Source organism: Variovorax sp. NFACC27 (assembly GCF_048301545.1).
GTDB lineage: Bacteria > Pseudomonadota > Gammaproteobacteria > Burkholderiales > Burkholderiaceae_C > Variovorax > Variovorax gossypii.
In genome coordinates this window covers 7,490,001-7,547,671 of record NZ_CP157613.1, presented here as the reverse complement: position 1 = coordinate 7,547,671, position 57,671 = coordinate 7,490,001, and the positions used below count along the sequence as shown (strand labels likewise).

General features: G+C 68.9%; 44 protein-coding genes and 1 rRNA gene (2 of these 45 cut by a window edge). 30 read left to right on the top strand and 15 right to left on the bottom strand.

The window, feature by feature from the left end; translation table 11 throughout:
• Together rocF and ABL840_RS35315 are read right to left on the bottom strand one after the other, a co-directional pair.
• Window positions 1-744 carry the 5' portion of an arginase gene (gene rocF, locus ABL840_RS35320; RefSeq protein ID WP_093306964.1) on the bottom strand. The gene continues 177 nt to the left of window position 1, outside the view, so the window shows 744 of its 921 coding nt (coding positions 1-744); the start codon lies at window positions 742-744; the stop codon falls past the left edge of the window.
• Window position 745: 1 nt separating this feature from the next.
• Entirely contained in the window at window positions 746-2,815 is a 2,070-nt protein-coding gene (locus tag ABL840_RS35315; RefSeq protein WP_093206444.1) for a prolyl oligopeptidase family serine peptidase, read from the bottom strand.
• A 209-nt stretch (window positions 2,816-3,024) separates the two neighbouring features.
• On the opposite strand from ABL840_RS35315, the gene ABL840_RS35310 reads away from it, so the two are divergent.
• The 6 genes from ABL840_RS35310 to ABL840_RS35285 all read left to right on the top strand — a co-directional run bounded on the left by ABL840_RS35310 (window position 3,025) and on the right by ABL840_RS35285 (window position 8,561).
• Complete coding sequence (locus ABL840_RS35310; protein ID WP_093306965.1) at window positions 3,025-4,722, top strand: WS/DGAT/MGAT family O-acyltransferase; 1,698 nt, start codon at window positions 3,025-3,027, stop codon at window positions 4,720-4,722.
• Window positions 4,723-4,884: 162 nt separating this feature from the next.
• Window positions 4,885-5,439 (top strand): hypothetical protein, encoded by a 555-nt coding sequence (locus tag ABL840_RS35305; protein WP_176947617.1) that lies wholly within the window; start codon window positions 4,885-4,887, stop codon window positions 5,437-5,439.
• Window positions 5,440-5,524: 85 nt separating this feature from the next.
• Entirely contained in the window at window positions 5,525-5,956 is a 432-nt protein-coding gene (locus ABL840_RS35300; protein ID WP_418116110.1) for a phasin family protein, read from the top strand.
• A gap of 30 nt (window positions 5,957-5,986) precedes the next feature.
• Window positions 5,987-6,622 carry a TetR/AcrR family transcriptional regulator gene (locus ABL840_RS35295; protein ID WP_093206448.1) on the top strand — a complete coding sequence of 212 codons (636 nt, stop codon included), beginning with the start codon at window positions 5,987-5,989 and terminating at the stop codon, window positions 6,620-6,622.
• Between the two features lie 86 nt (window positions 6,623-6,708).
• Entirely contained in the window at window positions 6,709-7,488 is a 780-nt protein-coding gene (locus tag ABL840_RS35290; protein WP_093206449.1) for an esterase/lipase family protein, read from the top strand.
• Between the two features lie 302 nt (window positions 7,489-7,790).
• Window positions 7,791-8,561: a hypothetical protein gene (locus ABL840_RS35285; RefSeq protein WP_093306968.1), complete on the top strand. Its 771-nt coding sequence runs from the start codon at window positions 7,791-7,793 to the stop codon at window positions 8,559-8,561.
• A 25-nt stretch (window positions 8,562-8,586) separates the two neighbouring features.
• Here ABL840_RS35285 and ABL840_RS35280 read toward each other — a convergent pair whose 3' ends face one another.
• Window positions 8,587-9,120, bottom strand: a complete 534-nt coding sequence (locus ABL840_RS35280; RefSeq protein ID WP_093306969.1) for a hypothetical protein — start codon at window positions 9,118-9,120, stop codon at window positions 8,587-8,589.
• A 207-nt stretch (window positions 9,121-9,327) separates the two neighbouring features.
• On the opposite strand from ABL840_RS35280, the gene ABL840_RS35275 reads away from it, so the two are divergent.
• Window positions 9,328-9,972, top strand: coding sequence for a hypothetical protein (locus tag ABL840_RS35275; protein ID WP_093306970.1), 645 nt, complete (start codon window positions 9,328-9,330; stop codon window positions 9,970-9,972).
• Between the two features lie 25 nt (window positions 9,973-9,997).
• On the opposite strand, the gene ABL840_RS35270 is transcribed toward ABL840_RS35275, so the two are convergent.
• From ABL840_RS35270 to ABL840_RS35260, 3 genes are all read right to left on the bottom strand, one after another.
• Window positions 9,998-13,219 carry a bifunctional cytochrome P450/NADPH--P450 reductase gene (locus ABL840_RS35270; protein ID WP_093306971.1) on the bottom strand — a complete coding sequence of 1,074 codons (3,222 nt, stop codon included), beginning with the start codon at window positions 13,217-13,219 and terminating at the stop codon, window positions 9,998-10,000.
• A 140-nt stretch (window positions 13,220-13,359) separates the two neighbouring features.
• Window positions 13,360-14,616, bottom strand: a complete 1,257-nt coding sequence (locus ABL840_RS35265; protein WP_093306972.1) for a branched-chain amino acid ABC transporter substrate-binding protein — start codon at window positions 14,614-14,616, stop codon at window positions 13,360-13,362.
• 27 nt (window positions 14,617-14,643) lie between these two features.
• A complete protein-coding gene (locus ABL840_RS35260) occupies window positions 14,644-15,351 on the bottom strand; it encodes a TetR/AcrR family transcriptional regulator (protein ID WP_093306973.1) in 708 nt (235 codons plus the stop codon).
• An 85-nt stretch (window positions 15,352-15,436) separates the two neighbouring features.
• Here ABL840_RS35260 and ABL840_RS35255 point away from each other — a divergent pair, with 85 nt between their 5' ends.
• From ABL840_RS35255 to ABL840_RS35240, 4 genes are all read left to right on the top strand, one after another.
• Window positions 15,437-17,050 carry an AMP-binding protein gene (locus ABL840_RS35255; protein WP_093306974.1) on the top strand — a complete coding sequence of 538 codons (1,614 nt, stop codon included), beginning with the start codon at window positions 15,437-15,439 and terminating at the stop codon, window positions 17,048-17,050.
• A gap of 13 nt (window positions 17,051-17,063) precedes the next feature.
• Window positions 17,064-20,360, top strand: coding sequence for a carboxyl transferase domain-containing protein (locus ABL840_RS35250; protein ID WP_093307007.1), 3,297 nt, complete (start codon window positions 17,064-17,066; stop codon window positions 20,358-20,360).
• A 65-nt stretch (window positions 20,361-20,425) separates the two neighbouring features.
• Window positions 20,426-21,745, top strand: coding sequence for an SGNH/GDSL hydrolase family protein (locus tag ABL840_RS35245; RefSeq protein ID WP_176947618.1), 1,320 nt, complete (start codon window positions 20,426-20,428; stop codon window positions 21,743-21,745).
• A 165-nt stretch (window positions 21,746-21,910) separates the two neighbouring features.
• Window positions 21,911-22,285 carry a YXWGXW repeat-containing protein gene (locus tag ABL840_RS35240; RefSeq protein ID WP_093206457.1) on the top strand — a complete coding sequence of 125 codons (375 nt, stop codon included), beginning with the start codon at window positions 21,911-21,913 and terminating at the stop codon, window positions 22,283-22,285.
• Window positions 22,286-22,366: 81 nt separating this feature from the next.
• On the opposite strand, the gene purU is transcribed toward ABL840_RS35240, so the two are convergent.
• A complete protein-coding gene (purU, locus tag ABL840_RS35235; protein WP_093306975.1) occupies window positions 22,367-23,224 on the bottom strand; it encodes a formyltetrahydrofolate deformylase in 858 nt (285 codons plus the stop codon).
• Window positions 23,225-23,455: 231 nt separating this feature from the next.
• Here purU and ABL840_RS35230 point away from each other — a divergent pair, with 231 nt between their 5' ends.
• From ABL840_RS35230 to ABL840_RS35210, 5 genes are all read left to right on the top strand, one after another.
• Complete coding sequence (locus tag ABL840_RS35230; RefSeq protein ID WP_093306976.1) at window positions 23,456-24,790, top strand: aminotransferase class III-fold pyridoxal phosphate-dependent enzyme; 1,335 nt, start codon at window positions 23,456-23,458, stop codon at window positions 24,788-24,790.
• A gap of 45 nt (window positions 24,791-24,835) precedes the next feature.
• Window positions 24,836-25,501 carry a methylated-DNA--[protein]-cysteine S-methyltransferase gene (locus tag ABL840_RS35225; RefSeq protein WP_418116109.1) on the top strand — a complete coding sequence of 222 codons (666 nt, stop codon included), beginning with the start codon at window positions 24,836-24,838 and terminating at the stop codon, window positions 25,499-25,501.
• A gap of 167 nt (window positions 25,502-25,668) precedes the next feature.
• On the top strand, window positions 25,669-26,187 hold the full coding sequence (locus ABL840_RS35220) for a hypothetical protein (RefSeq protein ID WP_093306977.1): 519 nt from the start codon (window positions 25,669-25,671) through the stop codon (window positions 26,185-26,187).
• 13 nt (window positions 26,188-26,200) lie between these two features.
• Complete coding sequence (locus ABL840_RS35215; RefSeq protein ID WP_093306978.1) at window positions 26,201-27,619, top strand: CsgG/HfaB family protein; 1,419 nt, start codon at window positions 26,201-26,203, stop codon at window positions 27,617-27,619.
• 78 nt (window positions 27,620-27,697) lie between these two features.
• Window positions 27,698-33,016: a beta strand repeat-containing protein gene (locus ABL840_RS35210; protein WP_093306979.1), complete on the top strand. Its 5,319-nt coding sequence runs from the start codon at window positions 27,698-27,700 to the stop codon at window positions 33,014-33,016.
• Between the two features lie 72 nt (window positions 33,017-33,088).
• Here the strand turns inward: ABL840_RS35210 and ABL840_RS35205 are convergent, their stop codons facing one another.
• Window positions 33,089-33,982 (bottom strand): ChaN family lipoprotein, encoded by an 894-nt coding sequence (locus ABL840_RS35205; protein ID WP_093306980.1) that lies wholly within the window; start codon window positions 33,980-33,982, stop codon window positions 33,089-33,091.
• A 78-nt stretch (window positions 33,983-34,060) separates the two neighbouring features.
• Here ABL840_RS35205 and ABL840_RS35200 point away from each other — a divergent pair, with 78 nt between their 5' ends.
• The 5 genes from ABL840_RS35200 (at window position 34,061) to ABL840_RS35180 (ending at window position 39,582) form a co-directional block, all read left to right on the top strand.
• Entirely contained in the window at window positions 34,061-35,116 is a 1,056-nt protein-coding gene (locus ABL840_RS35200; protein WP_093306981.1) for an AbrB family transcriptional regulator, read from the top strand.
• A 248-nt stretch (window positions 35,117-35,364) separates the two neighbouring features.
• A complete protein-coding gene (locus ABL840_RS35195; RefSeq protein WP_093206465.1) occupies window positions 35,365-35,880 on the top strand; it encodes a spore coat U domain-containing protein in 516 nt (171 codons plus the stop codon).
• Window positions 35,881-35,910: 30 nt separating this feature from the next.
• The gene (locus ABL840_RS35190; protein ID WP_093306982.1) at window positions 35,911-36,729 is read left to right on the top strand and encodes a fimbria/pilus periplasmic chaperone; all 819 of its coding nucleotides are present in this window, start codon (window positions 35,911-35,913) and stop codon (window positions 36,727-36,729) included.
• Window positions 36,730-36,772: 43 nt separating this feature from the next.
• A complete protein-coding gene (locus ABL840_RS35185) occupies window positions 36,773-39,094 on the top strand; it encodes a fimbria/pilus outer membrane usher protein (RefSeq protein WP_093429398.1) in 2,322 nt (773 codons plus the stop codon).
• Entirely contained in the window at window positions 39,052-39,582 is a 531-nt protein-coding gene (locus ABL840_RS35180) for a spore coat protein U domain-containing protein (protein WP_176947619.1), read from the top strand. Before ABL840_RS35185 ends, ABL840_RS35180 begins: the two co-directional genes overlap by 43 nt.
• Window positions 39,583-39,612: 30 nt before the next feature.
• Here the strand turns inward: ABL840_RS35180 and ABL840_RS35175 are convergent, their stop codons facing one another.
• Both ABL840_RS35175 and ABL840_RS35170 read right to left on the bottom strand, forming a co-directional pair.
• Window positions 39,613-39,924, bottom strand: a complete 312-nt coding sequence (locus ABL840_RS35175; RefSeq protein ID WP_093206469.1) for a DUF3567 domain-containing protein — start codon at window positions 39,922-39,924, stop codon at window positions 39,613-39,615.
• 114 nt (window positions 39,925-40,038) lie between these two features.
• Complete coding sequence (locus tag ABL840_RS35170) at window positions 40,039-41,223, bottom strand: DUF3108 domain-containing protein (RefSeq protein WP_093306985.1); 1,185 nt, start codon at window positions 41,221-41,223, stop codon at window positions 40,039-40,041.
• 148 nt (window positions 41,224-41,371) lie between these two features.
• Between ABL840_RS35170 and ABL840_RS35165 the strand changes: the two genes are divergently transcribed.
• Window positions 41,372-42,475, top strand: a complete 1,104-nt coding sequence (locus ABL840_RS35165) for a fumarylacetoacetate hydrolase family protein (RefSeq protein ID WP_093206471.1) — start codon at window positions 41,372-41,374, stop codon at window positions 42,473-42,475.
• 10 nt (window positions 42,476-42,485) lie between these two features.
• On the opposite strand, the gene ABL840_RS35160 is transcribed toward ABL840_RS35165, so the two are convergent.
• Window positions 42,486-43,268 carry a helix-turn-helix transcriptional regulator gene (locus tag ABL840_RS35160; protein ID WP_093306986.1) on the bottom strand — a complete coding sequence of 261 codons (783 nt, stop codon included), beginning with the start codon at window positions 43,266-43,268 and terminating at the stop codon, window positions 42,486-42,488.
• Between the two features lie 97 nt (window positions 43,269-43,365).
• On the opposite strand from ABL840_RS35160, the gene ABL840_RS35155 reads away from it, so the two are divergent.
• From ABL840_RS35155 to ABL840_RS35145, 3 genes are read left to right on the top strand one after another with little or no spacing between them, the layout of a single operon-like run.
• On the top strand, window positions 43,366-45,114 hold the full coding sequence (locus ABL840_RS35155; RefSeq protein WP_093306987.1) for an FAD-dependent monooxygenase: 1,749 nt from the start codon (window positions 43,366-43,368) through the stop codon (window positions 45,112-45,114).
• Window positions 45,111-45,326, top strand: a complete 216-nt coding sequence (locus tag ABL840_RS35150) for a hypothetical protein (RefSeq protein ID WP_093206474.1) — start codon at window positions 45,111-45,113, stop codon at window positions 45,324-45,326. Before ABL840_RS35155 ends, ABL840_RS35150 begins: the two co-directional genes overlap by 4 nt.
• Window positions 45,327-45,368: 42 nt before the next feature.
• Entirely contained in the window at window positions 45,369-46,343 is a 975-nt protein-coding gene (locus tag ABL840_RS35145) for a Bug family tripartite tricarboxylate transporter substrate binding protein (protein WP_093206475.1), read from the top strand.
• Window positions 46,344-46,460: 117 nt separating this feature from the next.
• On the opposite strand, the gene ABL840_RS35140 is transcribed toward ABL840_RS35145, so the two are convergent.
• Together ABL840_RS35140 and ABL840_RS35135 are read right to left on the bottom strand one after the other, a co-directional pair.
• Window positions 46,461-47,633 carry a toxin-antitoxin system YwqK family antitoxin gene (locus ABL840_RS35140; RefSeq protein ID WP_093306988.1) on the bottom strand — a complete coding sequence of 391 codons (1,173 nt, stop codon included), beginning with the start codon at window positions 47,631-47,633 and terminating at the stop codon, window positions 46,461-46,463.
• 7 nt (window positions 47,634-47,640) lie between these two features.
• Entirely contained in the window at window positions 47,641-48,054 is a 414-nt protein-coding gene (locus ABL840_RS35135) for a VOC family protein (RefSeq protein ID WP_093206477.1), read from the bottom strand.
• A 175-nt stretch (window positions 48,055-48,229) separates the two neighbouring features.
• On the opposite strand from ABL840_RS35135, the gene ABL840_RS35130 reads away from it, so the two are divergent.
• The 4 genes from ABL840_RS35130 to ABL840_RS35115 all read left to right on the top strand — a co-directional run bounded on the left by ABL840_RS35130 (window position 48,230) and on the right by ABL840_RS35115 (window position 53,135).
• On the top strand, window positions 48,230-49,387 hold the full coding sequence (locus ABL840_RS35130) for a TraB/GumN family protein (protein ID WP_240652307.1): 1,158 nt from the start codon (window positions 48,230-48,232) through the stop codon (window positions 49,385-49,387).
• A gap of 11 nt (window positions 49,388-49,398) precedes the next feature.
• Window positions 49,399-49,770, top strand: a complete 372-nt coding sequence (locus ABL840_RS35125) for a DUF2946 family protein (protein WP_093306990.1) — start codon at window positions 49,399-49,401, stop codon at window positions 49,768-49,770.
• A gap of 117 nt (window positions 49,771-49,887) precedes the next feature.
• Entirely contained in the window at window positions 49,888-52,179 is a 2,292-nt protein-coding gene (locus ABL840_RS35120; protein ID WP_093306991.1) for a TonB-dependent receptor, read from the top strand.
• Window positions 52,180-52,211: 32 nt separating this feature from the next.
• Window positions 52,212-53,135 carry a copper chaperone PCu(A)C gene (locus tag ABL840_RS35115; protein ID WP_176947620.1) on the top strand — a complete coding sequence of 308 codons (924 nt, stop codon included), beginning with the start codon at window positions 52,212-52,214 and terminating at the stop codon, window positions 53,133-53,135.
• A gap of 17 nt (window positions 53,136-53,152) precedes the next feature.
• Here ABL840_RS35115 and ABL840_RS35110 read toward each other — a convergent pair whose 3' ends face one another.
• Both ABL840_RS35110 and ABL840_RS35105 read right to left on the bottom strand, forming a co-directional pair.
• Window positions 53,153-54,877 carry a phospholipase D family protein gene (locus tag ABL840_RS35110; protein WP_093306993.1) on the bottom strand — a complete coding sequence of 575 codons (1,725 nt, stop codon included), beginning with the start codon at window positions 54,875-54,877 and terminating at the stop codon, window positions 53,153-53,155.
• Between the two features lie 87 nt (window positions 54,878-54,964).
• Window positions 54,965-56,875, bottom strand: a complete 1,911-nt coding sequence (locus ABL840_RS35105) for an ATP-binding cassette domain-containing protein (protein WP_093306994.1) — start codon at window positions 56,873-56,875, stop codon at window positions 54,965-54,967.
• Between the two features lie 733 nt (window positions 56,876-57,608).
• On the opposite strand from ABL840_RS35105, the gene ABL840_RS35100 reads away from it, so the two are divergent.
• Window positions 57,609-57,671 (top strand): 16S ribosomal RNA (locus tag ABL840_RS35100) (it continues 1,472 nt past the right edge of the window).

The following is a 57,671-nucleotide window of genomic DNA, read 5'->3' as shown; positions in this document are numbered from 1 at the left end:
GCGCACGCCGGTGCCCACGCCGGGTGCGTCGGCCGGGTCGAGGCAGTCGAGGTCGAAGCTCACGTGCAGGTGCGTGTCCTCGTCCACGTCCTGCAGCGCCTCGGTCATGGTGGTGCGCATGCCGTGCTCGTCGATGTGGCGCATGTCGAACACGTTCAGGCCCAGCGTGCGGATGGCTTCCTTCTCGTCGCCGTCCACGCTGCGGATGCCGATGAAGCGGATGGCGTCGTGCTGCAGCGCCGCGCGCTCGCCGCTCCAGCCCGTGAGCACCGCCGGCCCGTGGCCCAGCAGGCACGACACCGGCATGCCGTGCAGGTTGCCGCTGGGGCTGGTGGTCTCGGTGTTGACGTCGGAGTGCGCGTCGAGCCACAGCACGCGCAGCTTCTTGCCGCGCTTGCGTGCATGCCATGCCACCGCGCTGATCGAGCCGATGGCCAGGCAGTGGTCGCCGCCCATCATCAGGGGCACGTGGCTAGTGCCCAGCGCGGTGTCGACGGCCGCGTACACCGAGCGGTTCCAGGCGATCACCTCGTCGAGGTGGCGCAGCCCGTTGGCCGGCGGCGCCCAGGGCGTGGCCGGGCCCGCGAGGTTGCCGCGGTCGATGACCGTGTAGCCCTGCCGCGCGAGCGCCTCGGGCAGGCCCGCCACGCGCAGCGCGTCGGGCCCCATGCCGGCGCCGCGAACGCTGGCGCCGACGTCGGTGGGCGCGCCGATCAGTTCGAGGGTGACGTTCGCGTTGCTCATCTCAACTCCTCAGGTGTTGCCACAGGTAGGCATAGCCCAGCGCGTCCATGAAGGCGGATTCCTTGTTGTCCGTGGCCGCGCTGTGGCCGCCTTCCAGGTTCTCGTAGAAGCTGCTGTCGTGGCCCAGCGCCGTCATCTTCGCGTGCATCTTGCGCGCATGCACCGGGCCCACGCGGTCGTCGCGCGTGGAGGTGGTGAAGAGCGCTGGCGGATAGGCCCGGCCCGGCTTCGCGTTCTCGTAGGGCGAAAAGGCGCGGATGAACTCCCACTCCTCGGGCTGGTCGGGGTCGCCGTATTCCGCGATCCACGAGGCACCGGCCGACAGGTGCGTGTAGCGCCGCATGTCGAGCAGCGCCACCTCGCTCACGATGGCGCCGTAGAGCTGCGGATAGAGCGTGAGCATGTTGCCCATCAGCAGGCCGCCGTTGCTGCCGCCCATGGCGCCCAGGTGCGCGGGCGAGGTGACTCCGCGCGCGATCAGGTCTTCGGAGACGGCCGCGAAGTCCTCGCAGGTGCGCAGCCGGTTCTCCTGCAGCGCGGCCTGGTGCCAGCGCGGGCCGTATTCGCCGCCGCCGCGGATGTTGGCGACGACGTACACGCCGCCCTGGTCCAGCCATGCGCGGCCGATGCTGCCGCTGTAGCTGGGCTGCAGGGGGATCTCGAAGCCGCCGTAGGCGTACTGCAGCGTGGGGTTGCTTGCGTCGGCCTTCAGGTCCTTCGGGGCGATCTCGAAGTAGGGCACGCGCGTGCCGTCCTTCGAGGTCGCGAAATGCTGGCTCACGCGATGGCGCGAGGCGTCGAAGAAGGCGGGGCTGTCCTTCAGCACCTGGGGCTCGCTCTTTTCAGCCGTGCCGATGGTGCCGATGTAGAGCGTGGTCGGCTGCAGGAAGCCGCTCACGGTGAGGAAGTAGTCGTCGTTCTCGTCCTCGTCGATGCCGCCCGCCGCGATGGTCGAGAGCTCGGGCGCACCGCCCAGGCTCTCGCGCTTCCACGGCCCCGTTCCACCGGCGGGAGGCGTGAGCACCTCGAGGCGGTTCACCACGTCGTGCATCACGTTGACGATCAGGTGGTTGCGCGTCCACGAATGGCTGTCGAGCGCGGTGGTGTCGTCGGGCTCGAACAGCACCGTGAGTTCGCGCCGGCCGGCCATGTAGTCGTCGAACTTCACGGCCAGCAGCGAGCCCGACCTGTAGGTGGCACCGGCCACGGTCCAGTCGGTGCGCGGCTCGATCAGCATCCACTCGCGCGTGATCTCGGCCAGCGAGTCGTCGGGCACGTCGATCTTGGCGAACGTGCCGTCGGCCTTGCGCAGCCAGGTCTCGCTCTCGTAGAAGTCGATCTGCCGCGAGACGAAGTCGCGCTCGAAGCCGGGCGTGTTGTCCCGGTAGGCGCTGACGGACATGTCCTCGTGCAGGCCTTCGTACACGGTCACCGCGCTCTCGAGCGGCGTACCGCGCCGCCACTGCTTCACGATGCGCGGGTAGCTGGAGCTGGTCATGGAGCCGGGGCCGAAGTCGGTGGCCACGTAGAGGTTGTCGATGTCCTTCCAGCCCACGTGATTCTTGGCCTCGGGCAGCGAGAAGCCGCCCGGCACGAACTGCTTCGTCTCGAGGTCGAACTCGCGCACCACGTCGGCGTCGGCGCCGCCGCGCGACAGCGAGATCAGGCAGCGCCGGTACTCGGGCTCCAGGCAGTCGGCGCCGTGCCAGACCCAGTTCTCGCCGTCGGCCGCGGCCAGCGCGTCGAGGTCGAGAACGCTCTCCCATTCGGGGCGCGGCTTGCGGTACTCGTCGAGCGTGGTACGGCGCCACAGGCCCTTCGGATGGTCCTTGTCGCGCCAGAAGTTGTAGAAGAAGCGCGGGCCGATCTTGCGCACCATCGGGATGCGATCGTCGGAGTCGAGCACCTCGAGGATGCCCTGCTGGAGCGCCTCGAACGCAGGCGACTGCGCGTAGGCCTGCACGGTGATGGCATTCTGGGCGCGTGCCCAGTCGAGCTGCCTTTCGCCGTCGATGTCTTCGAGCCAGAGGTTGTCGTCCTGGGAGGGCTGCGGGGGGAGGCTGGATGTCATGGCCGCAGTGTACGGAGCCCGCGTGAAAGACCGCGAACGGCACGGTTGTCGCCCCGGCCGGGCGACTGGCACTTTCCTGCTACTGCGGGCAAACCCCTGTCGCGCGAGTGCCTTCCCCCGGTGGAAACACTGAAGAACCAGAGGCCCGGGAACGCGATGCGCACGGTATCCTGCCGAACGGCGCATGCCCCACCAAGGAGAGACAACACATGAAACACCTGAGCGGTCTTGATGCCACCTTCCTGCACCTGGAAACGCCGGAAATGCCCATGCACGTGGGCTCGCTGAACGTTCTGGACCTGCCCAAGGGCTACAAGGGCGAGTTCTACGAGGACGCCAAGAACTTCATGGCCAGCCGCATCCACCTGGCCGACGTGTTCACGCGCAAGCTCGCGCTGATGCCCTTCGACATGACCAACCCGGTGTGGGTCGAGGACAACGACATCGACCTCGACTACCACGTGCGCCACATCACGCTGCCCAAGCCCGGAACCAACCGGCAGTTGCAACAGTACGTGGCGCGGCTGCATTCGTCGCTGATCGACCGCAGCCGCCCGATGTGGGAGTTCTACATCATCGACGGCCTCAAGAGCGGGCAGGTGGCGCTCTACACCAAGGTGCACCATGCGGGCATCGACGGGCAGGCCGGCGTGGAAGTGGGCAAGGCCATCTTCGACCTCGAGCCCACCGGCCGCGTGGTGAAGCCGCCGCGCGGCCGACCGCGCGGCAACAACTACCAGCTGGGCATGGCCGAGCTCGCCACAGCGGCGCTGCGCAACACCGCGCAGCAGTACGTGAAGCTCTTCAAGATGGCGCCCGCCATCGCGCGCGCCATCAGCGGCCTCGCCAAGCCCGACGAGAAGGCGGCCGAGAAGGACACCGCCGCCGCGCCGAAGAAGTTCAACCTCTTCGCTCCGCGCACCTCGCTGAACGTGTCGATCACCAACCAGCGCACCTTCGCGGGCCGCACCATCTCGCTGGCCGAGACCAAGTACATCGCCAAGCACTTCGGCGTGTCGCTCAACGACGTGGTGCTGGCCACCGTCTCCGGCGCATTGCGCCACTACCTCGCCGACAACAACGAGCTGCCGGCCAAGCCGCTGGTGGCGGGCGTGCCGGTGAGCCTGCGCGAGGCGGGCGACGACACGGCGAACAACCAGGCCAGCATGATCCTCGTGAGCCTGGCCAGCGACATCACCGACCCGGTGCAGCGGCTGAAGGCGATCAATGCCTCCTCGAACAGCTCGAAGTCGACCATGAACCGCTTCAAGGCGGTGGTCCTGGACGACTTCCCGACCTTCGCCGCGCCCTGGCTGGTGTCGGGCATCGTCTCGATGGTGGGGCGCTCGGGCATCGTCAACCTGCTGCCGCCCGCGGCCAACGTGGCGGTCTCCAACGTGGCGGGCGCCCCCTTCCCGATGTACTTCGCGGGCGCGCTGGTCACCTGCTACTACCCGGTGTCCATCGCCAGCCACGGCACGGCGCTCAACGTCACCGTGCAGAGCTACAACGGCCGCATGGACTACGGCCTGATCGCCTGCCGCCGCGCCGTGCCCGACATCACCGAGATCGGCGACTACATGCTGGCCGAGCACAAGCTGCTGATGGAGCTCACGCAGAAGCACCCGGCCGCCGCCGGCGCGGCGCCCGCGCCCATGCCGCCGAAGTCGGCCGTGCAGGAGCCCTCCGACGAAGCCGAGAGCGCGCCCGCCGCTGCCGCCGCCAGGAAGAAGCCGGCCGCGCGCAAGAAGGCGGCGGTGAAGGTCGCGGCGAAGAAGGCTCCAGTCAAGGCGCCCGTCAAGGCTGCTGCCAAGACCCCCGCCAGGAAGGCCGCGCCGCCCAAGCCGCCGGCCCGCAAGGCCGCCCCGGCGAAGCGTTCCAGCGCTCCCAGGGCCGCCGCGGCATGATCGGCAGGCCGGGCCGGCCGAAGAAAATTGGGGCAGTTGGACTAGTTTTCCGACCGTTCTAGTTTTCCAGGCCTAGGCCCCGCGGAAGAAGATAGGCCCATCGCGACTGATTCATCTCTCGTTTCCTTCGCGAAGCCCATCAACTTCAAGGAAATCTTCATCATGTCCACGCAAACCTCCATCGCTTCCGCAGCCGTTCACGTCGTCGGCCAGTACAACGACGCGGGCAAGACCCTGGTCGGCGCCTACCGCGCCGGCGTGCACCGCCTGCTGGGCGGCGCCGCTTCGCGTTACAGCGACTTCCTCGGCAGCCGCCAGATTCCGCTGGTGAGCGAGCAGGTCAAGGCCAACCTGATCGGCGCGCAGGAGAAGATCAACGGCTTCCTGGCCAACCGCGTGGATATCGACACCGGCCGCATCGTCTCGGTCATGGACCGCGTCGCCGCCGGCACCACCAGCGGCATCGAAGCCGTCGCCGGCCGCGTGGCCCGCGTCGAATCGCCGGTCGCCACCTCGGTGATCAACGCCCTCGGCGCGCTGAACCAGCCGCTGGCCACCGTCTCGGTGCAGATCGCCGACCGCGTCGTCGCCGGCACCAAGCAGATCGAAGCCCGCGTGGTCGGCGCTGAAGAAGCTGCCAAGCCGGTTCGCACGGTGAAGGCCAAGGCCGCCGCCAAGAAGCCGGTTCGCCGCGCTGCTGCCCGCAAGGCGGCCTGACCCCTGGGGCGCCTCGCGGCGCCCTCTTCCTTTTTTCCGGCATCTGGAGCACTGCATGGCGACCCGTCCTGACGAAACTGCAAAGTTGAAGAAGAGGGCAGCGCCTGCGAAGAAGGCTCCGGCAGCCGCCAGGAAGACGTCGCCCCGCAAGGCGGCGCCAGCGGCGAGCAAGAAGTCCGCCGAGCCCGGCAAGGCCGAAGTCCTGCTGCGCGCCGGCCTCAAGGCGCTGGACAACGTGCGCAACGACGTCGCCAAGCGCCAGGCCAACGTGATCGAAGGCCTGCTCGGCATCGGGCACGGCAAGGTTCCCAGCCTCGGCCTCGACAGCTTCGGCATCCGCAAGTTCGAGGACGTGTTCGACCAGCGCGTCGCCACCGCACTGCAGCGCCTGGGCATCCCCGGCGCCGACGAAGTGCAGGCCCTGCGCGACGAGATCGCCCGGCTGCGCGAGCGCGTGGCGCAACTCGAAGGCACCACCGGCACCGCCGCCTCCCGCGGCCGTCGCGCCCAGCGCTGAGCGACAACGCAGCGACAAGCCAAGCCGGTTGTGGCCAGTTCCAACACCACGCGCGATCGCATCCTGCAGGCCAGCCTCGCGCTGTTCAACGCGCAAGGCCTCGCGGCCGTGTCGACCCACAAGATCGCCGCCGAACTGGGCATCAGCCCGGGCAACCTGCACTATCACTTCAAGGCCAAGCAGCTCATCGTCGAGTGGCTGTTCAGGCGCTTCGAGCAGCGGCTGGAGGCCCTGAACGGCTCGTCGGCATCCATCGCGGCCATCGACGACCTCTGGCTCGCGTTGCACCTGCGCTTCGAGGCCATCGACGAGTACCGCTTCATCTATCGCGACATGGCCTTCCTGGCCAGCGAGTACCCCTCGCTGGGCCAGCGCGCCCAGGCCCTCACGGCGCAGAACCTGCTGGCCGCGCAGACGCTGTGCGAGGGCCTCGTGGCCTCGGGCGTCATCGAGACCAGCGCGGAGCAGGCCCGCATCCTGGCGCTGCAGATGGTCTTCACCACCACCTGCTGGCTCTCGTTCGAGCGGCTGGTGCCGGGGCGCGATGCCCTGGCCCAGGCCGACCCGGGCCTTGCGGCCTTCTACACGCTCACGCTCGTCTCGCCGTATGTTTCCGGCGAATCGAGGGCTTACCTTGATTACCTGAGGGCCAAATACCTCGGATAAATGCCGCTGTCGTCCCACGGGGCATTGAGTCCGCGGGCCCCATGTTCGTCCTGAAGCAGATAAAAACCACAAAGGAGCCATCCATCATGACCACAGCCACCTACGCCAAGGAACACGTCACGCCGCCCTCGCGCCTGCTGCTGCTGGCCGAAGCCCGCGCGCTCTGGGAAACCGGCGCCGGCCTCGCCATGTGGCCGCTGCTGCAGCTCACGCCGCGCGGCGACGGGCACCCGGTGCTGGTGCTGCCGGGCCTGGTGGCGGGCGACGGCTCCACGCTGCTGCTGCGCCGATACCTCTGCAGCCGCGGCTACGACGCCCACGGCTGGGGCCAGGGCCGCAACTTCGGCCCGCGCGAGGGCGTGGAGCAGGGCATGGTCGAGCTGCTGAAGACGCTGCACGACAACAGCGGCCAGAAGGTCAGCGTCATCGGCTGGAGCCTGGGCGGCGTGTACGCGCGGATGCTGGCTTCTTCCTACTCGCACATGATCCGGAACGTCATCACGCTGGGCAGCCCCTTCTCGGGCAGCCCGCGCGCCACCAACGCATGGCGCGTCTACGAGGGCGTGAGCGGCCAGAGCTCGCACGACCCGCGCCGCATGAAGTTCGTGCAGCCCACGCCGCCCGTGCCGACCACCTCGATCTTCAGCCGCACCGACGGCGTCGTCGCATGGCGCTGCAGCATCGAGAAGACCGGCCCGCAGTCGGAGAACATCGAAGTCATCGCCAGCCACCTGGGGCTGGGCGCGCACCCGGCGGTGCTCTATGCGGTGGCGGACCGGCTGGCGCAGCCGGAGGGCGAGTGGAAGCCGTTCAACCGCGGGGTGCTGGGGCCGCTGGTGTATCCGGATCCGGATCGGGATGCCTGAGCCGCAGAGGCTCTAACCAAGAACCAGAAAGCCGGCGGTTGCCGGCTTTCTGCTTTCGAGGACTCGCACCTGGCCGCGCGACCTACCCGCTTCATGGGATGGGCTTGAACAGCCATCGCTTTGCATGATCGGCCCCGACGGCCAGGCAGTGCGCCCGGCCCCAAACCGAGAGACGACATGGCCAATCTCAGCCAGGATCAACGCCTGCGGCTTGCCAGCTACATCAACCTCATGGACGCTCGCCCCGTTGCGGCCCCGTTGCGGCCCCGCTCGGCACGCCCAGGCAGCGCTCCGGCTTTCCCGTGCCGGGAACCGGCGCCGGCAACGTCTACGACAACGCGTGCTGGAACTGGGCGCTGACAGGGGGCACCGGCCGCATCCGGGACCCGGGCAGTGCGGTGTCGGTGTGGGAGGACATCATTGCGATGAACATCCTTGTCGAGCCGCCCGTCGTCGCGGGAATCAACAACGTCGATGCGAACTATCCGGGCTCCGGCGCCGACTTCACGCTGCTGCGCAACAACTGGGTCGCAGCGGCGGGCGGCAACGTGGCGGCCCAGGACACCTTCAAGGAGGCGATGCTGCGCATCGCCGCACGCAAGAACGGCATGACCGTGTCCGTGCTGCCGATTGCCGCCTGCACCTACACGCTGCACATGAAGACGGCCCAGTGGTACAGCTGGCACCACATGGGCATCGGCATCAATCTTTCCTACCGCGGAGCCATGCGCCGCACGATCGTGCAGACCGTGCCCCAGCCGCACGTGTGGCATGGCTGCAGCGTGATGTGGGATGAGGGGCAGCCCGATACCGTGATCGGAGTAAGTGAGTTGAAGCGCGCGCATGTGGATGTCCTCGACGAGGTGACCGTGACGTGCTGCATCTGCAACGCGGTCCCGCTGGGCCTGCTGAGGCCGACCAAGGGCTGGCACCGTTGTGGACATTGCTCCGCGGTCTATTGCCGCGTGCACAAGGCGGCGCTCAACATCGTGACAGCCAAGACGACGTTCAACCCGCACACGGTGCGCACCTGCAGCCGGCTGGGTTGTGTCGGACAGACGCGCCAGATCTGACGCCGGCAACCAGGAACTGCGGTGGCTATTTCGCTCCGAGCTTCTGCAGGGGCAGCTGGAAGTAGTGCCAGACGTTATCCTCCGGTCCGTTCCTCAACCGCTTTTCCACCTTGATCTGCGGCCACATTTCGATGCGGTTGGCGCCGACATGGAATGTCGGGACCTCCTGCCCCGCATACAGCCTGCTCTCGTAAGACCAAGTGCCTTCGCCATGCTTGCGCTTCAGAACCTCGGCGATGTACGCGCCGTAGGTCAGGGACATGAGCCGGATCTCGTAGTCCGAAGGCGACGCGAGCTTGCCCGAAGGCTCGTCCTGCAGCTTCCGGAAGGCATCGTGGAGCTTTCCCAGTCGCTGCTCGACGAGCTCGATGCTTTCCGGCGAATAGTCCAGCGTGACCCCGTTCGCCGCGGTCACGCGCACGGCGCGCTCCGCCAGCACCGTCATGTCCTCGTCCATCGTGGTGGGCGAAGCCTCGGCCGCCTGCGTGGCAGCCGCAGGCTGCGCAACGGCCGCCGCGGGCAGCAGGAGCATTGCCGCGAGCAGGGGCAGGTATCTCATGGAAGTCCTCTCTTGCCAGTCGGCTGGTGTACTCGTGACATCCGGTCGCATTGTTGACGGCCGCGTCGCGGCGGGCCAGTGCAGAAAGTCATGCGGCCCCCGGGGGGGTAGGCGGAACGGCGTATCTCCAGCCAGGCAAATCCACCTTCAGGCCATGACTTCTGTCACTTGCGGCGCGCCCGGCCCGCCCAAAACAATGGCGGCACCATGCACAGCCTGCCGCCTGTCTACCCCTGCATCAAGCATGTCGACTTCCTGGAGTCGATGCGGCCGGTGCTCGACCAGATCGAGGCGCGCGGCGGCGATCGGGAGGCGCATGCGCCGGTGGCCTATCCCTTCGCCGCAGACTCCGACCTGCTGGTGACTTTCGCGGTCGACACGCCCGCGCAGTTCATCACGCTGACGCCGCAAGGCATGGCGGAAACGGGGCTCGACGCGCAGTCGCTGTACGAACTGGCGATCGACAACATGCTGCGGCTCGTCGCGTCCAATGTTGTCACGCGGGATCTCGGCATGTACAGGGCCCTCGTGGCGGGGGATGGCTTCGAGGCCTGCATGCTGCTGCTGCCGGACCTTTGGGAGCTGCTTGCGCTGGGATTCGAGGGCGAGCTGCTCGCGGTGGTGCCGAGCCGCGACGTCGTCTACTTCATGGACAGCGGGGCCAGCTTCGAGAAGCGCGGCGAGACCGTCTCGGCCGCCGAAGTGTTGGGCCGTATGTGCCGTGCCGCCGCGGGTGTCAGGGTCGGGGCGGGGCCGCACGGCCTCTCCGACAAAGTGATGGCGCTGACGCCCGACGGCTGGTGCGTGCGCGGCACCTTGAAGGACTACTGCGAGCCGGCGCTCGAAGCCTGAGCGTCGCCAGGCCCTCGGGCCTTCCTCAGTTCCCCGCCCACACGTCCAGCACGTAGCGCTGGTCGGCGATCATCCTGTCCATCCACGCGGTGCTGTCGTGCCCGTGCTCGCGCGCGAGGTCGCTCAGCGTGCGCCGCACGTCGGGCTCCATGCGCGAGCCGTCGCCGCACACGTAGACCACCGCGCCCGCTTCCAGCAGCTTCCACACGTGGGCGGCCTGCTCGCGGATCAGGTCCTGCACGTAGACCTTGCGCTCGCCCGCGCGCGAGAACGCGGTGTGCAGCTTCATCAGGCCGCGATGCGCCCATGCCTCGAGTTCGTCCGCGTAGATGAAGTCCTGCTCCGGATGGCGGCAGCCGAAGAAGAGCAGCGCCTCGCCGAGCGCGGTGCCCGCCTCGACCTGCGCCGCGCGCTCCTGCAGGAAGCCGCGGAAGGGCGCGAGCCCGGTGCCGGGGCCGACCATGATGAGCGGCCGGCTCGCGTCCTCCGGCAGCCTGAAGCCCTCGGCCGTGGTCTCGCGCACCACGCCGTGCACCGTGTCGCCGGCTTCCGCGCGCGCCAGGAAGTTGGAGCACACGCCCTCGAAGGTGCCGATGCCCGACTTGGCCGGTCCGTTCACCACGCCCACTGTCACGCTGCAGCGGCCCGGCGTCATCGTGGGCGACGACGAAATCGAGTAGTAGCGCGGCGAGAGCGGCGAGAGCATCTCGAGGAATACGGCGAAGGGCACCTGGCAGGCCGGGAACTCGTCCAGCAGGTCGAGCACCGACTTGCGCTTGTGCAGCACCTCGGCCTTGTACTTCGCCTGCGAGGCCTCGTCGCTGCCCGACAGCGCCACGAGCTTTGGCTTGCTGAACGGGCACTCGGTATATGCCGCGAGCGTCGCGATCTGCTTGCGCGTCGCCACGTCCTGCAGTTCGACATAGTCGCCCAGCAGGCGGTCGACCGCGACCACCTGTTCCACCGGCAGCGCTGCCTTGCGGCCCGCCGCCGCGTGCAGCCGCACATGGGCCGTGCGGTCGAAGCCGAAGCGCTTCATCGCGCGCTCGACCTGCGCGGGGCCGTTGCGCGGCACCACGCTCAGGTGGTCGCCGGCGCGGTAGACCAGGCCCTCGGGCAGCATCAGCTCGACGTGGCGGGTCGAGCGGCCGGCTTCGCCGTCGCTGCCGCCGCTTTGCAGCTCGCGGTTCTCGATCACGCGCAGCGCCACCGCGCCCAGCGCGTCGACGATCGCGTTCTTCTGCGGCGGCGGCAGTTCTTCCAGCGTGTAGAGCGGTTCGCTCTGCGCGGGCGTGTCGGCGCCGGTCTTGATGTCGAAGGCCTTTGCCAGTTCGGGCCAGAGCGCGTCGCTCCAGTCCTGGAAGGCGCCGTCCATGTCCTCGCGCGCATCGCCCTCGCCGCGCGAGTGAACGCGCGCGGCGCCCAGCGCTTCCAGCCGCTCGTCGATGCGGCGCGGCACGGCCTGGTAGGTGGAGGCCCAGTCGGTGTTGCCGCAGCCGAAGACGCTGAAGCGCACGCCATTGAGCGAGTCGTCGGCCTTGTCGAGCCAGCGGTGGAACTCGGCTGCGTTGTCGGGCGCCGCACCGTTGTACGAGGCGCAGACGATGGCGACCGCGCCGCTGGCCGGCAGCCGCTCGGCATAGTCGTCGAGCGAGGCCAGCTGCGTGGAGAAGCCGCGCATCTCGCCGGCCTCTGCCAGCTGGCGTGCGAGGTCTTCTGCGGTGCCGAGGTTCGAGCCCTGCAGCACCAGCAGCGAGGTGCCATGGCGCGCCGCCTGCGGCTTGCGCGCGGCAGCCTGCACGGGCTGCACCGGGGCGGCGGCGGCATCGGTCATGTTGCCGCGCGGACGCGTGGCCGGGTCGCGCAGCAGCGCCTTGATCCTGAAATTCTCGGGCTTGATCGTCAGCGCTTCCTTGATCTTCAGCTTGTAGCCCGTGTGGTCCACCAGGTTGAAGCGCTGCAGGATCATGCCCAGCGTGAGCACTGCTTCCTGCAGCGCGAACTGCCGCCCGATGCAGGCGCGCTGCCCGTTGCCGAAGGGCTTGAAGGCGTTCACCGGCCGCTCGCGCTCGGCCTCGCGGCTGAAGTGGTCGGGGTTGAACTGGTCGGCGTCCTCGCCCCAGATGCCCTTGTCGCGATGCAGCGCCAGCGCGTGCATGATGACCATGTTGTTCTTCTTGATCGTGTACTGGCCGCCGATCTTCGTTTCTTCCTTGGCGCGCATCGAGATCGCTGGCGCAGTCGGGTACAGGCGCAGCGACTCCTTCAGCACCTGCATCACGTACTGCAGGCGGTTGACCTGCGCGTAGGTGGGCTTCTGCGTGGTGTCGGGGCCGAACACGTTGTCGACCTCGGCCTGCGCCTTGGCCATGGCGTCGGGGTTGTTCAGCAGGAAGTAGATGGCGAAGGAAAGCAGGCCGCTGGTGGTTTCGTGTCCCGCGATGAGGAATTCGATGCACTCGTCGCGGATCATCTTGTCGGTGAGCTTCTCGCCGCTCTTCTTGTCCACGCCCGCGATCATGTAGCTCAGCAGGTCGGGCTTGGTGGCGATGTCGGCTCCGCTCGCGCGCCGCTCCTCGATGATGTCCTCCACCATCTTGTGCATGTAGCGGATGTCCCTGCGCTGCTGCGCGAGCTCCTTCTTCAGCATCAGCTCTTCGAGCGGCAGGCCGCGGCGGTTCTGCACCGTCTCCAGCGTGCGCACCATCGCGTCGACGAAGGGATGGAAGCCCTCGCGGTAGAAGGAATTGAAGCGGTAGCCGAAGCCGCACAGGCCGATGGTGTCGAGCGTGAGCGCGGTCATGTCGCGCACCACGTCCACTTCTTCGTCGAAGTTCAGGCGCTCCCACTTGGTGACCAGTTGCCCGGCGATGTCCAGCATCATCGGGTGGTAGGCCTGCATCGCGCGCTGGCTGAAGTTGGCCAGCAGGATGTTGTGCGGCTTCGACCAGGTCTCCTCGTGCGTGTCGGAGGTGAAGAGGCCGTGCGACGCGGCGCGCAGCCGGCGCAGCGCGCCGCGCGTGCTCTTGTCGAAGCGCTCTTCCTCGCAGAGCTCGTCGACCAGCGCGGGCGATGACACCACGATCACCGGCATGCCCGGCATGTCCAGCCAGTAGATGCCGCCGAGGTCCTGCGCGATCTTCCACATGTCGAGCACGGGGGAGTCGGACCCGATCGACAGCAGGTTGCCGACGAAGGGTTTCTTCGCCGGGTGAGGGATCGGATGGAGCGAGTTTTTGCCTGCCATGGTCTTGTTGTGCCTTTGGAATGGACCCGCCTCTGATATCCGGGCTTCGCAAGCCGGAGTATCCCGACGGCACAGGCGGCAGGCAGGACGGGGTTTCCCTTACAAGACCCCGCCCTCTTCAGCAGTCGTGAAGGAATCGCTCAGGGCCGGACCATCTTGCACTCCGTGCCCTGTGCCAGTTCGTTCCCGGTATAGACCGCGTCGGTGCGAAAACCATAGTTCGTGCCTTCCCAGCCCGTCTTCACCGTCTTGCCGTCCACCGGCGCGATGGTGTTGACCACCTGCGGCAGCAGCAGCTGGTGGTCTTCGCCGCGCATGCGCACCGGGCCCACCACGGAGTCGAAAGTCAGGTCCTCGAGTGCGCGCGCGACCTTCACCGTGTCGGTGGAGCCGGCCTTGTCGATGGCGGCGGCCAGCAGGCGCGGCGTCATGTCGATGCGCGGCGCGAGGAAGTCCTTGCCCGTCTTGGCCTTGTAGGCCTTGGCAAGCGCGTCGACCTTCGGCGTGTCGGCCTCGCCCGGGTGCCATTCGGCCACCCAGGTCAGCTGGCCCAGCTTGGCCTGCGACACGGCAGTGACCGTGCCCGGCACCGAGCCCGCGCTGTGGTTGAAGTAGCGCAGGTTGTAGCCGGCGTCGCCGGCCGCCTTCAGCAGCAGCGTCATGTCCTGGCCCCAGTTGCCGGTGATGACCGAGTCGGCGCCGCTTTGCTTCACGTTGGCGATGTAGGGCGCGAAGTCCTTCACGCGGCCGATGGGGTGCAGCGTCTCGCCCACGAACTGGATGTCGGGCCGCGCCAGGCCCACCAGCTGGCGGCCGTAGCTGGCCCATTGCTTGCCGTGCGCGTAGTCCTGGTTCAGCAGGTAGACCTTCTTCACGTCCGGCGTCTTCTTGATGTAGTTGGCCAGCGCCTTCATCTTCATCGCGGTGTTGGCCTCGGTCTGGAAGTGCCAGAAGCTGCAGGCCTTGCCCGTCATCTCGGGGTCGATGGAGGAGTGGTTCAGAACGATCAGCTCCTTGCCCGGGTTGCGCTGGTTCCAGCGCGCCACCGACTGCACCAGCGCCGTGACGACCGAGGAGCCCGAGCCGCCGGTCACGATGGCCTTCGCGCCCTGGTCGATGGCCGCCTGCAGCGCGCTCTGGCTTTCCTGCGCCGAGAGCTTGCTGTCGAACTGAAGCAGCTGCAGCTTGGTGCCGCCGAGCACGCCGCCTTTCGCGTTGATGTCCTCGATGGCGTACTGCGTGTGCATCAGCATCAGCTCGCCCACGTTGGCGAAGGGGCCCGACAGCGGATCGATGTAGGCGATCTTGTAGGTCGCCTGCTGGGCGTGCGACGCGCCGGCGGTGGCCAGCAGGCAGGCAAGGGCGATCCGCGCCAGTGGCGCTTTCCTGAACTTCATGGTGATTTGTCTCCGGAGGTGTTGTCTTCAGTTCTTCGTTCGCAGCCCGATCACGCGGCTTGCCAGCTTCGTGAGTTCGGCCACGACTTCGTCGGGCGAGAGGCGCCCGCCCGGGCGGTACCAGCTGTAGAGGAAGCCCGGCAGGCTGCAGGCCGCGAGCGCGGTGATCTTGGTCTCGGTGAAGTCGAGGTCGCCGTCGGCGCGTGCTTCCTCGAGCAGCGGGCACAGCAGGTCGTAGAAGTGATGCGCGAGCTTCTTCTGCGCGGCGATGTACTCGGGGCGGTACACCTGCGGCTCGCGATAGGGGAAGAAGGCCACCGGGTGGTGCGAGATGGTCGCTCGGATCAGCCGCTCGATGCCCTCGAGCACCTTCTCGCTCGCGCGGCGCGGGTCGGCGGCGGCGAAGTCGAGCGCGGTGAAGCAGTCGACCGCGGGGCGCCACGACAGCGTCTCGAAGATCTCCTGCTTGTCGCGGAAGTAGTAGTACACGAAGGGCTTGGTCACGCCCAGTTCGCGCACGATCTGCGCCATGGTCGTGTTGGCATAGCCCTGCGCCGCGAAGAGTTGCGCGGCAGCCTGCAGGATGCGCTCGCGCTGCAGATCGGTGCCCTGCGTGGCCGCGCGCTGGCGGCCGGTGCCCTGCGGAAGGTGCGGCTGTGCCGTCGTGCTGCTCTCGCTCTGCTGCTGCTCTTGCGTTGCAGAGGGTTTGTGCCGTGTCGCGGAAGTTATACCCATGGGTAGGATTGTTCGTGCACCATGCGGCATTGGCAAGCGCCCGCCCGCCACAGGCGGCTATCGATAACCCTGAGAAAGTGACGCCATGGAGACATTGCCCGAACGCCCGCAGCAGCCCCTGCACGAGTACCTGCGCACCCACGCGCGCGAGCGGGGCGGCAGCCCCGCCTGCATCTGGTACGGCCACTCGATGAGCTGGGCCGAGCTCGACCGCGCGAGCGACGCCTTCGCCGCACGCCTGCAGGCGCTGGGCGTGAAGAAGGGCGAGCCGGTGGTGCTCTTCCTCAACAACTGCCCGCAGTACCTGGTGGCGCACTTCGGCATCCAGAAGATCGGCGCCATCGTCTGCCCGAGCGGGCCGCTCAACAAGGAGCACGAGCTGGCCTACCAGGTCAACGACCTGAAGGCGCGCGTGATCGTCGCCGCCGCGCCGCTGCTGCCGGTCGTGCGCAAGGTGCAGCCGGAGAGCGCGCTGGAGCACGTCTTCGCGGTGCACTACGCCGACCTGCTGCCCGACCCGCCCTCGCTCGACCTGCCGGCCGAACTGGCGGCGGAGCGCAAGGCCGGTCGCGCCGCGGCCGAGGGCTGCGAAGACTTCCTCTCCGCGATGCGTGGCGACGCGAAGCCGCAGCCCGTGGCCATCGACATGGACGACGTGGCGCTCATGACCTACACCTCGGGCACCACCGGCCTGCCCAAGGGCGCGATGCTGAGCTACGGCAACGCGCTCTTCAAGACGCGCGCGGCGGCCGATTGCAACGGCGTGGGGCCCGAGGACGTGTTGTTGTCCATCGCGCCGCTGTATCACATCGCCGGCATGCTGATGGGCGTCAACGTGCCCGTGCTCACCGGCGCGACCTCGGTGCTGATGCATCGCTTCGATCCGCGCGCGGTGCTGCAGGCCATCGACACCTACAGGGTGAGCTGGTGGTACAGCATCGCGCCGATGAACGTGGCCTGCATGCAGGTGCCGGACATCGCGGGCTTCGATCTGTCGAGCCTGAAGATGAACCCGGTGACCAGCTTCGGCATCACCTTCACCGAGCCGCTGGCGCTGCAGTGGCGCTCGCACGCGCCCAACTGCACCTCGTTCGAGGCGGCCTACGGCCTGAGCGAGACGCACACCTGCGACACCTACACGCCGCACCACGCGCCGCGCTGGGGCACGCAGGGCATCGCGGTGCCGGGAGTGACCATCCGCATCATCGACACCGATACGCAGGCCGACATGCCAACGGGCGAGGTCGGCGAGATCGTGCTCACCAGCCCCGGTTCGTTCAAGGGCTACTGGAACAAGCCGGAGGCCACGGCCGCCACGCTGCGCAACGGCTGGGTGCACACGGGCGACATGGGCAGGATCGATGCCGACGGGTATCTCACCTTCATCGGCCGCTTCAAGGAAATGATCAAGGTCTCGGGCTACAGCGTGTTCCCCGAGGAGGTCGAGACCATCCTCATCAAGCACCCGGCGGTGGCGCAGGCGGCAGTCATCGCGCAGCCTGACGCCGAGAAGGGCGAGGTCGTGAAGGCCTTCATCGTGCGCAAGCCGGGCGCCGCGCTCGAAGCCGATGCGCTCATCGCCTGGTCGCGCGACAACATGGCTAGCTACAAGGCGCCGCGCGCGGTGAGCTTCATCGACGCGTTGCCCACCACCGGCGCGGGCAAGGTGCTGCGCCGATTGCTCAAAGACAAAAGCTGAGAGGTTCCGTTTGCTGTTCTCCAAAGTTCTGATTGCCAACCGCGGCGAGATCGCGGTGCGCCTGGTGCGCGCGCTGCGCGACCTGGGCATCGCCAGCGTGGCGGTGCATGCGCGCGACGACGCGGCGGCGCTGCACGTGCAGCTGGCCGACACGGCCGTTGCGCTCGACGCGACGGGGCCTTCTGCGTACCTCGACATCGCGGCGCTGATCGCCGTGGCGAAGGCCCGGGGCTGCGATGCGGTGCATCCCGGCTACGGCTTTCTCAGCGAGCGCGCCGATTTCGCGCAGGCCTGCGCGGATGCCGGCCTGACCTTCATCGGCCCAACGCCCGGGCAGCTCGAGCTCTTCGGCGACAAGGCGCGCGCGCGCGAGCTGGCCGCGCAGTGCGACGTGCCGGTGATGCCCGGCAGCGCCGGCGCCGTGACGCTCGCGCAGGCGCAGGCCTTCTTCGCCGAGCAGCATGCACAAGGTGCTGGCGTGATGGTGAAGGCCATCGGCGGCGGTGGCGGGCGCGGCATGCGCGCGGTGCTGAACGCGGAGGATCTGCCCGAGGCGCACGCGCGTTGCATGTCGGAGGCCAAGGCCGCCTTCGGCATCGAGGGCGTGTACGTCGAGCGGCTGATGCGCAATGCGCGGCACATCGAGGTGCAGGTGCTGGGCGACGGCAAGGCTGTCGCCAGCCTCGGCGAGCGCGAGTGCACGCTGCAGCGGCGCTTCCAGAAGCTGGTGGAGATCGCGCCCAGCCCATCGCTGCCCGAAGCCTTGCGCGCGCAGGTCACGCAGGCGGCGCTGCGCATGGCGAAGGCGGTGGGCTATCGGGGCCTCGGCACCTTCGAGTTTCTCGTCGACGCGGCATCGGCGACGCTGCCCTTCGTCTTCATCGAGGCGAACCCGCGCCTGCAGGTCGAGCACACGGTGACGGAGGCCGTGACGGGGCTCGATCTGGTGCAGCTGCAGGTCGCCGTCGCTGCCGGCCAGTCGCTGGGCGAGCTCGGCGTGGAGCCCGATCGCACGGCGGCGCAGCGCGGCTTCGCGGTGCAGTGGCGCATCAATGCCGAGACGCTCGACGCGCAGGGCAATGCCCGTCCTTCGGGCGGCACGCTCGCGCGCTTCGATTTGCCGGCCGGCCCCGGAGTGCGCGTGGACACGCACGGCTACGCGGGCCTCGCGCCATCGCCGCACTACGACACGCTGCTGGCCAAGCTCATCGTGCACTCGCCATCGCCGCGCTTCGAGGACGCGCTGCGCCGCTCGCTGCGCGCGCTGGACGAATGCCACATCGACGGCATCGCCACCAACCTGCCGCTGCTGCGTGCCATCGCGGCGCGGCCCGAGTTCGCGACGCAGGCGGTGCACACGCGCTTCGTGGAGGCGCACCTGGGCGATCTGCTCGCTGCCGCAACCGCCTTCGAAAAGCAGGCGAGGAAGACGGTGCAGACACCGGCGGAATCGTCGCCTGTTGCCGATGACGACGGATCGGACGAACTCACCGTCAGGGCCCCGATGCCCGCGCGCCTCGTGCAGTTCGAGGTCGAGGTGGGCGACGTGCTGCCTGTCGGCGCGCAGCTCGGCGTGCTCGAGGCCATGAAGATGGAGCACCTGCTGCACGCGCCCGTGGCCGGCCGCGTGGTCGCGCTGCTGGCCGCGCCGGGCGACTATCTCGTCGAGGGGCAGTCGCTGGTGCAGCTCGAAGCCGTCGACGCGCAGGCGGTGCAGGCGGAAGCCCGCGCGGAGCACGACCTGGATGCGATCCGCCCCGACCTGCGGAAGGTAATCGATCGCCACGCCTACACGCTCGATGCCAACCGCAAGGCGGCGGTCGACAAGCGCCACGCGCAGGGCGGGCGCACCGCGCGCGAGAACATCGCCGACCTGTGCGACACGGCGTCCGATCCCGGCAACTTCATCGAGTACGGCGCGCTCGCCATCGCCGCGCAGACGCGCCGCCGCTCGCTGGAAGACCTGATCGTCAACACGCCCGCCGACGGCATGGTCACGGGGCTGGGCAGCATCAACGCTAAGCAGTTCGGGCCCGAGGCCTCGCGCTGCGCGGTGCTGGCCTACGACTACACCGTGCTGGCCGGCACGCAGGGCATGCGCAACCACCACAAGACCGATCGGCTGCTGGCGGTGGCGCACCAGCTCAGGCTGCCGCTGGTGCTGTTCGCGGAAGGCGGCGGTGGGCGGCCGGGCGACACCGACATGCCCATCGTGGCCGGCCTGAACAACCACACCTTCAGCCAGTTCGCGGCACTGTCGGGCAAGGTGCCCGTGGTGGGCATCGTGCACGGGCGCTGCTTCGCGGGCAACGCGGCGCTGCTGGGCTGCGCCGACGTGATCATCGCCACCAAGGGCAGCAACATCGGCATGAGCGGCCCCGCGATGATCGAGGGCGGCGGGCTCGGTACCTTCGCGCCCGAGCAGATCGGTCCGAGCGGCGTGCAGTCGCGCAACGGCGTGATCGACATCCTGGTGGAAGACGAAGCCGCCGCGGTGGCCGCCGCGAAGCAGTACCTCTCGTACTTCCAGGGCGCGACCACCGAGTGGCAGTGCGCCGACCCGCGCACGCTGCGCCACGTGGTGCCCGAGAACCGCCTTCGCGTGTACGACGTGCGCGCCGCGATGCGCGGCGTGGCCGACACCGGCTCGCTGCTCGAGCTGCGCGCGGGCTTCGGCGCGGGCATCGTCACCGCGCTCGCGCGCATCGAGGGCAGGCCCGTGGGCCTGATGGCCAACAACCCGCATCATCTCGGCGGCGCGATCGACGTGGAGGCGGCCGACAAGTCCGCGCGCTTCATGCAGCTGTGCAACGCGCACGGCTTTCCAATTGTTTCGTTGTGCGACACGCCCGGCTTCATGGTCGGGCCCGACATCGAGGCGCAGGCGCAGGTGCGCCACGTGTGCCGCATGTTCATGGTGGCCTCGCACCTGCGCGTTCCCTTCTTCGCCGTGGTGCTGCGCAAGGGCTACGGACTGGGTGCGCAGGCGATGACGGCCGGCGGCTTCGATGCGCCTGTTTTCACAGTGGCCTGGCCCACCGGCGAATTCGGCGCGATGGGGCTCGAAGGTGCCGTGCGGCTGGGTTTCCGCAAGGAACTGGCCGCCGCGTCCGAGGGCGCCGAGCGCGATGCGCTCTTCAAGAAGCTGGTGGCGCAGCAGTACGAGAACGGCGAGGCGATCCACATGGCGCAGACGCTGGAGATCGACGCGGTGATCGACCCCGCCGAAACACGCACCTGGCTGGTGCGTGGCCTTTCATCGGCCACGAAGGCGCAGGGACCTGCGGTTGCGTATGTAGACACCTGGTAACCGGGCTTTAGACCTCGTCACGCGCGGGGGAACAGTGGCTCCGTACACTGGGCCGCTTTGCGCGCATGAATCTGGTCTCCCGATGGGCAGCCCGCCTCCGCGACGTTGCCGTCGCGCACTGGGTGGCCGCCTTCCTCCTCGCCCTGCTGGCCGTCGGCGTGCAGGCCGTCACGCCCGATGGGCGTCCGCGGCAGCCCGCCGAGGCGCACTGGGTCGCGAGCTGGGCCGTGGCGCCTGTCGAGTTCGCCGAGATGGCCGCGAGCCCGGGAGGCGCCGGCTTCTCGTCGCCGGCGGGCAATGACCTGCGCGGGCAGACGCTTCGCCAGAAGGTGGAGCTGTCGCTCGACGGCGAGCGCATCCGCATCCGCTTTTCCAATCGCTTCGGCAAGACGCCGCTGCGCATCGCCGCCGCGAGCGTGGCGCGCGGCACCGGTGGCGAGGCGTTCTCGCCGACCTCGCTGCACGTGCTGCGTTTCGGCGGCCGCAGCAGCCTCACCATCGCCCCGGGCGCGGATGCATGGAGTGATGGCGTCGACCTTCCGGTGCAGGCGGGGCAGACAGTGGTCGTGAGCGCCTTCTTCGACCGCACCACGCCGTTCGCCACGGCGTCGATGCTGGAGTCGGGCTCGACCTGGGTCACGGCCGGCAATGCCGTGATGACGCCGAAGCTCAGGAACCCGTCGACGCTGGTGCTGAACCAGATCGTGACAGGGCTCGACGTGCTCACCACCAGGTCCATTCGCACTGTCGTGGCATTCGGCGATTCGATCACCGCCGGAAGCACCGAGGCCACCAGCGGTGCCTATCCCGACATGCTGGCCACGCGCCTGCGCGATACGCAACCCGGCGGCCAGGACGTCGCGGTGCTCAATCTCGGCATCGGCGGCAACCGGCTGCTGGCCGACGGCATCGGGCCCAGCGGGCTCTCGCGCTTCGAGCTCGACGCGCTGAAGCAGAGCGGCGTGACGCACGCGATCATCCTGCTGGGCACCAACGACATCGGCCGCGCGATGTTCGCCAAGGTGCCCGGTGCCGAACTGAAGCCGCGCGACATGCCGACGGCCGAGCGCATCACCGAGGGGCTGAAGCAGCTCGTGAAGCAGGCGCGCGCCAAGGGCGTGAAGGTGCTGATCGGCACCGTGCCGCCTTTCAGGAACACGCCCTACTGGAGCGAGGCGAACGAAGTCATGCGCGAGGCCGTGAACCGCTGGATCCGCAGCAGGCAGGACGTCGACGGCGTGATCGATTTCGACGCCGCGCTGCGCGACCCGGCCGACCCGCAGGCGCTGAACCCGCTCTACGACTCGGGCGACCACCTGCACCCCAACAAGGCCGGCCATGCGGCGATGGCCACGGCCATAGACCTGCACGAACTGCAGGAGTGAATGCCGGAAAATCTCTGTGAACCTCTGTGAGTGAGCGCTAGCAAGAGCCCAAAAGGCCCCAAAGGCGCGTCACAGCTTTACACAAGACTTCGTGTCTGGCTTACAGGAGGTTCACAAGGGCTGGGCAGCATGAAGGCTCCTCCAACAACTCATGAGGAGTTCTTCATGAAAAAACTCGCATTGGCTCTTTCCGTCGGCGCTGCATCGCTTCTGTCGGTGGGCGCACTGACCGTTCCGACGGCCGTGCAGGCGCAGCCTGTGATCACCATCCAGACGCCGCCGCCTCCGCCGCGCTATGAGCGCGTTCCCCCGCCGCGCCGCGGCTATGTGTGGGCGCCGGGACATTACGAGTGGCGTGGCGGCCGCCACGTGTGGATCGGCGGCGGCTGGGTCCGAGCCCGCCCGGGCTATGCCTACCGTCCGCCGGAGTGGCGCCAGGACGGCGGCCGCTGGGTCTACAACTCGGGCCGCTGGGACCGTGACGGCGACGGCGTGCCGAACCGCTATGACCGCCGGCCGAACAATCCGTATCGCAACTGACGGCAGCGCCTGAAGCACGCATGCCCCCTTTTCAGGGGGCATGTTCGTTTCAGGGCCTGCTGATCGACGAGGATCCGGGGATCAGCGGAACACCACCGTGCGATGCCCGTTCAGCAGCACCCGATGCTCGCTGTGCCACTTCACCGCGCGCGCCAGCACCTGGCTCTCGGTGTCGCGGCCGCGGGCCGTGAGGTCTTCGACCGTGTCGGTGTGGTCCGCGCGGGCCACGTCCTGCTCGATGATCGGGCCTTCGTCGAGGTCGGCAGTCACGTAGTGGGCGGTGGCGCCGATCAGCTTCACGCCGCGGTCGTGGGCCTGGTAGTAGGGCTTGGCGCCCTTGAAGCTGGGCAGGAACGAGTGGTGGATGTTGATCGCGCGGCCCGAGAGGCTGCGGCACAGGTTGTCGCTCAGGATCTGCATGTAGCGCGCGAGCACCACGAGCTCGGCGCCCTCGGCTTCGATGATTTCCAACTGCTTCGCCTCGGCCTGCGCCTTGGTCGCGGCCGTCAGCGGGATGTGGTGGAAGGGCACGTTGTAGCTGGCGGCCAGCTGGTAGAAGTCGCGGTGGTTCGAGATGATGGCGCGCACGTCGATGGCGAGCAGGCCGCTCTTCCAGCGGAACAGCAGGTCGTTCAGGCAGTGGCCTTCCTTGCTGACCAGGATCACCGTCTTCATCGGTTCGGCGGCCGCGTGCAGCTGCAGGGTCATGCCGAAGCCTGTGGCGAAGGTCTTCAGTTCCTCGCGCAGCGCGGATTCGCTGTGAGCGCCGCAGGCGAAGCGCACGCGCATGAAGAACAGGCCGGTGTCATGGTCGTTGTACTGGGCCGCCTCCTCGATGTTGGCGCCGCGCTCGAGCAGGAAGCCCGAGACGGCGTGCACGATGCCCGTCCGGTCGGGGCAGGAAAGGTTCAGGATGTAGGCGGGCGTATTCGTCGTCATATCAGTTCAGTTGCTCGATCAACCGGCATGCGGCTCTACCGCCGCGCGCCGATTCCAGGGATACCGCGGAACCGGCTTTGCCGGGCCGCAGGTATCGCCCCCGGCAAGGGGGTTGGCGGCCACACGCAGTGGGCAAGCCTGGGGGTGATCCATATCCAGGGGCGTAATTGTGGCAGGGGTGCCAGAATCGCGATTTTCCCCTCCCAGATACCCCAACCGCAGGAGCGAGACATGGCCTATCAGGACTTCAACATGGACAACCAGTGGTTGCCCTTCACCCCCAACCGTCATTTCCGCAAGGACCCGCGCGTGTTCGTCGCGGCCGACGGCATGGAGTTCACCACCCACGACGGCCGCAAGGTGATCGACGGCATCTCCTCGCTGTGGTGCGTGGGCGCGGGCCACAACCGCAAGCCGATCAACGAGGCGATCAAGACGCAGCTCGACACGCTCGACTACGCCACCGCCTTCCAGGTCAGCAACGACAAGGCGTTCAAGGCGGCGGAGATGATCGCCTCGCTCGCTCCCGGCGACCTCAACAAGGTGCTCTTCTGCAACTCGGGCTCGGAAGCCGCCGACACCTCCATGAAGGTGGCGCTGGCGTATCACCGCGCGCGCGGCGAGGGCCACCGCAACGTGTTCATCGGCCGCGAGAAGGGCTACCACGGCGTGGGCTTCGGCGGCATGTCGGTGGGCGGCATTCCGGGCAACCGCAAGGTGTTCGGCTCGGCCTTCCTGCCGCGCGTGGACCACATGCGCTTCATCCACGACCCGGTGAACCACGCCTACATCCACAACGAGGAGCCGGTGTGGGCCGAAGACCCGCTGGTCGAGCTCGAAACGCGCATCCTGCCGCTGCACGACCCGAGCAACGTGGCCGCGATCATCGTCGAGCCGGTGGCCGGTTCGGCCGGGTGGTACCTGCCGCCCAAGGGCTACCTCAAGCGCCTGCGCGAGATCTGCGACAAGCACGGCATCCTGCTGATCTTCGACGAGGTCATCACCGGCTTCGGCCGCATGGGCACCAACTTCGCGTCCGACTACTTCGGCGTGGTGCCCGACATGCTGAACTTCGCCAAGTGCGTGACCAACGGCGTCATCCCGCTGGGCGGCGTGATCTGCCGCGACAAGCTCTACGACGCGATGATGAAGACCGACGCGCCCGAGCATGTGGTCGAGTTCTTCCACGGCTACACCTACTCGGGCCACCCGGTGGCCTGCGCCGCGGCCATCGCCACGCTCGATCTCTTCAAGCAGGAGAACCTGTTCTCGCGCGCCGGCGAGATGGGCAAGGTGCTGGGCGACGCATTCCACAGCACGCTCAAGGGCCTGCCCAACGTCATCAGCATCCGCAGCCTCGGCCTCGCCGCCGCGGTGGAGCTCGCGCCCATCGCGGGCACGCCGGGCAAGCGCGCCTACGAGATCTTCCTCGACTGCTTCCACAAGGGCGCGCTGGTGCGGCCCGCGGGCGACGTGCTGGTGATCGCGCCGCCGTACATCGTGGAGAAGTCGCACATCGACACGCTGGTGAACACGCTGGCCGATTCGATCAAGGCGCACGCCTGAGCGAACGCTGAAAGGGCGTCGCACATCGATGTCCGGATACGGCGAGTGAAGGCGGCGGGGAACGCGCAACATGAAGTTGTTCGCGGCCCCCGCCGCCTTCTCCTTTTCGAGGACACGATCATGCTGAAGCTGCAACTGAGCCGTCTCGATTCGCCGCTGGGCGAGCTTCTTCTCGTCACCGACCACGCCGGCGCGATCCATGCGCTGGACTTCGCAGACCATCGCGCCCGCCTGCATCGTCTTCTGCGCCAGCTGCACGAGGACGGGATCGAACTGGCCGAAGGCATCGCTGCACCGCAAGCGGTGGCCGATGCCCTGCGCCGCTACTTCGACGGCGACCTCTCCGCCATCGATGCGCTGCCCGTCGCGACGCTGGGCGATGCATTGCAGCGCAAGGTATGGGCCGCGCTGCGCCGCATTCCGGCGGGGCGCACCACCAGCTATGGCGAGCTTGCCAAACAGCTGGGCTTCGACGATCCGCGCGCGGCCATCGACATCGGCGCGGCCAACGGATCGAATCCGGTCAGCATCGTCGTGCCGTGCCATCGCGTGATCGGCAGGAACGGAGAGCTCAAGGGCTATGCGGGTGGCGTCTTCCGCAAGCGGCATCTGCTGCGGCACGAAGGCGCGCTGCCCGATGCCGATGTTGCTCGCGAACAGGCGCTCGCAACCGCAACAGCGATGCAACAGACGATGCAGCTCGCGTTCTGAACCTGGGCCGGTCGCGCGTCCTTTTTTCCCTTTTTTATTTCTACCGGTTCACGGGATGCCGCCTACCGGTTCCCGGGATACCGGCCATCTCGTCCCGTCCCTAGCATCCCTCCGCGAAACGTAGCACTCGGGAATCCTTCGGGTGCGTCTTGCGGAGAGGGGACGTCATGCAACGCGTATTTCTTTTGGCCGTGGTGTGCGCGCCGCTGGCCGCGTTCGCCAACAACGCCGGCGAGAACGCCGCATGGCAGTTCCAGACCAGCACCGACAAGGTCAACCAGGCCGCGATCCAGGACATGATCCGCAAGCAGAAGAGCGGCTACTACTCTGCACCGGTCTACAACACGACCAACAACATCGGCCGCCAGTACAACTGCAACGTCTCGGCCACCTCGACGGGCAACGACGGCAACAACAGCACGGTCGCGAATTCGCCGAGCACGGCAGGCTCCACTTCCAACGCATCGGGCAACGACAGCCGCACGGCCGTGGGCACGCTCGGCGACGCGACGGTGGGCACCTCGCAGGCCAACTCGGGCGCGGTCGCATCGGGCATCGTCGGCGGTACCAGCTCGCAGGTGCAGGGCGCGGCCAACCAGGCGCTGAACTCGACGCAGGGCAACACCGGCGCGCAGACCGCGAGCGTGGGCGGCAGCTCGGCGTGCGCCTTCGGCGTGCTCAACTGAGCGGGAGCGCGTCATGCAGCATCGCATTCGCCGCACATTCGTTCTCGCAGCCGCTGTCGCCACGCTGGCGCTGGCGGGGTGCGTCTCCGCGCCGCAGCAGCGCTTCGCGCCGAACGAGGCACCCGTGGTGCTCGGCCCCTCGGTGCGCGACAACGTCACGCCGATGGAGGCGGTGCTCGCCTGCTACGCCGACCACATCGCGGCCACGCGGCGCCCGCCCGTCATCATCGGCGTGGGCGACGTGAAGGACTACACGGGCAAGTACAGCATCAACGAGGGCAACGCCATCACGCAGGGCGGCGCGCTGATGGTGTATTCGGCGCTCGGCAAGCTCGGCGGCGCGGTGAGCATCGCCGAGCGCTTCGACCCGGTGATCGCCGAGCGCGAGCTCGCGTACGCCGACCGTCGCCAGCTGGGCGATGGCCGCACGCACCAGCTCGGCGGACCCAACGGCGGGCAGAACGTGCCGTGGCTGCCGTACTTCGGCGGCACCATCAACAAGTCCGACTACTTCATCGTGGGCGGCATCACCGAACTCAACTACAACATCAACTCCGGCGGCGCCGAGTTCGGCGTGAACCAGGTGGGCGTGAAGGCGCGCACCTTCAGCCAGTCGGTGAGCATCGACCTGCGCATCGTCGACACCAAGTCGCTGATGGTGGTGCGCACCGTGAGCCTCACCAAGCAGTTCAACGGCTACGAGGTGGGGCTTAACGTGTTCCGCTTCTTCGGCAGCAAGCTCTACGACGTGGACATCGGCGCCAAGGGCCAGGAGCCGGTGCAGATGGGCGTGCGCGCCGCGCTTGAGGAAGGCGTCGTCCGTCTCATGTCGGCCGTCACGCAGGTGGACTACCGGCCCTGCATGACGATGCGCCCGGGCGGCGGCGAGCCCATTCCGCTCACGCCCGCGGCCGAACTGCGCAAGGTCGACAACCCGGGCGTAGCGACGGCAGGCGGCGCGGCCGTCGCTTCGCCGGTGGCGCAGGGCAGCGTGGCCGTCAACGCGGGTGGCGCCGGTGGCGCGCGCCTCACGGGCACGGCGACGCAGGTGCCTTTCGACTTCGGTGCGACCACGCTGGGCGGCAGCTCGCTCGCGCTCATCGACCAGATCGCCGGCGCCGCCAAGAAGGGCACGACCGACATCGTGCTGGTGGCGCGCGACACCGAGAACTGGGACGCCCGCAAGCGCGACGAGCTCACCGACCAGCGCATCGCGGCCGTCACTTCGGCGCTGGCCAACCGCGGCGTGGCACCGGGTGCCATCAGCATCACCTGGCGGCCCGACGCGGCCGACACGTCGATCCACCGCGACGGCCCGGGCCTGCAGGAAATCGCCAAGCTGCGCATCGGCAGCCCGGTGGTCGGCGGCTCGGCGCCTTCGCCTTCCTCTACTTCCGCTTCTTCTTCCGACAGCGCCGTCAAGGGCGACTGACCGCTTCGCGCGTTCCGCGCAGCGCGCATCCATCCGTTTTCCGAGCCAGACCGCATCCAACATCCGAGGAGTCATGACATGAAAGCACGCAAGATCCAGAGCCGGGCCGCACGCGCGCCCATGTTCGGCCGCAGCAGCATCGGCACCGCCGTCGCGATGGCGCTGATCGCCGCGGCCTCCGGCGCGCAGGCCGCGGAGACTTCGGTCGACGCCGCCTACAACGGCACCGCCACGGGCACGCCCTCGGTGAATGCGGGCACCACCAACTCTGCGAACGTCAACGCCGCCATCACCGGCGCCACCGTGGGCACCACGTCCACCGGCACGCCGTCGAACCCCAACCCGGTGGCGATCAGCACCAGCGGCAACCTGATCGGCGCGACCGCCACGGGCAACAGCTTCGGCAACGGCATCCAGGCCGCGCCCGGCCTGCCGGTGAACAACGCGGCCACTCTCGGCGTCGCGACCAACACCGGCGTCATCAACAGCAGCGTCACCGGCAGCAAGCTGGCCTCGGAATCGAGCACGCTGCAGACCGGCAGCGTGGTCAACGCCGACAACACCATCTCCGCCGCCGCCACGCTCAACAGCGGCAGCTCGATCGTCTCGGGCGCCGCGGCGGTTGCGGCGCCGGCGCAGGCGGGCACCTCGGTGCTGACCTATCCGGCGGGCGCGCCGCTCTTCGACGCCAAGGGCAACATCGTCGTGACCTCGCTGCAATCGGCCACGGGCACGGGCTCCAGCGCGGCGGTGCTGAACAACATGGTCGACCTGATGCTGACCGCGAACGCGGGCAACACGCTGACCACGGCCGCATCGCTGGAACGCAATTCGATCTCCGCCGTGCTCAAGGCCAACAGCGCCAACAGCACGGCCGAGATCCAGTCGGGCGGCGCGCCGACCTTCGCCGGCTCGGCGGTGGTCGCGAACCTGCAGGCGAACGGCAACGGCATCCTCGCGACGCGCTCGGCCACCAACACCGGCTCGGTAATCATGGGCATCGTCAGCGGCGCGCCCGCGGGCGGCTCCAACGTGCTGCAGGGCTCGCTGTCGGTGCAGGGCAACGCGATCTCCAGCGCGGCCACGGGCAACGAGGCGCTGGGCGCCACGGCCGGCGTTGCGGGCAACCGCATCCTGATCGACGACGTGAGCGTCGCGGGCACCGGCACGGCCGCCACCGCGGCCAACAACAGCATCCACAACGGCGTGGGCGTGACCAGCAACGTCAACAGCGACCTGGCCATCGTCAACAGCCAGGGCAACCTCGGCGTGACCACTGTCGCCCAGACCACGGGCGCGCAGATCCTGGCCGGCGTGCAGTCGAGCAAGAACAGCCAGGTCACGCTCGCGGACAACAGCATCACGGCGGCCGTCACGGGCAACACGGCCTCCAGCGCCATCGCCACCGGCAAGAACGCGGCCTCGTTCACCGGCACCGCCGCGGTGTCGAACCAGCAGGCCAACTCCAACGCGCCGGTCAGCGCTTTGCTGCTCCCCTCGGTCATCGCGGCGCAGACGGGCGAGTCGCCCGGCACGGGCCAGACCACCGGCAGCACGGTCCGCGTTTCCGACAACACCTCGGCGGCCACCGCGCAGGGCAACCAGATCACGCAGAGCCTCGCGCTGCAGGCCGGCACGGTGGCGCTGGGCACGGGCAACGCCACGCTCACGGGCGGCACGAATTCCGACGGGCGCGTGTCCGCCGGCGGCTCCGCAACGCTCACCAACCTGCAGGGCAACTACGGCGGCGGCGTCGCGGCCACCAGCATCGGCTCGCAGATCTGGCTGGTCGCCAACGGCGGCGGCGCGCCGGTCGCCAACAGCACGCTGGTGCTGGACGACAACCGGCAGGAAGCCGTGGCGCTGGGCAGCGGCGCCACCAACACGCTTACGCTCTCGGGCAACTCGGTGGGCACGGGCGCGGGCATCGCGAGCGTGCAGATGAACGACGCCAATTCCGCCGTCGGCGCGGGGCTGTCGAACCCCGAGGCGCGCCTCCTGGTGAACGGCAACCTCAGCGGGGGCTCGGCCGCGCTCACCGACAATCTGCAGCGCGCCATCGCCTACGGCAACTCGGCCACCAACACGCTGGGAGTGAGCGCAGGCAACCTCGCGGCCGCACCCGGCCTGGGCATCACGCCGGCATCGAGCGTCACGGTCGACCTGCTCGGCGGGCTGCCGTTCAGCAACTCGGCCGGCGCGCTGCCGACGGTGAGCGCCGCCTACGGCGTGCTGAACGACCAGTCGGTGCAGGCGAACGTCAACTCCGCGGCCACCGGCGCCAACACCTTCGCGGCCGCGGTCGCGGGCAACGTCTCCGCCGCCAGCGTCGCGAACAGCGGCAACGCCTTCGTCGCCGCCGCCTACGGCAACGACGCCGCCAGTGGCGTGACGCTCGATATCAACAACCTGAGCGGCGCGAATGCCTCGGTAGCCAACGTCACCAACACGCAGGCGGTGGCGGGCGCGGGCACCGGCGTTTCGGCCATCGCGGCCGGTGGCGTGGTGGCCGGCACCACGGTCACGGGCACGCTGGCCGACGGTTCGGTCACCAGCTCGGGCAACACGGCCGAGGCGCTGGCCTACGGCAGCCGCGCCACGGGCAACACGGTGAAGGTGACGGGCAACGACATCGACACCTCCGGCTTCTCGCTGTCGGGCGCGACGCTGATAGGCAACGTGCTCGCCACCAACGCGGCCTTCAGCGTGCAGAACGCGCAATCGGGCCAGGGCTCGGTGTCGGCGCAGCGCAGCGGCGGGCCCGAGGTGAACGTGGTGGTCGGCGGAGCGGTCAGCAACTCGAAGATCGCCGCCACCGGCAACGCCACGCTGGCCGGCGCCACCAGCAACAGCGCCGCCAACGGCGTGGGCATCGATGCCGTCGGCGTCTCGACCACCACCGCGGTGCAGAACCTGCAGCTCACCAGCGCGGCGGTGAGCTCGCTCACCGGCCAGGAAGGCCCGCTGCTGACCAACAAGGACGGCGTGCAGGTGGTGCTGGGCGGCGCGAGCATCCAGGGCTCGCAGGTGACGGTGGACGGCAATTCCGCCGGCGGTTCCGCCACGGGCAACGCCGCGGCCAACCGCATCGACGTGAAGGGCAACACCATCGCGGTGGGCAACGGACTGCCGCTCGGCGGCGCGACCAGCATCGCCGGCATTGCAGGCGCGGTGGCCGACCATGCGCTCTCGAACATCCAGCTCGTGACCAGCCCGACCATCTCTTCCAAGACGGCAGCCGCCTTCGGCGTGGACACGGCGCCCGGTGCGGTGATCGCCGGCTCGACCTTGAGCGCTTCCAACAACACGCAGAGCGCGAAGGCCGTGGCCAACACCGGCAGCAACGCCATCGCGCTCGCGGCCACCGACGTGTCGGCCCGCGCCGCGCTGATGTCGGGGCAGGGCAGCACGGCGGCGGTGGAGGCGCGCTCCTTCATGCAGGCCTTCGCACCGGCCTCGGTGTCGGGCTCGTCGGTGAAGCTGTCGAACAACGCCAACACGGCGCTGGGCGTGATCAACGACGTGGACAACAAGCTCGCCGTCACGGGCGGCACCTCGGGCTCACTGCCGGCGCCGGCGCTCATCGCGCAGGGCCCGTTGCCCGGCAACACCATCGCCGCGGGCGACCAGGTGCTGGTGAACCGCCAGTCGGCCGGCGCCTCCGTCACCAGCACCGCCGACACCGCGATCTACAACGAGGACCGCCTGGCGGCCGGCAACTCGGGCCTGGTCAACAGCAGCTTCGCGGCCTCGGGCAACACGACTTATTCGGAAGCGTCTGCCAACCGCGCGACCAACGCGGCCTCGCTGGCCGGCGGCGCCTCGCAGTCGGCCAGGACGGCGGTGCTGAACGCGCAGGACAGCAGCGCGGCCGTGACCGCCAACGCCAACAACGCGACGAAGCTCACGCTGACCGGCCCCACCGCGCTCGTCGGCAGCAGCGCGACGCTGGACGGCAACAGCACCATCGCCGCCGCGACCGGCAGCGCAGCCACCAACAGCATCGACGTGAAGAGCGGCGCCATCGCGGGCGGCGCGCCGGCGTCGGCCACCGCGACGGGCGGGCCGGCTTCGTCCGTGGCGGTGTCGGCCGACCATGCGCTGGCGAACGTGCAGGTCGGCTCAGGCGCGGTGTCGGCCACCGCGACGGGCAGCATCGGCATCGATTCGGCGCCGCTGTCCGCAGTCAGTGCCTCGACGCTGGGCGTGACGAACAACAGCCAGAGCGCCAAGGCCGTGGCCAACACGGCGCTCAACAGCGTGACGCTGGCAGGCTCGAACGTGGGTGCGCGCACCGCGCTGCAGTCGAGCCAGGCGGGCACCGCGCCGGTGACGGCATCGTCCACGCAGGAGCTGTTCGCGCCGGCCGGGTCCACGGGCTCGACGGTGCGGCTCTCGGGCAACAGCAACACCGCGCTGGGCGTGATGAACGACGCCTCGAACACGCTGAGCGTGAGCGCGGCCAACACCCTGCCTGCGGGCGCCACCGGCTCGGCCACGCTCGGCGAGACCGGCAGCGCCGACAACGTGACGGCCACCGGCGACCACGTGCTGTCGAACCGCCAGACGGCCGCATCGACGGTGAGCAGCACCGCCGCCACCTCGATCCACAACGACGACAACGCCGCGCCCACCACGGGGCTGATCAACGGCGCGCTCACGATCTCGGGCAACAGCACCTTCGCCGAGGCCACGGCCAACCGCGCGGCCAATACCGCCACGGTGGCGAGCAGCGCGACGCAGGGTGCCAGCACCGGCATCGTCAACGTGCAGGGCAGCACCGCGGGCGTGACGGCAACTGCCAGCACGGTGGCCAACGCCACGCTGGCGAGCGCGGTGCCGCTCAACGGCAGCAGCGTTTCGCTCGACGGCAACACCACGGCGGCGCTGGCGCGCGGCAACGCGGCGACCAACGTGCTCGAGTCCGGCGCCGGCAGCAGCTACGGCGGCGCGGCCACGGTGGGTACGTCGAGCCTGGTCGGCGTGCCGTTGGCGCTCAACGTGGGCGCCAGCGCGGCGATCCTCAACAGCCAGAACAACGCGGGCGCGGTGTCGGCCACCAGCACGGGCACGAGCTACCAGGTGGCGCTCAACGGCACCGGCGCGGGCGTGTCGAACGGCACGGCCGGCGTCACCGGCAACACGCTGGCCGCGCAGGCCTTCGGCAACAGCGCGACCAACCGCGTGACGCAGACGGCGCTGAACACCGGCGCGCCGAGCGCGGCCATCGGCAACTACCAGGTCAACACCGGCGCGGTGACGGCCACGGTGACGAGCGTGAACTTCGGCGTCGCGGTCTCGGGCCCGGTGGGCAACAGCACGCTGCGCACCACGGGCAACCAGATCACGGCGTCGGCGACGGGCAACTCGGTGGTGTCGACGATCACCTCGCGCTGAGTCTGCGGACTCCTGAAGAAAGAAAAGCCGCGGGCCTTCGGGCCGGCGGCTTTTTTCTCGTGGATCGCGCGCTCAGGTCTTCGGCTGCGGCCTCGTCTGTTGCTGCTGCTGTCGCTTGAATTCGGCGCAGTAGTCCTTCTCGGGCAAAGGCGGCGTGCGCCAGATGCGGTCGTAGTCGCCCGTGGCGGGGTCTGCCGCCGAAGTGGCCGGCGCGGCCAGCAGCCGCACGGTGGCGACCTTGACCTCGTCGGGCAGGTGCTGCGGCACGCCGAGCGCGCGCACGACGTGGCCGGCACCGGCGATCAGCAGCACCGTCTGGCCCGGCTTCCTCGCCTTGACGACGGCCTGCGCCATTGCGCGGTCGCGGCCGACCTGGATGCGCGTCATGGGAACGATCTGCGACTCGGGAAGCATCCTGCAGTGGCCCTCGCGCACGGCGTCCTGCTGCGCGGCGTAGGCCTCGCCGTTGAGCTGCACGTCGAGCGAGACGTCGGCCATGGCGTCCTTCATTCGGGCGCGCGGCAGGTTGGCGCCGACCACGGGCACGCCCGCGCGCACGGCGGCCATCACGGCGGGGCCGTAGCTGGCCCAGGGCCAGGCCTTGTCGCTCCAGTCGAGGGCGGCCTGCACCTGCGCCTCGGTGGCGGTGCGGGCGAGCTGCGCGGTGCTGCGGCCTTCCTCGGCCATCTCCAGCGCCAGCGCGGCGAGATGTCCGCGCTCGGCCAGCGCCTCGACCGCCTCGCGCTCGATGACGTGGTGCTCGGGGGCGTCGTGCTGCTCGCCGAGCAGCAGGGCGTCCACCGGCTGCAGCGCCGCGACGCGGCGGGCGATGGGGGCATCGGGCGCGTCGGCGGCGCCGGAAGAAGAAAAGGAAAGCGCCGTGCAGCCCGTCGTGAACGCGGTGGCGGCGAACAGGGGCGGCAGCAGGAAGCGTGAAGCCCGGGCGGGCCAGTAAGGAAGAGGCATCGCGCCATACTATGCCCTCGGCGCGCGCACGCGGTGCCGTCCGCCGCCGCTTTTCCCTGTCGTCCCTTCCTCCGGTCCGTGTCTTCCCGTTATCCCGTTCGCGTGCTGGCCACGCTGTTGCTGGCGCTCGCTGCCGCGGGCGCGTGCCTGGCCCTGCACACGCCGCTGCCCTGGATGATCGGCCCGCTGCTCGCGGTGTCGCTGGCCTCCATCGCCGGCGCGCCCACCGCGAGCTACACGCCGCTGCGCAACGCGGGGCAATGGACCATCGGCACGGCGCTCGGGCTGTACTTCACGCCGCACGTGGTGGGGCTCGTGGCCAGCGTGTGGTGGGCGATCGTGCTGGCCATTGCCTGGGCGCTGCTGCTGGGCGTGGGCTTCGGCCGCTGGCTGCATTCCATGCACGCGTCGCGCATGCCGCAGGTGCCGGCGAAGTCGATGAGAGCCACGACTTACTTCTCGGGTGCCATCGGCGGTGCCTCGGAAATGACCCTGATGGCCGAGTCGGCCGGCGCGCGCACCGACCTGGTGGCCGCGGCGCACAGCCTGCGGCTGGTGGTGGTGACGGTGACGATCCCCTTCGCGATGCAGTGGAGCGGGCTGCACGGGCTCGAGATCAACCCGCCCGGCGTGCGCGAAGTGAACCCCGGCGGCCTCGCGCTGCTGGCGGCGGCGACCGGCATCGGCGGCCTGGCGATGCGCGCGTTGAAGCGCACCAATCCGTGGTTCATCGGGCCGCTGCTGGTGGCGATGGGCTTCACGATGGCGGGCCAGTCGCTGTCGGCCGTGCCCACCTGGATGTCGAACACGGCGCAGCTGGTGATCGCGGTGAGCCTGGGCGTGCGCTTCAGCCGCGAGTTCCTGCACACGGCGCCGCGCTGGCTGGGCTCGGTGGTGCTGGGCACCTTCGGCATGCTGCTGCTGTGCGCCGCCGTGGCCTTGCTGCTGGCCTGGGCGACCGGGCTGCATCCGGCCACGATGATCCTGGGCACCTCGCCGGGCGGCATTGCGGAGATGTCGATCACGGCCAAGGTGCTGCAGCTGGGCGTGCCGGTGGTCACGGCCTTCCAGGTCTGCCGGCTGGTGGCGGTGCTGCTTATCGTGGGGCCGATGTTCCGGTGGATCTACCGCTGAGGGCAGGCGCCCGGCGAAGAAGCAGAAAGCAGCAAGGAGCGCCCGCGGGGCGCTTTTTCTTTGCCCGTTCGCAGGCTTCGGTTACTTCCGAGACTTTTTCCTCACACGCTGCTAATTGTTTCCTAACTCTTTAGGTTTACTTCGCCCGTCGCTGGCCAGTCATACCAAAGACCACATTCGGCTTGCGATCCAGGGCCGGACACCCGTCCGGCGGTTCTTTCCAACATCTACTGTTCCGAGGGCGAAGCATGAATATCCCGAGACTTGGTGGCGCCATCGCCACGATGACGGCCGTCGTGGCGCTTGCAGTGCTGCCGCTGCAGTCCGCGCAGGCGACGACGGCGACCACGACCTTCAAGGTGACGGCAACGGTGCTGAGCTCCTGCGCCATGTCCACGCCCGATACGCTCGCCTTCGGCAGCTTCACGCCGGGCACGGCCCTCACCGGCAGCACCGCGTTCACCGTGCAGTGCACCTACGGCACGACCTACTCGCTGGGCATGAGCGGAGGCACCAGCGGCTCGGTGACGGCACGCACCATGACCAGCGCCACCGCGACCAGCGGCTACAACAGCTTGTCGTACGGCCTCTACAAGGACTCGACCTACGCGACCAACTGGAGCAACAGCACCACCGGCACCGACTACACCGGCACCGGATCGGCCGTGACCTACACGGTCTACGGCAAGATCCCGGCCGCCCAGTACGCAGTGGCGCCCGCCACGGACTACACCGACACCATCACCCTGACGCTCACCTACTGAGCTTCGCGGATCGTGCTCGTCGATCGGCTCATGCGCCATCTCGCCGGCAGCATCGGCATGTCGCGTGCGGCGGCCATCGCGCTCGCAGCCGCGATGGCCGGCTCCTTCGATGCCGGCGCCGCCAGCATCCAGATCGCGCCGGTGCGCGTGGTGCTGCAGCCCGGCCGGCCCGTGGCCTCCCTGACCGTGACCAACGACGGCGCGAGCGAGATCCCGATGCAGGCCGAGGTCATGAGCTGGTCGCAGAAGGACGGGCAGGACCTGTATGCGCCGACGCGCGAGGTGCTGGTCAATCCGGCCATCTTCCGGATTCCGCCCAATGGCCGGCAGATCGTGCGCCTCGGCCTGCAGGTGGGCGCGCTGGCCGACGCCGAACGCAGCTACCGGATCTTCCTGAGACAGCTGCCGCGTGACAAGGCGCTTCCCGTGGCCGATGGTGGCGGCGGCGAAGCGCCGGGGGCCGGCCCCGAACTGCAGACCCTGCTGCAGCTGGTGCTGCCGATCTTCGTGCCTCCTTCGACGCCTGCCGGCACGCCTTCGGCGACCTGGCGCCTGGACGCGCCGGTTGCCACGTCCGCACCTCCGTCCGCGCCCACGCTGGCCGTCGACAACCTGGGGCGCGAGCATCTGCAGTTCACGCAAGTCACCGTGCGCCAGGCGGATGGCAAGGAGCTGCTGCGCCAGCGGATGTCGGTCTACGTGCTGCCGCGGCAGGGCGCCCGGTTGCCGGTGCCGCTGCCTTCGCTGCCGCCGGGCATGAGTCTGCAGTTCGAGGCGCAGACGGATTCCGACGTGCCGCTGCCCCCGGTCTTCCTGCAGGTGCCAGGTGCGGCTGCCGTGGCTCGCTAGGCTGCTGCCGGCCTGCGCTGCCTGCTGCTTCTGCGGTTGCCTGATGGCGATGCAGGCCCGGGCGGCGGACGATGCGGCGCCCGCTGCGCTGATCGTCGACGTGGAGGTCAACGGCGCGGCGCAGGGGGCCGCGCTTTCGGCGCTGCGGCAGGGCAGCCGGCTGCTCTTCAGCCGCGCAGACCTGCAGGCATGGCGCGTCGTCGTTCCCGATCGCACGGCGGCAGTGGTCGATGGGGTGGACTACTACGACCTCGCCGCGTCGCCGGACGGCAGCGTGACGCTCGAGGAAAGCACGCAGACGGCGCGCGTGAGCCTGCCGGCGACGGCCTTCGTGGCAAACGCGCTCGCAGGCAGGGCTGCGGGCCGGCCGGCGCTGACGCCGTCGGTCAATGCCGCCTTCGTCAACTACAGCGTCGCGCTGCAGCATGACCGCAACGGCACGGCCGCGTCGGGGCTGCTCGACGGCACGGTGTCCGGCCATTGGGGACTGCTGGCGAACAGCGTGCTCGTCGGGCAGGCGGCCTACCAGGATGCGGCGGGTGTTTCGTCGCTCGCGCGGACGGTCCGGCTCGAGAGCTACTACCGCCTCGACGACCCCGACAGCCTCACGCGGCTGACAGTCGGCGACGCCATCACGCAGAACGCCGCGTGGTCCACGCCGTCGCGCTTCGCCGGATTGCAGTTCGGCACCCAGTTCGGGCTGAGCCCCGGCTACATCAGCTATCCCGTGCCTTCTCTCACGGGCGGGGCGGCCGTGGCGTCGACGCTCGAGGCCTACGTCAACAACACGCTGCACTACCAGGGGCAGGTTGCTTCAGGCCCCTTCTCGCTGAACAACGTGCCGGTGCTCACCGGCGCGGGCGAGATGAGCTTCTCGGTGTCCGACGCACTGGGCGTGCGGCGCACCGTCACCACGCCCTACTACGTGAGCACGAACCTGCTGCGCGCGGGCCTGTCGGACTACTCGGTCAACCTCGGATGGAGCCGCCTGAACTACGGTCTTCGCAGCAACGACTACGGCAGCATGTTCGCCGCCGGCAACTGGCGCCGCGGTCTCAGCGACACGGCCACGCTGGAACTGCACGGCGAGGGTGGTCCACGGCTTCAGGTCGCCGGCGCCGGCCTGACCTGGGTGTGGGCGCCTTTGGGAGAGTTCGGCATGCACGGCGCGACCAGTCGTTCGCAGGACACGGGCAGCGGAAGGCTGGCGCGTGTCTCGTTCGCGCACATCGCCCCGGAGTGGAGCTTCTCGGCCAGCCGGCAGACGGCGAGCGCGGGCTTCATGCAGGTCGCCTGGCTTGACAGCCAGACGCACACCACGGGACAGACCCAGCTGTTCGTGGGCCGTGCCCTCGGCCGCCGCCTCGGCAGCCTGGGACTGGCCTATACGGCACTGCGCTACAGCAGCGGCGACGAGGCGAAGGTGCTGTCGCTCAACCATTCCATCCAGCTCGGCGCCGTGTACCTGAACACCTACGTGGCGCGCACCGATTCAGGGGCCACCGCAGCGAGCCGGCAGCGCGTGGCCTCGGTCGGGCTGATGTTGACCCTGCCGCTGGGCGAGCGGCAGACCGCGTCGGCCACGATGGGCCGGAACAACGGCAGGACCACCACCACGATCGACGTGAGCCAGACGCCGCCGAGCGACGAGGGCCTGGGTTGGCGCGTGGTCGCCTCGCACGGCGAAACCGAGCGCGCGCAGGCCGAGGCGACCTGGCGCACGCCCTATGCGACGTTCACCGCGCAGGCCGTCGAGCTCGACAAGGAAACCAGCGCAAGAGTCCTGGCCGAAGGCTCGCTGGGCTATGCGTCGGGCATGTTCTTCGCGGCGCAGTCGTCCAGCGACGGCTTCGCGCTGGTGACGGTGCCCGGTGCAGCCGGCATCAGGATCTACCGGGAGAACAACCTGGCGACGACCACCGATGGGGAAGGGCGCGCGCTGGTGACGGGACTGCACGCCTACGAGGCGAACAGGATCAGCGTGGACAACGGCGACCTGCCGATCTCGGCGCAGGTGCACTCCGATGTGCTGCAAGTGGTGCCCTCGTACAAGGGCGTTGCAGTGGCCACCTTCGACATCTCGCGCGATGCGAGCGTCACCATGCGAGTCCTGCTGCCCGACGGCTCGCCGCTGCCGGCGGGCATCGATGTCGTGGGAGAGAACCGCGCCGCGCCGCTGATCACGGGCTACGGCGGCGCGTTGCAGCTCGACCGGCCCCGCGCGGGCGAACGCTTCGAGGCGAGATGGCGCGGCGGGCGTTGCAGCTTCACGGTCGGCCCCGTCTCCACCGCCGGCACCTTGCCACAGATCGGACCCTACACATGCGAAACAGGAACGCCCGCGTCATCGGTCTCGGCGCGCTGATCGGCGTGCTATTCCTGTGTGCCGCACCGGCGCACGCGACATGTTCGGGCTCGGGATTGGGAACGCTGAACTGCTCGGCCACCGTCAGCGCGACGGCCATGAGCTTCGGCAGCTACAGCGCGGGGACGTCGAGCGCCACGACCACGAGCAGCACCATCACGGTGACAGCCACTTTCTCGGGGCGCATCCTCGGGACCGACACCCTGAGCTATACGTTGAGCGTGAGCGCGGGAAACTCGGGAACGACCGCGAGCCGTTACATGAGCTACGGCTCCCGTACCCTGAGCTACAACCTCTACACCAGCTCGGGCTATGGAACGGTGTGGGCGACGGATACGGTGTCGGGCAGCGCTTCGGTATCGGTCGGGTTCAATGGGAATGCCAGCGCGAGCACCACGCACACCGTCTACGGACGCATACCCGCCGGCCAGTACACGGCCGCGCCGGGCAGCTATTCCGACACCATCACGGTGACCGTGACCTACTGAGGCTCGCGTGTCGCGGTTTTCGGTGGGGGCTCAGTGCACTAGGACCGGGGTGTGCGCCAGTTCGGCGTAGCCCTCGAGCGTGTCTTCGACTTCTTCCTGGGTAGGGGTGTTGAGCTGCCATGCGGCGATCTGCTGCTGGAACAGTTCCGCCCATGAGCCATCGAGGTAGACCTCCTTGCCCGAACGCTTGTCCACGATCTCGAAGCCGTGGCGCTCCAGAACCGGCATGTTCGGCTGCGCGGGCGCGTCGCCCTCGTTGGGCTGTACGTGCACGACGACGAAAGACTCCGAGTCATAAAGCATGTTCATGGCGGGCCCTGTGAGAATGTCGATGGCGTTCATGGGGGTTAGATAGCAATCAACGCGCCAGTTTCAAGATAGGTTGTCTATTTGTAAAACCAACAGGCTAATTGGCATATCTCCAGTCCCTTTTGCTCCGTTGGTGTGACTTTCTCCTCAATTTGACGGGCCCGCAGGCAGGGGTTTGCGCAATTGCGCGTCAGCGAAGTCCCCGTTGGTCTCCGTCTGCTTGATGCGCACGGGAAGGTAGCCGTACGCTGGCGCAAGCCAGAGCTCCAGTTTCCTATCGAAATCCCGGCGTGGGTCGCGCGTGAGCTTGCGGGCGACGTACTCGCCGGCCGGGAGGCTGAGCTTTTCCTCCTCGCCGACCACGAAGACCCAGACATCGGCGTCCTTGGGGCCCACGGTCTGCACCGAGATCTTGGTGCCGGCCGGATAGCGCTCCGGGCTGGCGGCCAGCAGGCCGCCGAGCTGCATCATCACGCTCATGCGGTCCTGGGCGCCGGCCAGCAGGGGCACGGGAGGCGCGTTGTTGCTGAACACGACCTGCCCCCGGTCGCGCGCGAAATGCGAGGCCACCTCGGACTTGCGGCTCTCGGAATAGCGCTCCGGCTCGAGGCCGGAAGGGCCGATCCGCCCGGTGCTGTGCCAGTTCAGCAGCGTGAAGAACACCGCCTTGAGCGTCAGCCGTCCGTCGTAGCGGCTGCCGTCCTGCAGCCAGACCAGCTCGCCGAACACGCCGCGCTGCGGGGAGGCCCCCGACTGACCGGTAGCCTCGAAATCGAGCGTGACCGAGCCCGGGATCTTCATCGCCTGGGTGCCCGCGATGGTGCCCGAGCCTTCGCCGCCGGCGGCTGCCGCGGTGCCGGTTCCGGTGCCGCCGGCGGGAGAGGTCGGGCCCGCCGGCGCGCTGGCTGCCGCTTCCGGCGGCGTTGCTCCTGAATCGGTAGCGGCCTGGGCCGTCAGGTCGGGCGTTTCCGGGGCGGGATTCGTGGGGGTGTCGGGTTCCGGCGTCGGCGCGACGGCTGCCGGGGCCGGCTTCGGCCTGGGCGCCGTGGGCTCGCGCGGGCGTCGCGGCTTGGGCGGCGGCGCGGGCCTGGCCTGGGCCGGTGCGGCGGCGGGCGCGGGTGCTTCGGAGGCCGGCGGCGCGATGACGATGGTCCGCGTGCTGAACTTGCTCGCCAGCGGCGAAGGCTCCGGCCCGATGGCCATCGGCGCCACCCCGAGCAGCACCACGTGGACCAGCGCCACGAGCAGCGTCAGCCCGATCAGCGCGCGCCACGACGGACGCCCGGGCAGGCCTGCAGGCAACTGGGAAGAAGGGGCGACGAGCGTCGGCATCGTTGTGTGGAGTGAGGCGCCGGCCCGGAGGTTCACGAAGACCACCTCGGTAAACTGCCGCCCGTCCAACCAGTTTAAGTGGGAGCGGCGCCCGGTCCGTGCCGGCGCCGCGTCCCCGTCCTTCCTCCCAGCAAGCACGCACCGCATCATGAAACTCGCCACCCTGAAGGACGGCTCGCGCGACGGCCAGCTCGTCGTCGTATCGCGCGACCTCACGCTCGCCCACTACGCCACCGGCATCGCCAACCGGCTGCAGCAGGTGCTGGACGACTGGGGCTTCATGAGCCCGCAGCTGCAGGACCTGTACGCCAGCCTCAACGCCGGTCGCGCGCGCCACGCCTTTCCCTTCGATCCGTCGATGTGCATGGCCCCGCTGCCGCGCGCCTACCAGTGGGCCGACGGCTCGGCGTACATCAACCACGTCGAGCTGGTGCGCAAGGCGCGCAACGCCGAAGTGCCCGAGAGCTTCTACACCGACCCGCTGATGTACCAGGGCGGCAGCGATGACTTCCTCGGCCCGACCGACGACGTGGTCGTGCCCAGCGAGGCCATGGGCATCGACTTCGAGGCCGAGATCGCGGTCGTCACCGGCGACGTGCGCATGGGCGCCACGCCCGAGCAGGCGCTGGAGGGCATCCGCCTCGTGATGCTGGCCAACGACGTGAGCCTGCGCAACCTCATTCCGGCCGAGCTGGCCAAGGGCTTCGGCTTCTTCCAGAGCAAGCCCGCCACCGCCTTCAGCCCCGTGGCCGTGACGCTCGACGAGCTGGGCGAGGCCTGGCAGCAAGGCCGCGTGCACCTCGCGCTGCAAAGCAGCTGGAACGGCCGCAAGGTCGGCATGTGCGACGCCGGCCCGGAAATGACCTTCCACTTCGGCCAGCTCATCGCCCACATCGCCAAGACGCGCAACGTGCGCGCCGGCAGCATCGTGGGCAGCGGCACCGTGAGCAACAAGGGCGTGGAGAAGAACGGCCACATGGACTGGCCCAAGGGCTACTCGTGCATCGCCGAGAAGCGCTGCATCGAGACCATCCAGACCGGCCAGCCCTACACCGACTTCATGAAGTTCGGCGACACCATCCGCATCGAGATGAAGGGGCTGGACGGGCGCTCGCTGTTCGGTGCGATCGACCAGGAGATCGTGTCCACCGCCGGCCGTCCGAAGGAAGCGCCGGTGTCGCTGGTGAAGCCGCAGCAGGCCGGGGAAGTCGGCGACGAGGCGCCGCAGGCGGAAGAGGCCTCGGAAGACTGAGGCTGCTCGCTCAGTGCGGCCCCGCGCCGCGCAGCAGCTCCTTCTGCGACCGTATCCCCAGCCGCCGGAACGCGCGGTACTGGTGGGTGCGCACCGTCGTCAGCTCCACGCCGATCTCGCGCGCGGCCTCCTTGGCCGTGCGGCCGGCCATCAGGTGGCCGATGACCTCGCGTTCGCGCAGGCTCAGCTTCAGCAGCCGCGAGGCGAGGGCGGGTTCCACCGCCTTCCGCGCAGCCACGGCGCTGCGACCGTGCGCCGCGGTGGCGTCGGCCAGCAGCGTGGCGTGCGCCTCGATGAGCGCGAAGTCCGCCGCGCCGAACTCCGGCTGCGCGAGGCTGCGGTAGAAGCTCACCGCCACGCGCTGCCCCGTGGGCTGCAGCAACAGCACCGATGCGCGCTCGCGGATGCCCACGTCGCCATAGCAGGCGGCGCGGTACACCGGGTCGGCCACCTCGTCGGCGCGCTGGTGGCCCATCCATAGCTGCGCGCGCTTCGGCAGCTTGCGCGCCGCGAGCCAGGCCATGTTCGGGTCGAGCAGGTCGAAGCGCTGCGCCACGTAGCGCTCCGATGTGCGCTCGGCCGTGCTGCCGTAGCTGCTGGCGGCGGACACGAGCTCGATGCGCCCCGCGGCGTCGACCACGAACACGGTGCAGAAGGTCACCGGCATCACGCGCTGCATGGCCTTGAGATAGCTGGTCGCCAGGAGCGGCGTGCCCACGCCGGAGAGCACGTCGCCGACCACGGCCGCGGCCAGCGTCGTGTCTTCGGCGGGGTGGATGCGCCAGCGTCTCATGCGTGGAAAAGGGGAATTGGAGAGCGGGGATTCGGGTAACTACCTCGTACGAAGTTATGACATTGCCGCCCCGCGCGCATCGGGACAATCCCGCCGGATGACGAACTCCCCCGCTGCCTCTCCCGGCGATGCCGCCAGCGGCCCCGTGCCCCCGCCGGCCAGCGCCACCGAACTGCCGCCCTCCGTCGGCGCCTTCCACTACACGCGCTACGAACCCAGGACGCCCGCGCTCGAACCCGGCGGCGTCGAAGCCGGCAGCCATCCGGTGGTGATCGCGGGCGGCGGCCCGGTCGGCATGGCGCTCGCGCTGGGGCTCGCGAACCACGGCGTGCGCAGCGTGATCCTCGAGGCCGACGACACTGTGTGCGTTGGCAGCCGCGCGGCCTGCATCTCGCGCCGCAGCCTGGAGATCATGGAGCGGCTCGGCGTGCTGCGTGCCTTCATGGACAAGGGCCTGCCATGGACCGGCGGGCGCAGCTTCTACAAGACGGCCGAGGTGTTCCGTTTCGAGATGCCGAACGATGAGCGGCAGAAGCTGCCGCCGATGATCAATCTCGAGCAGTACTACGCCGAGCACTACCTGCTGGAGGAAATCCTGCGCCGCAACGAGCGCACGCCGGGGCTCGTCGACATCCGCTGGGGCACCGAGCTCACCGGCCTCTCGCAGGACGACGCAGGCGTGACGCTCGATGTGCGCAATGCCGAAGGTGCCTACCGGCTGCGCGGCCAGTGGCTCGCGGCCTGCGACGGCGGCCAGAGCTTCGTGCGCAAGACGATGGGGCTCGCGCTGGAAGGCACGGGCTACGAAGGCCGCTACGTGATCATCGACATCGAACTGAAGAGCGGCCACCCGACCGAACGCCGCGCCTGGTTCGATCCGCCGTGGAACCCCGGCTCGACCGTGCTCATGCACCGCCAGCCCGACGACATCTGGCGCATCGACTACCAGCTGCGCCCCGGCCAGAGCACCGAGGAGGCGCTGCAGCCGGCGGCGGTGGCCGAATTCGTGCAGCGCCATCTCGACGCCATCGGCGAAGGCCACCTGCCGTGGAAGACGGTGTGGACCTCGGTCTATCGTGCCGGTGCGATGACGCTCGAGAGCTACCGCCGCGGCCGCGTCGTCTTCGCGGGCAACGCGGCGCATGCGATGCCGATCTTCGGCGTGCGCGGGCTCAACTCGGGCTTCGACGACGCGGACAACCTCGCGTGGAAGCTGGCCTTCGTGGCCAAGGGCCTGTCGGACGCGGCGCTGCTCGACTCGTACTCGCAGGAGCGCATCGAGGCCTTCCACGTGAACGCCGAGAACGCGATGCGCAGCACCGAGTTCATGTCGCCACCGTCGCGCGGCTTCGACCTGCTGCGCGAGGCGGCGCTGTCGTTGTCGGAGGAGCATCGCGGCATCGCGCAGCTCATCAATCCGCGCCAGACGCAGGCGGTGCGCTATGCCGCCTCGTCGCTGTCGAGCGATGGCGACGCGCTGCCCGCAGGCCCGCTGCCGGGCGAGGCGATGCCCGAGCAGCAGCTCGAACGCGGTCACCTCACCGACTGGATCGCGCCCACCTTCACGCTGCTGGTGCTGCGGCCCGACCTCGTCGCGCTGCCGGCTGCGGACATCGAGCGGGCACGGAAGGGCGCGCTGCCCTTCGTGTTGCGCAGTATCGCCAGCCCGGGCACCGACGGCGCCGATGCGCACGCCACGCCCGAAGTCTTCGAGGCGCTCGGCGCGCGGGACGGCGCGGTCTACCTGCTGCGCCCCGACGGCCACGTGGCCGCGCGCTGGCACCGCCTGCCGCCGGGCGCCCTGCAACCCGCACTGGCCCGAGCGGCCCGGGAGCTTTCCGCATGACTACTGCATCCCAACTTCAACCCGACGCCCGCGACCGGCTGTATGCCGAGTGCGCGCGCGCCATCTCCGAAGCCGGCGCCGAGCGCGAATCGTTGTTCCTCGCGCGGCTCGCGCTGCTGCTGTTCGAGCAGGTCGGCGACGAGGCGCGCTGCCGCGCCGCGCTGGCCGACGCCCTGCGCGCGCTGCCCGTACCATCGCTGTCCGCTTCCTGATTTCCGGAACTACATACAACTAGCTGATTGGAGACCGCTTCCATGGATCGCCGCACCCTTCTCGCCACGCTCGCCTCCGGCGCCGCAATGGCCGCATCGCCCTTCGCCCGCGCGCAGGAGTACCCCGCACAGCTCATCAAGTGGGTCGTGCCCTATCCGGCGGGCGGCGGCACCGACGTGATCGCACGCGTGCTGGCCGAGGCCATGCGCCAGACGCTGGGCCAGCAGATCGTGGTCGACAACCGCCCCGGCGCATCGACCAACATCGGCGCCGACATCGTCGCCAAGAGCAAGCCCGACGGCTACACCATCCTGTCGGCCGACAACGCGGTGCTGGCCTTCAACGAGCATCTCTTCAGCAAGCTGCCCTTCAGCCCCGAGAAGGACTTCACGTACATCGGCGCCATCGGCAAGTTCCCGCTGGCACTGGTCGTGCACCCCGACTTCCCGGCGAAGAACTTCAAGGACTTCCTGGCCTACGTGAAGGCCAACCCCGGCAAGGTCAACTACGCCTCGCCCGGCAACGGTTCGCCGCACCACCTGGCCATGGAAATGTTCAAGGTGCGCACCGGCACCTTCATCACCCACATTCCGTACCGCGGCGCGGCGCCGGCCATGGCCGACGTGATGGGCGGGCAGGTACCCTGCATGTTCCTCGACCTGGCCTCGGGCCTGCCGATCATGCAGAGCAACAAGGTGCGCGTGCTGGCCATCGGCTCGGGCGCGCGCAGCAAGCCGCTGCCCAACGTGCCGACGCTGGCCGAGGTGGGCGTGCCCAATACGGAGGTGTTCGCGTTCCAGGGCATCCTCGGCCCGGCCGGCCTGCCGGCGGCCGTGGTGAACAAGCTCAACGGCGACCTGAACAAGGCCTTCAGCACGCCCGCGGTGCAGAAGCGCTTCGACGACTTCGGCATGGAAGCGATGCCGGGCACGCCGGCGCAGTTCGCGGCGCTGTCGCGCGCCGAGTCGAAGCGCTGGGGGCCGATCATCAAGCAGGCGGGGATCAAGCTGGACTGAGCTCGCCAGGAGCAGCTCTTTTCGCGGGACACCGCGGAACCGGCTTCGCCGGGCCGCAGGTGTCGCCCCCGGTAGGGGGTTGGCGCAGCGACACGAAGTGCGCGGAGCCTGGGGGCGTTATCTTGTGTACGCCTTGCGTGAGCCGTCCTCGAAGACTTCGTCGTCGCGCTGCAGCTCGCCGTTCTCGTCCCAGGCGCGCTCGCGCGTCACGCGGCCCTTGGCGTCGAAGTTCGACTCGGCCAGCAGCGTGCCTTTTTCGCTGAAGCGCTGGTGGGTGCCGACCGGAATCTGCCGGTTGCGGCCCTGGAGCTCGTAGCGGCCCTGCGCGGCGCGCTGGCCGCTGTCGTAGAACTCGGTGATCTCTACCGCGCGCGCGTCGCCGCTGCCGCTGTAGGCCGACTTGCTGCGCGGCTGGCCGTTGAGGTAGTAGCTGTCGTCGACGATCGGCTCGCCCGCGCTGTTCCAGCGCTGGTCGCGCACCAGCGTGCCTTTCTCGGAGAAGGCCTGCTCGCGCACGCGGATGCTGGCGCGCTCCACCAGCAGGAACGCCGTCTCGCGGCGCTTGACGCCTTCTGACGAGAAGCTCTGTTCGGTGCGCTGGTTGCCCACCGTCTCGTCGAGCGACGAGGTCTTGCCGTTGTCGTAGAAGCTCTGCGCGCGCACCCGCTTGCCCGACACGTACGCGAGCCGCGAGCGCAGGGTGCCGCGGGCATCGAACAGGTCGACCTGCGACGGGCCCGTGCCCGAGAAGCCGCAGAGCTTGGCGTCGTCGACCACCGGCGCCAGCGTGGGCGCGTCGGCGCAGCGCAGGGCCGAGAGCTGGCCGTGCTCGGTGAACTCGACCGACGCGCGCTCGTTGCCGCCGCCGGTGTCCGAGTTGGGATAGAAGATCGCGCGGCGCAGTTTGCCGTCGGGGTAGAAGCTGCGCACCAGACCGCGCTCCTGGCCGTCGTCGTAGGTGGCGTCGCGCAGCACGCGGCCGGTGGGCGAGAACTCGCGCGCGCGGCCCTGCAGGTTGCCCTTGGCGTTGAGGCTGTGCTCCTTGGCGAGCTTGCCCTTCTCGTAGATGCGCACCAGGCCCATCGACACGCCGTTCTGTATCTGCGACTCGCGCTGCAGCTCGCCGGTCGAGCGGTCCTTGCAGCGCAGCAGGCCGGTCTTGCCCGCGGTGCTGCTGCCGTCGTCGGGGTTCACGCTGCGGCCGTTGATCTCGCAGTCGAGCTGGGCATGCGCGAGCGTGGCGCACAGCAGCGCGAGGAGACCGATGACGGCGGCCGGGCGCGGGATCATTGGCTGCCTACTTGTCGTAGAGGGTGTCCAGCGAACGGAAGCCCTTGACCTCGATCGGATTGCCGAACGGATCGAGGAAGAACATCGTCCATTGCTCGCCCGGCTGGCCCTCGAAGCGCACCTGCGGCTTCAGCACGAACTCGGTGCCGGCGGCCTCGAGCCGCTTCGCCATGGCCTGCCAGTCGGGCAGCGCGAGCGCGAGGCCGAAGTGCGGCATCGGAACCATCACGTCGCCGACGCGGCCGGTGGGGGCGGTGGCGAAGGGTTCGCCCAAATGAAGAGAAATCTGGTGGCCGAAGAAATCGAAATCGACCCAGGTGTCGGTGCTGCGGCCTTCGGCGCAACCGAGTACGCCGCCGTAGAAGCGGCGGGCGCCGTCGAGGTCGCGGACATTGAAGGCAAGGTGGAAGATGCTCTGCATGGTTTCGGATTATGGGCAGCGGTGCTGTGAGAATGCCGGACTTTCTTTCATCATGGAGCAAGCCTTGCGGATACTCCGGACCTTCGTCGCTCGGATGCGCGACGCCCTTTTTCCTTCTCCTTCCGCGCCGGAACTCCGGCGCGTGCCGCTGCGGCTCCTGGCCGGCGCGTGCTGCATGTTCACCCTCGCCGCGGCCCATGCCGCGACCTGCCCGCCATCGGCCATCGCGAGCCTCGAGAAGCCCGGCGCCGGCCTGCGCAACGGCATCGACCGCGGGGTGCTCTGGCGCATCGAGCGCGACGGGCGCACCTCGTGGCTCTACGGCACCATCCACATCGGCCGGGGCGACTGGGTGCGACCCGGCCCGACCATCCAGAAGGCGCTGATGCAGAGCGACACCGTCGCGCTCGAACTCGACATGCGCGACGAGTCCACCGCCCGCGCCATGGGCCGGCCGGCCGATCCCGAGTTGCTGGCGCGCATGCTCAGCGGCGAGCGCGCCCGCCGGCTGGAACGCCAGAACACCGAGGCCTGCGTGCCGCCGGGTTCGCTGTCGAAGCTGCAGCCGATCCTGCAGGTCACGGCGCTGGCCGGGCTGGTGGGGCGCCCCGACGGGCTGTACCCGGAATTCGGCGTAGACGAAACCCTGGCGGTCGCCGCCCGCAACAACAACAAGCCGATCGTCGCTCTCGAGAATGCGGCCGACCAGCTCAAGGTGCTGACCGGCGGCTCCGAGTCCGAAGAGGCCGAGCAGGTCGACGCGGCGCTCGACGAGCTGGAGTCCGGCAAGCTGCGCGGCCAGCTCAAGGAACTGGCCGACGTCTGGGCGCGCAGCGATGCTGCACGGCTCGCGCGCTATCCCGAATGGTGCGACTGCCTCAACACGCCCGCCGAGCAGCGGCTGCTCAAGCGCCTGCTCGACGACCGCAACCCGAACCTCGCCGACGGCATCGAGCGCCTTCACGCCGGCGGCAAGGGCGTGTTCGCCGCGGTCGGCGCGCTGCACATGATCGGCCCGCAGGGGCTGCCCACGCTGATGGCGGCGCGCGGCTTCACAGTGACGCCGGTGCTCACCAACGCGCAGGAGCAGACGGCGCAGCCGATGCCCGCGCTCGCGGCGCCTTCGCCGGCGCCCAGGGCAGTGCGCGGCGGCAAGGCGGTCAAGGGCCAGCGCGGGAAGGCTGCGCCTGCAGCGGCTGCAAGGGGTGGAAAGCCGGCCAAGGCGGCGCCCGCCGCGGCCAGGGGCGGGGCCCGGGCACCGGCCAAGGCAGCCACCAAGACGACGGCCTCCAAGGCCGCAGCCCCTGCCGCCAAGGGCAAAGTGCGCAGATAATCGCGGCCGCCATGCACGCGCTGCACCGATCCACCCGCTCCATCGCCCTCGCCGGCCGGTGGGTGCTGCTGTGGTTCGTGATGTCGCTGGGCGTGGCGGTGGCCTCTCCGCTGGTCAACCCGCAGGCCGTGGAGCTGGTGTGCTCCGGAGCCGGCTCCATCAAGGTGGTGGTCCATACCAATGACGGGGCGCGCGAAATGGGCGCCTCGCACATGGACTGCCCGCTGTGCGTGCTCACCGGCGCGCCGCCGCCGGTCGCGGCGGCTCCCGTTTTCGATCTTCCCCTGCCGCTGGGCCGCGTGGTCCAGCTCATCCCCGCCGCGCGCCTGGCCGCGGCCACCGCGGCGCCTTTGCCGGCGCGCGGGCCCCCGACTTTCTCCTGACGCTCTCGAAACCGTAGCTGTGCACGCGCGCCCGATGCGCGTGCGCGGCCTGTCCGGCTTGAAGTTTCACGGAGAAGGTCCCTCTTGAAAAAGCATTCCCGCGCCCTGGCGATCGCTATGGCATTCCCGCTCGCCGCGCCCGTGCTGGCGCAGCAGCAGCCGTCCGCGGACGCGCCCGAGGGCGCCGGCGGCGGCCGCACGCTCGGCATCGTCACGGTGACGGGCGGCCGGCCGACCTCGCTGCCGGCCCAGATCCCGACCACCATCGAAGGCGTGACGCACGACCAGATCGTCGAGACCGTCAACGCCACCGACAGCGAGGACGCGCTGAAGTACCTGCCGAGCCTGGTCGTGCGCAAGCGCTACATCGGCGACTTCAACCACGCCGTGCTCGCCACGCGCGCCTCGGGCACCGGCAACAGCGCGCGCTCGATGGTGTTCGCCGACGGCATCATGCTGTCGAACCCGCTGGGCAACGGCGCCACCTACGCGCCGCGCTGGGGCATGGTGTCGCCCGAGGAGATCGAGCGCGTCGACGTGCTCTACGGGCCGTTCTCGGCCGCGTACCCCGGCAACTCGGTGGGCGCGGTGGTCGACTACGTCACGCGCATGCCCACGAAGCTGGAGGCGCACGTCAAGCTCAGCGGCTTCGTGTCGAACTTCGACCTGTACAACAGCCACTCGTCGCCGGCCGGGCAGCAGCTCGACCTGTCGCTGGGCAGCCGCAGCGGCGACTGGTCGTGGTGGCTCAGCGCCTCGCGCACGCACAGCAAGGGCCAGGCGCTGGTGTTCGGCAACCGGCTCGTCAGCGCCGGCACCGTGGGCAGCGCCGGCACGCCCGTCACCGGTGCAGTGGGCGGGCTGAACCCGTCGAACCAGCCCTGGTGGCTGGTGGGCGGCTCCACCATCTACGACACCACGCAGGAGCAGGCCAAGCTCAAGGTGGCCTACGACTTCTCGCCCACGGTGCGCGCCACCTACACGCTGGGCGCCTGGAACAACACCACGCACGGTGGTGTCGAGACCTGGCTGCGCGACGCCCTCGGCCGGCCGGTGTACGGCGGGCGGGTGAACATCGGCGGGCGCACCTACAACCTCGATTCGCCCAGCGCCGCGCTCGCGCCGACCGAGACCGCGCTCACGCACTACATGCACGGACTCTCGGTGAAGAGCCATACCGGCGGCGTGTTCGACTGGGAGGTGGCGGCCAGCCTGTACGACTATTCGCGCGACACCTCGCGCACGCCCACCACGCCGCTGCCGGGCGCCTTCAGCGGCGGCCCGGGCCGCACCACCGACATGGGCGGCACCGGCTGGAACACCTTCAAGGCTGCCGGCACCTGGCGGCCCACCGGCTCGGCCGAGGGCGTGGGCGCGCACGTGGTCGACTTCGGCTTCCAGCAGGACACGGCGCGGCTTCGCACCAGCGTCGGCAACACGCTCGACTGGATCGACGGCTCGCCCGTCACGCCGTTCTCGGCCTTCAACGGCAACACCCGGCTGCAGTCGCTCTACGTGCAGGACACCTGGCGCTTCGCGAAGGACTGGAAGACCACGCTGGGCCTGCGCCACGAACGCTGGGAGGCCTACGGCGGCCAGCTCGGCAACGCGAGCACGCTGCTGGACTTCTCGCCGCGCAAGAACAGCTACGACTCACCCAAGGCCGCCGTCGCGTGGCAGGCCACCTCCGACTGGCTGCTCAAGGCCTCGACCGGTCGGGCAGTGCGCATGCCGACGGTGACCGAGCTCTACCAGGGCTCGATCGACGGCAACCGCATCGTCAACACCAACCCCAACCTGCGCCCCGAGCGCTCGTGGACCACCGAGCTCACCGCGGAACGCGACCTCAAGGGCTGGGGGCTCGACGGCGTGCTGCGCACCACGCTGTTCTTCGAGAACACGAAGGACGCGCTCTACACGCAGGCGCTCAACAACCTCGTGAGCACGGTGCAGAACGTCGACGCCATCCGCACGCGCGGGCTCGAGGTGGCGCTGAACGCGGTCGACGTGGGCGTGCGCGGGCTGGACCTGAGCGGCAGCCTCACGCTGACGCGATCGAAGATCACGGCCAACAGCGGCTTTCCGGCCAGCGTCGGCCACGACCAGCCGCGCGTGCCGAGGGTGCGCGCCACGCTGCTCGCCACTTACCGGCCGGACGACCGCTGGAGCTACACCGTCGGCGCGCGCTACAGCGGCAGGCAGTACGGCACGCTCGACAACAGCGACCCCAACGGCTTCGCCTACATGGGCTTCTCGAAGTTCTTCGTGGTCGACGCGCGCGTCCGCTACCGGATCGACCGGCAGTGGAGCGCCTCTTTCGGCATCGACAACCTGAACAACAACAAGTACTGGGCCTTCCACCCGTACCCGCAGCGCACCTACGTGGCCGAACTCAAGTTCGACCTCTGACTCTTCCACTTCAACTGCAAGGACCACACGACATGATGAAAACGACTTCGATGGCCATCCTCAGGACCACCGCCGCTGCCTGCGCCATGCTGGCCGGCATGGGCGCCGCGGTGGCGCACGTCACCCTGCGGCCGGGCGGCGTCACCGTCGGCAGCGACTACGACGCCGCCTTCCGCGTCGGCCACGCCTGCGAAGGCGCCAAGGCCACGACCGGCCTGGCGGTGCGCCTGCCCAAGGGCTTCATCCTGAGCGACGCGCAGGCGCGCAAGGGATGGAAGCTCGACGTGCAGAAGAGCGCGAAGGACGGCGACGGCGAGGTCCGCTGGACCGCCGAGAAGCCCGAGAACGCGCTGCCCGGCAGCGAGCGCGCCGAATTCGTGCTGCGCGGCAAGGTGCCCACGACGCCCGGCACGCTGTGGTTCAAGGTGCTGCAGACCTGCGACACCGGCGCGGCCGACTGGGCCGAGGTGCCGGCTTCCGGCAACTCGACCGCCGGCCTGAAGAGCCCGGCCGCGAAGCTCAACGTGGTGGCCCAAGGCGTGGCCACGGTCGACGTGCGCGATGGCTGGGTGCGCCAGTCGGTGCCGGGCCAGAGCGGCACGGGCGCCTTCATGAAGCTGACTTCGCCCACCGGCGCGAAGCTGGTGAGCATCTCCACGCCGGCCGCCGGTGTTGCCGAAGTGCACGAGATGAAGATGGAAGGCGGCACCATGAAGATGCGCGAGCTCACGGGCGGCCTCGACCTGCCCGCGGGCCAGACCGTCGAGCTCAAGCCCGGCGGCTACCACGTGATGATGATGGACCTGAAGGGCGCGCTGGCAAAGGGCGCGACCGTGCCGATGACGCTGAAGTTCGAGGACGCCAAGGGCGTGAAGACCTCGCTCGACGTGACGCTGCCCGTGGGTACGCCCGAAGGTGCCGATGCGGCCGGAGCGGCGCACCAGCACAAGCACTGAGCGGCAGCTTCAGGGTTTCAGAGCAGCTGGTCGGGCGCCAGCGGTCCGAAGAGCTTGAGCAGCAGCCGCAGCGTGGCGCTGGCGTCGGGCTCGGTGGTGCTGTCCTTCAGGCCGCTGCCCTCGGGCGCGCGCCACAGCAGCGAGCCGTCGACCAGCTCGACGTGCCACGAGCGCTCGCGCATGCCGCGCTCGATCTGCTCCGAGGCCGCGCGCGAAAGCTCGTTGCTGCGGATCAGCAGCGCGATCTCGGTGTTCTGCAGCTGCGAGCGCAGGTCGAGGTTCATCGAGCCCACCACCAGCAGCCGGCCGTCCATCACCAGTACCTTGGAGTGCAGCATCGCGCGCGATTCGCCCGACACGCCCGAGCTTCCGCTGCTGCCGCCCGAGGAGCCGAAGACGTTGCCGAAGCTCGCCTGCTCGCTGCGCAGTTCGTAGAGCTCGATGCCCATCTTCAGCAGTTCCTCGCGGTGGCGCGCATAGCCGACGTGGGCCACCGGCGCGTCGTTCGAGGCCAGCGAGTTGGTCAGCACGCGGATGCGCACGTTGCGCGCCCGGGCGGTGGAGAAGGCCTGCAGCATGTCCTTTCCGGGCACGAAGTAGGGCGAGATGATGACCAGGTCGGTTCGTGCCTGGCCGATGAGCTGCAGCAGCCCCTCGACCACGGTGTCGCCGCCGGCAGCCAGGTCGGAGGCCGCTTCCAGCGAGGCCGCGCCGCGCGAGCTGCCGGCCTTGTCGTCGGGCCGGCTGACCACGAGGCCGGGCGCCTTCCGGTTGCCGGGATCGGAGTCAGCCGGGATCTTGCCGGGCTTGTCGGCCAGCATCACGGCCGGCGCCCAGACGAAGGTGGCGGTACGCAGGTCGAGCGGCTTCTCGTCCCAGGCGCGGGCGCGCTGGGCTGCCGTGGGGGCTCCGGCGCCTCCTTCCTGCTGGCGGGCCGACTCCTCGGCCAGTTCCTGGTCGGCCTTTCTCGCGCGGTCGCGCATGGCCTGGAATTCCTCGCGCGTGACCAGCGACTGCACCGGATAGGCGCGCTCGTTGTTCCAGTAGCTGTCGAAGCTGCGTGACAGGTCCTGCACGATGGGGCCGGCCGCCAGCACGTCGACATCGACGAAGTTGCCGTTGGCCGCATTGCCGAAGTAGGCGTCGCCGAGGTTGCGCCCGCCCGTCACGCCCAGCACGTTGTCGGCCAGGAACAGCTTGTTGTGCATGCGCTGCTGGATGCGCGAGGCGTCGTCTATCGAGTTGAGCAGGCGGCTGAAGGTGGAATCGCGCGAACCCGCGAGCGGGTTGAACAGCCGCATCTCGATGTTGGGAATGAAGGCCAGGCCCAGCACCAGCGCGTCGCGGCCGGTGGTGTGGAAGTCGTCGAGCAGCACGCGCACCCGCACGCCGCGCTCGGCGGCCGCGCGCAGGCCGCGCACCAGGCGGCCGGTGCTGGCGTCGGCGTGGATGGCGTAGTACTGGAGGTCGAGCGTCTTCTGGGCGCCTTCGATCAACGCGAGGCGGCTGCCGTAGGCCGCCTGCGGACCGCCCAGCAGCAGGAAGCCGGACTCGTAGCGGGCCTTTTCGGCCTGCCGGCGCTGCTGGACCAGATCGGCCAGCGCGGTGCCGGTGGCCGGCGAGGCGATGGCGGTCGAGACGGGGCGGTCGACGTTCTGCGGCAGCTGCGCGCAGGCGCCGAGGATCAGCAGCGCCAGCAGTGCCGCCGATCGGCGGAAGAACGTCTGGAAGGATGAAGGCATGCGGCTTTCCCGGGGCTTGGAGGGAGGTGCCGCATATATAGCCTAGTCGGCGCCCGCCGCGCGTCGGACGGCAGGCGCGCCCGGGTGTCAGCGCCCGGCGGAGAGTTCTTCCTGGCGCTCCATGGCGGCCAGGAGCTCGTCGTCGATCTTGGCGTGGCGCTCCGCCAGTTCGGCTGCGCGCGAGGAGTCGGTGGCGTAGATGGCGCCGCCGTCCAGCTCGAGCATCTCGGTGATGCGCTGCTGCTCGGTCTCGAGGGCCGCGATCTGGGCGGGGAGGGTGTCCAGTTCGCGCTGCTCCTTGTAAGAGAGCTTTTTGCGAACGCCCGGTGCCGTCTTGGAGGCGGGAGCCTCCGCTGCAGGGGCGGGCGCGGGAGCCGCGGCCGGGGCTGCTGCCGCAGCGGCGGCGAGGCGCTGCTCGGCGATCTCGCGGGCGCGCTTCGACTGGGTCAGCCAGTCCTGCACGCTGCCCTCGTACTCGCGCCAGCGGCCGTCGCCTTCATAGGCGATGGTGCTGGTGACCACGTTGTCGAGGAAAGTGCGGTCGTGGCTCACGAGGAACACGGTGCCGTCGTAGTCCTGCAGCAGGTTCTCGAGCAGCTCGAGGGTGTCGATGTCGAGGTCGTTGGTCGGCTCGTCGAGCACCAGCACGTTGGCCGGACGGGCGAACAGTCGGGCCAGCAGCAGGCGGTTGCGCTCGCCGCCGCTGAGCGAGCGAACGGGGGAGTTGGCGCGCGCGGGGGAGAAGAGGAAGTCGGAGAGGTAGCTCTTGACGTGCTTCTTCTGGGTGCCGATCTCGATCCATTCGCTGCCGGGGCTGATGAAGTCTTCCAGCGTGGCGTCGAGATCGAGCTTGTCGCGCATCTGGTCGAAGTACGCCACCTGCAGGTTGGTGCCGCGGCGGATCTTGCCGCTGTCGGGCTCGAGCTCGCCGAGGATCAGCTTCAGCAGGGTGGTCTTGCCCGCGCCGTTGGGGCCGAGCAGGCCGACCTTGTCGCCGCGCAGGATGGTGCCGCTGAACTTGCGGATCACGGTCTTCTCGCCGAAGGACTTGGTGGCGTCGGTGAGCTCGGCCACGATCTTGCCGCTGGCCTGGCCGGAAGCCACGTCCATGTTGACGCTGCCTTGCACGTTCCGGCGGGCTGCGTGGCTGGCGCGCAGTTCCTGCAGGCGGGTGATGCGGCTCTGGCTGCGGGTGCGGCGGGCTTCCACGCCCTTGCGGATCCAGATCTCCTCCTGGGCCAGGAGCTTGTCGGCCTTGGCGTTGATGACCGCCTCCTGGGCGAGCTGCTCTTCCTTCTGGGCGAGGTACTGCTCGAAGTTGCCGGGGTAGGAACCCAGCTTGCCCCGGTCGAGCTCGACGATGCGGGTCGCGACGCGGTTCAGGAAGCTTCGGTCATGGGTGACGGTGACGACGCTGCCCTTGAAGTCGATCAGAAGCTGCTCGAGCCATTCGATGGAGTCGAGGTCCAGGTGGTTGGTGGGCTCGTCGAGCAGGAGGACGTCAGGGGCGGCCACCAGGGCTTGCGCCAGGGCCACGCGCTTGCGGGTGCCGCCGGAGAGCGAGCCGACGCGGGCGTCGCGATCGAGATGCAGGCGGTGCAGCGTTTCCTCCACGCGCTGTTCCCAGTTCCAGGCGTCGAAGGCTTCGATCTGGGACTGGAGGGCGTCGAGGTCGAGGCCCTCCGCACCAGAGAGATAGAGATCGCGCAGGGCGATGACGGGGGCGAGGCCCTGGCTGGCGGCGGTGAAGACGTCCGCATCCATATCCAGCGAGGGCTCCTGGGCGACATAGGCGACGCGGAGGTTCTGCTGCAGCTGCAGGGTGCCGTCGTCGGTCTTCTCCAAGCCGCCAAGTATCTTGAGCAGGGAAGACTTGCCGGCGCCGTTGCGGCCGATCAGGCCGATGCGCTCCGATTCGAGAAGAGAGAAGTCCGCATGATCCAGCAGCGGAACGTGACCGAACGCGAGCTGCGCGTCGAGGAGTGTGATGAGTGCCATGTGGCGCGGATTATCGGAGGAGGCGATGTCAGGCTGCCTGTGGCTTCTATATAGAGATAGGACAGCCTCTGGGAACAGGCCCCTGGAGGGACCCGCTTCAAGTTTCTTTGCGGGAGGTCTTGCGAAGGCCGAAATCTGTCATATACTCGTGGGCTTCGCTGCTGAATACCTCTTGGTGTTCAGGTCCAGCCGGTCTCTTCGGAGGTGGTTGGATGGGGTGAAGAAAAAGTCTTCGAAAGTTGACGCGGTTTGAAAAAACGGTGCATAATCGAAGGCTTCGCTGAAACGAACTGCTTCAGCGACTTGCGATGAATGTTGCGGGTTGCGAAAGAAGTTGGTTGAGGCGAAAAGCCAGGAAAGTTTGGTGAGATTTGAAAAAATCGTGCTAGACTACAAGGCTCCGCTGAAATGACTTCGGCGGCTGACAATGAAAGTTGTGAGCTGCGAATAGCGAAGAAATGGAAAGCGAAAAAAGTTTGGCGATTCTTTAAAAATCGTGCTAGACTACAAGGCTTCGCTGATCGCAGCAAGCAAACGAAGTAAACGACAAGTTGCTTCGGTGATCGTTAAAAAATTACAGCCGATAAGCGTGGGCGTTTGAAGGTAATTGCACAAGTTCTTCGGAACAAGTCGCAAGACTTAAAAACGCTCATGAGAATAGAAGTGAAGTTCACTTCAATTCCGTTTTTGTGAGTTTTGCTTCATCGCGAGATGGGGCGCAAAAATCAAGATCGAACTATAGAGTTTGATCCTGGCTCAGATTGAACGCTGGCGGCATGCCTTACACATGCAAGTC

Bases quoted from the DNA above. Each gene is read 5' to 3' on its own strand.
- ABL840_RS35315 (WP_093206444.1), bottom strand. From the start codon at position 2,815: ATGACATCCAGCCTCCCCCCGCAGCCCTCCCAGGACGACAACCTCTGG.
- ABL840_RS35310 (WP_093306965.1), top strand. From the start codon at position 3,025: ATGAAACACCTGAGCGGTCTTGATGCCACCTTCCTGCACCTGGAAACG.
- ABL840_RS35305 (WP_176947617.1), top strand. From the start codon at position 4,885: ATGTCCACGCAAACCTCCATCGCTTCCGCAGCCGTTCACGTCGTCGGC.
- ABL840_RS35290 (WP_093206449.1), top strand. From the start codon at position 6,709: ATGACCACAGCCACCTACGCCAAGGAACACGTCACGCCGCCCTCGCGC.
- ABL840_RS35280 (WP_093306969.1), bottom strand. From the start codon at position 9,120: ATGAGATACCTGCCCCTGCTCGCGGCAATGCTCCTGCTGCCCGCGGCG.
- ABL840_RS35275 (WP_093306970.1), top strand. From the start codon at position 9,328: ATGCACAGCCTGCCGCCTGTCTACCCCTGCATCAAGCATGTCGACTTC.
- ABL840_RS35270 (WP_093306971.1), bottom strand. From the start codon at position 13,219: ATGGCAGGCAAAAACTCGCTCCATCCGATCCCTCACCCGGCGAAGAAA.
- ABL840_RS35265 (WP_093306972.1), bottom strand. From the start codon at position 14,616: ATGAAGTTCAGGAAAGCGCCACTGGCGCGGATCGCCCTTGCCTGCCTG.
- ABL840_RS35260 (WP_093306973.1), bottom strand. From the start codon at position 15,351: ATGGGTATAACTTCCGCGACACGGCACAAACCCTCTGCAACGCAAGAG.
- ABL840_RS35255 (WP_093306974.1), top strand. From the start codon at position 15,437: ATGGAGACATTGCCCGAACGCCCGCAGCAGCCCCTGCACGAGTACCTG.
- ABL840_RS35245 (WP_176947618.1), top strand. From the start codon at position 20,426: ATGAATCTGGTCTCCCGATGGGCAGCCCGCCTCCGCGACGTTGCCGTC.
- ABL840_RS35240 (WP_093206457.1), top strand. From the start codon at position 21,911: ATGAAAAAACTCGCATTGGCTCTTTCCGTCGGCGCTGCATCGCTTCTG.
- purU (WP_093306975.1), bottom strand. From the start codon at position 23,224: ATGACGACGAATACGCCCGCCTACATCCTGAACCTTTCCTGCCCCGAC.
- ABL840_RS35230 (WP_093306976.1), top strand. From the start codon at position 23,456: ATGGCCTATCAGGACTTCAACATGGACAACCAGTGGTTGCCCTTCACC.
- ABL840_RS35220 (WP_093306977.1), top strand. From the start codon at position 25,669: ATGCAACGCGTATTTCTTTTGGCCGTGGTGTGCGCGCCGCTGGCCGCG.
- ABL840_RS35215 (WP_093306978.1), top strand. From the start codon at position 26,201: ATGCAGCATCGCATTCGCCGCACATTCGTTCTCGCAGCCGCTGTCGCC.
- ABL840_RS35210 (WP_093306979.1), top strand. From the start codon at position 27,698: ATGAAAGCACGCAAGATCCAGAGCCGGGCCGCACGCGCGCCCATGTTC.
- ABL840_RS35205 (WP_093306980.1), bottom strand. From the start codon at position 33,982: ATGCCTCTTCCTTACTGGCCCGCCCGGGCTTCACGCTTCCTGCTGCCG.
- ABL840_RS35195 (WP_093206465.1), top strand. From the start codon at position 35,365: ATGAATATCCCGAGACTTGGTGGCGCCATCGCCACGATGACGGCCGTC.
- ABL840_RS35190 (WP_093306982.1), top strand. From the start codon at position 35,911: ATGCGCCATCTCGCCGGCAGCATCGGCATGTCGCGTGCGGCGGCCATC.
- ABL840_RS35185 (WP_093429398.1), top strand. From the start codon at position 36,773: ATGGCGATGCAGGCCCGGGCGGCGGACGATGCGGCGCCCGCTGCGCTG.
- ABL840_RS35180 (WP_176947619.1), top strand. From the start codon at position 39,052: ATGCGAAACAGGAACGCCCGCGTCATCGGTCTCGGCGCGCTGATCGGC.
- ABL840_RS35175 (WP_093206469.1), bottom strand. From the start codon at position 39,924: ATGAACGCCATCGACATTCTCACAGGGCCCGCCATGAACATGCTTTAT.
- ABL840_RS35170 (WP_093306985.1), bottom strand. From the start codon at position 41,223: ATGCCGACGCTCGTCGCCCCTTCTTCCCAGTTGCCTGCAGGCCTGCCC.
- ABL840_RS35165 (WP_093206471.1), top strand. From the start codon at position 41,372: ATGAAACTCGCCACCCTGAAGGACGGCTCGCGCGACGGCCAGCTCGTC.
- ABL840_RS35160 (WP_093306986.1), bottom strand. From the start codon at position 43,268: ATGAGACGCTGGCGCATCCACCCCGCCGAAGACACGACGCTGGCCGCG.
- ABL840_RS35155 (WP_093306987.1), top strand. From the start codon at position 43,366: ATGACGAACTCCCCCGCTGCCTCTCCCGGCGATGCCGCCAGCGGCCCC.
- ABL840_RS35150 (WP_093206474.1), top strand. From the start codon at position 45,111: ATGACTACTGCATCCCAACTTCAACCCGACGCCCGCGACCGGCTGTAT.
- ABL840_RS35145 (WP_093206475.1), top strand. From the start codon at position 45,369: ATGGATCGCCGCACCCTTCTCGCCACGCTCGCCTCCGGCGCCGCAATG.
- ABL840_RS35140 (WP_093306988.1), bottom strand. From the start codon at position 47,633: ATGATCCCGCGCCCGGCCGCCGTCATCGGTCTCCTCGCGCTGCTGTGC.
- ABL840_RS35135 (WP_093206477.1), bottom strand. From the start codon at position 48,054: ATGCAGAGCATCTTCCACCTTGCCTTCAATGTCCGCGACCTCGACGGC.
- ABL840_RS35130 (WP_240652307.1), top strand. From the start codon at position 48,230: ATGTTCACCCTCGCCGCGGCCCATGCCGCGACCTGCCCGCCATCGGCC.
- ABL840_RS35125 (WP_093306990.1), top strand. From the start codon at position 49,399: ATGCACGCGCTGCACCGATCCACCCGCTCCATCGCCCTCGCCGGCCGG.
- ABL840_RS35120 (WP_093306991.1), top strand. From the start codon at position 49,888: ATGGCATTCCCGCTCGCCGCGCCCGTGCTGGCGCAGCAGCAGCCGTCC.
- ABL840_RS35115 (WP_176947620.1), top strand. From the start codon at position 52,212: ATGATGAAAACGACTTCGATGGCCATCCTCAGGACCACCGCCGCTGCC.
- ABL840_RS35110 (WP_093306993.1), bottom strand. From the start codon at position 54,877: ATGCCTTCATCCTTCCAGACGTTCTTCCGCCGATCGGCGGCACTGCTG.
- ABL840_RS35105 (WP_093306994.1), bottom strand. From the start codon at position 56,875: ATGGCACTCATCACACTCCTCGACGCGCAGCTCGCGTTCGGTCACGTT.